Here is a 40,581-nt window from a genome sequence, read left to right as displayed (position 1 = left end):
GCCAAGAAACAGAGAAACCAAATGAAGTATCTGGTGAAGTGAAAGAGTTCCATGTAAAAATTATCGTTGTGTTTTTCAATTGGCACAATGCTGCGGTCGTCCCATTGTTCGCTATAAGCATTGATTACTGCAGATTTAATTTGATCCTTAGAAAAATCATCAAAAAATAAGCTAATGATCATTGCTGAAATTTGCTTATAAGATAACTTAGGTAAATCTTCTAGTTGAAAATTAGCTTTTGGAAAATCTACTGGTACATAAAGTCCACCATCTTGGGCCAACCCTTGGATGATTGCGGCTGGTGAAGTTAACGCATTGTCTTTTGCGCCTCGAGTACTACGATATTTCATAAAAATCTTCCTCTTCTTATTTAAGTGATGAATATATTTATTTAACATTGTAACTTGTTTTGCCCATGTGTTACAATCATAAAAATAAGAAATTCATTAAAAAATAGGGATATAGGAAAATGGCAATCAAAATCGCATTACTTGGTTTAGGAACCGTTGGTTCCGGTGTTTTAAAAATAATCAAAAAAGATTAAACAAACAAGTGGAGAAGAGATTGTTATTAAAAAAGCCCTTGTTTGTAATCTTAAGAAGCACCAAGATATGGCTAAAGAAGTCGAATTGACGACTAACTTTGATGATATTTTGCATGATGCAGAAATTAAAATTGTAGTTGAATTAATGGGCGGTTTGCATCCCGCTAAGGGATACATCTCTGATGCATTAAATGCAGGCAAGAATGTGGTTACTGCCAATAAGGACTTGATGGCTACTTTTGGTTCAGAACTTATTGCCTTGGCTGCTAAAAATAAGTGCGATTTGATGTACGATGCGAGTGTAGCAGGCGGTATTCCTATTTTGCGTACTCTTAGCACCTCTTATGCTAGTGACAATATTTCAGAAATTCAGGGAATCATCAACGGTACAACGAATTACATTTTGTCGCAAATGGGCGAAAAAGGCTTAAGCTACGATGAAGCATTGAAGAATGCCCCAAAATTAGGTTTTGTTGAGGCTGATCCAACTAACGATGTCACTGGAAAAGACGCTGCCTATAACATTGCAGGTAAGCTCTTTGTGAAAGTTGCGCCGTGTCTTTTGCCTAATAATGCGATTATGGCGCATATTAAAAATGAATTAATGCTCTGTAAATTAAGAGTCAAAGTCTTGGCACAGCGATTTTTACTGGACCAGGTGCAGGTAGTTTAGCCACTGCCAATTCCGTAATGAGTGATGTAATTGCGGAAACCAGTAACTTTGTCAAACAGACTAATGGCAAACCCTTCAGTAATTTCTCTAGAACGATGAAGTTGACCAGTTCAGAAGAGGTCAAGTATCCTTATTACTTATCTTTTGAAACTGAAGAAACTTTGCTTGATTTAAGTGAACTACTTTCGACATTAGAAATTCCAGTTAGAGAAATTAAACATGTTGATGAGAAGACAATTGTGGTAACTGAAGAAATAAGTCGCAGACAATTGCAAGACTTAGCAATTCAAGACAAATATTTGAGAGCCAGTTACAAGATCTTATAACGATTGTGAGGGGAGTTATAGATGATTATTAAGGTACCAGCTTCAACGGCAAATTTAGGGCCAGGATTTGATTCTATAGGGATGGCCGTTTCACTTTACTTAGAAGTAGAGGTCTTAAGTATTTCAGATCGTTTTCAAGTTGACCATGTAATGCCTAAGATTCCTCATGATAAAAATAATCTGATCGTGAAGACTGCGCTCACCGTTTATCCAGGATTAGAGCCACTTCATTTGCGCGTGAATAGCGATATTCCGCTTGCTCACGGCTTGGGTAGCAGTTCTAGTGCAATTGTCGCAGGAATCGAATTAGCTGATCATTTTGGCAAATTAGGCTTGTCTGATGAAGAGAAAGTCCAGATTGGTGCTCAAATTGAAGGCCATCCTGATAACATTGCTCCTACGATTTTAGGTGGTCTGGTGGTAGGAACCGAAGTAGACAATCATTTTGATGCGGTAAAAGCTCCACTTCCTCCATATAGCTTGGTAGCATATGTGCCTGATTATAATTTACCAACCAAGAAGGCGCGGGGCGTTTTACCAAAAGAATTGCTATTAAAAGAGGCCACTCATGGTTCCGCGATCGCAAATACGCTCGTAGCTAGTTTGTTTGCCCAGAACTATGAGATGGCCGGAGAATTGATGGAGAAAGACGTTTTCCATGAACCATATCGTGAAAAATTGGTACCAGAGCTTTTGAAGGTAAGAGAAGTAGCTCATCAAAAGCATGCTTTAACAACCTACCTTAGTGGTGCAGGTTCAACGATTATGACTTGGATTGAAGATAAGCACGTCAAAGGCTTTTTATCAGGACTTAATAAGCATGACTTAAAGGCTAATACGCTTGTTTTACACCCCGATGAACACGGCGTACAAATAATTGAATAAAAAGAAAAGTGACCTTGAATTTTTATTCAAGGTCACTTTTTGATTAAAGGATAATTTATTTATTGCTGCCGCAAATTTTTTACCAAAGTTAGCTGGTGCCATATGTTGGATAGCCGGATAGATAGGCCCCATGCCTGTTCCAATAATTAGAAAACCGATTACTGCTAAGTAGTATTGAGATGATGGAATAAGCACTAATAAAATTCAAATGGCTTCTGTGATTAAACCAATTCGAATGAGCTTTTTATCAGATAAGCGGTGAGAGATAAAACCAGCAATTAGTCGTCCTAACATCAAACCACCAAAAAGCAAAGAACCAAATGATGCAATGAGCTCTGAATTAATATTTCTTTTAGTACCGGCAAAATAGCTAGATGTTCATAAAAAATAAGTGGCTTCACCTGCATAGTAAGAAAAGAAGGTGAATAAAGTAAAAATCACGCCAGGTACCTTCAATGAGGACATGATGCCGACTGATTCAGAGGTTTCACTGTCTACATTAGCTTTCTCGTTAACTTTCCATAGTGGCAGAGAAATGATGCAAACGAATAAGATAAATCCTTGTAATATTGCAGTCCATAGGTAACCCGCATGCCAATTAGCTTTGAGTAAAGCAAATGCCATGATATTTGGACTTATTATGGCTCCTACACCATAGAAACAATGCAAGAAGTTCATGACCCGTGGAGAATAATTACTTGCAACGTAATAATTTAGGGCGGCATCAATTGATTCGGCACCTAGACCATAAGGCATTGCCCAAACAAGTAATTGCTAATATTGGTTGACAGAAGAAAACCCTAATAGACCACATACAGTTAAAGCGATTGAAATAATGACAATCCACTTGACGACCATTTTTTTGATTAAATGTGGACTGAATAAAGATGAAATTACAGTCATTAAAGAAATAGTCATTGAAATATAGCCGGCATAAGAGCTCGGTACATTTAAACTTGATTGCATTGCTGGCCAACCGGACCCAAGTAACGAATCAGGTAGTCCCAGACTAATAAAGGCTAAATAGATGACGGCCAATAATAAAGATCCCAATGTTGTTTCCTTTCGTAAAAAGTATCTCAATATACTTTTTATTCTAGTTTTTCTTTATTAATTATAGCATTAAGGGATAAAATCCAAGAGTCAATTGAAAGTAAAAAAGACAGCAGATTTTTTGAATTGTTGTCTTTTTAGATGTTTAATTATCAAAAGTTTCTGTGAAGCTATCGCCATCAACAAGCATTCTTTTGGCGTTTACCGCATACCAGTAAGGCATGACTTCCACGCCATCTTCTGTTTCTGGCTCGCAGTCGGCCATTTCTAAGACATTTTCGAGATCTTGTTTGTTAATTTGCGGATATAGTTTCAACAGGGCATCTTTAGTCATACCAGTTTGCTTAAAGCCACTATCCTTATAGTTTTCTTTGAAGATGTCTTTAAAGTCGTTTAAATCGTAACGCGGCTTGAAATCGTCATCGAAGTACTTGATTTCGATGTTTTCGATTTCCATGAAAGCTCCTAGTTGGTTAGCTAAATGTGGCAACTTATTGGCGATTTGCTCAATAGTGTAGCCATCTTCTGTAGTGGTTTTAGCGTTGTCATGTTGCTTGAGCCAGGCCTCTCTGACATCGTGGATGTCGTCGCGAGTATTGATAGTGTCTTTTACCTTTTGAATAAGATCGTTGTGATGCTTAACAGCTTTTTGCCATTCCAAGCGGTTGGAGTACATTTGGCGGTAACTAACAGGGAAGGGATGGTTGATCGTATTAAAAATGAAGTTAAGTTTATCGGTTGAGTATGAATCTAGTTCATTTTCTTTCCAAATTAATTCGTAATATGAGCTCATGATAGTCCTTTCTATATTTTTATTTATTCAATAGCTTTAATTATTTTTTTGTTCTTATCAATCACATTTTGAGCTTCTATAACTGATTGTTCAATCTCTTGAATATGATTATTTTGCATTTGTTTATCAGAAAAGAACTTTGGATTGTTTTTGTAGAATGATTCCAGTTTGTGATAATAATCAATTAATTTATTTTGAAAATCTATATCATTCTTGTAGAAGGTAATGAGTAATTTCCCATGATTCCAATTAGGAAAATCTTCATCTAAGCAAATAGGAAAGCTGTCCGCTTGATGCATTTCCCATAGATCACTATAGAAGTCTGTAACTTGATTTGCTTCTTTTGATAAGAAGTATCTGTCATCTTCTTGAACAAGCCAACCTTTATCAATAAATTTTTGAGTTACTTTTGGTACATTCAAATTGTAGGTAAAGATAAAATATTTAGGGATTTTAGCGGTGGTAAGTCTACCTTTTTTGATTTTGCCCCACTAAATTAATAGAAGTAATTCACGCAAACTGAAATCTGTATTTGTATCATATTTGTCGGTGTACTTAGGATAATCAAATGATCTACCAAATTGTTTATCATAATCTGGTTGGCTTTCTTGCACTTTACGGTATTTGGTCCAAACTTTCGATTGCTCATCTTCATATTTTTTCCAAGCTGCTGCATTTTTCTCATTAAAAGGTGTAGGAGGTATTGACGCATATTTATTGTCTTCTGAGCCTTGCCTTGATTTCTCATCCGAATTTTCAGAATGGAGTTGAGAAGTGCCAATTAGTAATTTAATTCTCTCAGCTAATTCGTTATTTTGTTTAGATAATTTGGTATTTATTTTTTTGTAGTCGTAAATTTTAATTAACAACCAGATAATTATTGCAATTAAAATTAGTAATATTATTGCCATTTTGATCCTCTTTATGATGATACTAGGTTGTTTTTAATTTATCCGAAATGTTAACCTTTTAAAACTATTATATCTTAAGTATAGTAGAGAAGATAAAAGTCGAGAGATAATAAAAACTCATAATGGAATTTCTTCCAATATGAGTTTTTTGTTAAATATTCAATTGTCTTACTTTTCTAGACTATCTCTTGCTCCTTGAAGCGACCGTATACCTTTTCAACTTCACTTACGCTCATGAAAGCGTATGGGTCAGCTTTTTGAACAATTTGACGAATATCATACATATCGTAGCGGTCGATAATAGTGATCAAAACCGTCTTTTCAATGTGACTGTAGGCACCTTCAGCATCGTGCAAAATGGTAATTCCACGGTGCATTCTGTTTTGAATACCATCAATGATGTGTTGGGGATGCTGAGTTACGATCATAACCTGCATCTTCTTATGCTGCGTGTAAACAGCATCGATTACACGGCCGTTAATAAAGATGGTTAAAGCAGAGTATAAAGCTCTTGTCCAGCCAAACATGAAACCAGCTGCGGCAATAATGATTAAGTTAATAAAGATATTAAACTTACCGTAGCTAATGCCAGTCTTTTGACGAATAACGATCCCTATGATGTCCAGCCCACCGGTTGAAATTCCGTTCTTAAGTGCAAAACCAGTACCAATACCGTTAATTGTCGCACCGAAGATCGCACAGACAAGAGGATCAAGATCCATATGCAATGGTTGAATGACATGCATCATGATTGATCCTAGGACAACTGACACAATCGTAAAGAACGTGAATTTATGTCCGATCTTAACCCAAGCCAAGATAAACAATGGAAAGTTTAAGACGAAGTACATGATTGAGGTGGACAGCGTGAATGGTAAGTATCGTTCACTGACAGTGTTAATTAACTGCGCAAAACCTGTGATTCCGGATGAGTACATGTGTCCTGGCGTCCAGAAGAAGTTTAACGCAACCGCCACAGCAATTGAGTAAAAGAGGGACGCTGATAACTTAGACAAGAAGTTATAGCGCCTGTTGAATTTATCTAATTGATCCATATAGCGTCAATCCTTAGTTTAAATACAAACTATATTTATTGTTTTTAGCATACTAAGTTTAACAAAAATAAGGGCAGGGACCAACCAATAAAATTATTTATCCCAATGCTTTTTAATAAAATCAGCACGGCCACCGGCTTCTTCTAATGCATATCTTTCAGGATTCTTTTTATAGAAACCTTGATGGTAGTCTTCAGCAGGGTAAAAAGGTTTGGCTTCTTCGATTTGAGTCACGATTGGCTTATCAAATCTACCGCTTTCAGCAAGTTCTTGTTTAGACTTTTCAGCGGCTTCTTTTTGTGCTTCAGAATTGTAAAAAATGACAGGACGATAATTATCGCCACGATCTTGGAATTGGCCCATTGCATCGGTAGGATCAGTTACTTGCCAATAGTAATTTAAAAGTTCTTCATAAGAAATCTTGCTTGGATCATAAGTGATTTCGACTGCTTCTGTATGACCGGTTTTACCGCTGCAAACTTCTTCGTAGGTAGGATTAGCCACATGACCACCGCTATAGCCAGAAACGACCTTTTCTACGCCATCTACGGTGTCGAAAGGTTCCACCATGCACCAAAAACAACCACCGGCAAAGATTGCTGTGTCTGAATGTTTATTCATATTATTCTCCCTTTCTAATTTAAATACCATTTAATAATCTTAATTGTTTTTAATTATATGACAAAAAAGAAAGAATCACCAAAATTTTTGATGATTCTTTTACTTAATTATTTCTTGTTAATGCACTTCTTAATAGTACTGATTGGTTTGAGCCAAGTTCCATTGTCAACGTTCCAGTTATTGCATGGGAAGCCATTCTTGTTAATGTACTTCTTAGTGGTCTTAGTCAAACCTAAGTGAAGGTGAGAGCCAGTTAATTTACCGATCTTTTGGCCAGCTTTGACGTAAATGTCGCTCTTGTTGTTAAAGCCTTTTTGATAAATTTCTACATATTTATCTGGACTGATAACCCAAATGAACCAGCCTAAGCCGCTATCGTAAGCAACTTTCTTAACTGTACCTTCATGAATAGCGTAAACAGGTGAGTAGCCAACTTCTGAGTCACCCATCGTGGAAGTATGAAGGTGGGTTAACAGAACGCATATAATCAGTCATCCCGAAAGTTTGCGCTTTGGACATTTTGTCACAAGCCTTGAATGGGTAAGTCCATTTGTATGTATTTTTTTCTGGTTCAGTAGTTGTTGTTGTAGTATTGCTGTCAACTGCAGCATCAGTTGCAACTACAGTTGATACATTTAAATTTGAACCTAATAACACTGCGCCTAATAAGTGATTAATTGTTTTTTAAATCTCATCTATATTAAATCAGGATGTACCTGAATATCTCCTTTCTTTATGTGACCAGAATTATTGTAAGCGCAGTAGTTTTACGTAACCGTTACAAAACTGTTTCTACTTACCAAAATATAGAAAAACAGGACTGAATACTTTTCAGTCCTGTTTAAAAGAAAATTTTATTACTTAGCGTAGTCATCAATACCTAAGTGTTCAAGAATCAATGCGGCAGTTTCCTCGATTGAACGGTGAGCTACATTGATTACGTAACAGCCTAACTTCTTGTATAAAGCTTGAGCTGATTCAAGTTCCTTGTTGATTGAATCCATGCTTGAGTAGCTAGTGTCTGGGTTTAAGCCGTATGAAATCATTCTTTGACGTCTGATTTCATTCAATACAGATGGATCGTTGGTTAAACCAATAATCTTCTTAGGATCAATCTCGTAAATTTCCTTTGGAATATGAGTTTCTGGAACAAGTGGTAAGTTAGCAACCTTCAAGTTCTTGTTAGCTAAGAACAATGAAAGTGGAGTCTTAGAAGTTCTAGATACACCAAGTAAAACTACGTCAGCTTCCAAGAAGCCCTTAGGGTCTTTACCATCGTCGTACATTACGGCAAATTCCATTGCGGATATTCTGTCGAAGTACTTTTGGTTCAAACTGTGTTGAGCACCGATCTTTTGATCAGGAGTCATGTGAGTAGTCTGTTGGATAGCTTCAACTACAGGTGAGAAGATGTCTACGCATTGAATATTGTGTTCACGTGCAAACTTGATAACAGGCATTTGCATTTCATCTTTTACTAAACTGTAGATGATTACAAGATTTGGATATTTTTCAATTTCTTGTAAAACTTCATCCAATTTCTTTTCATTAGTAATAAATGGGTAACGACGATAATTAATTTTAGCCTTTGGAAATTCAGCAGCAGCCGCAGTAGCGTTGCTAAATGCGGTGTCACCAGCAGCATCGGAAATAATGATAATGTTTAATTCATTTGGGTCTTTTGTATCTGCCATATTAGCACCTCTTTCTGTTCATAATTATACTATTAATGAAAGCGGATTAACAACCGAATTCTGAGGATTAACTTTTTTAAAAAATATTTGAAAATTATGTTGACCCTTAAGATTTGTTTGGTATAATTTAAGTAAATGTATGGCGTAACGCCAAGAAATGGAAGGAGGGATCACACATGGCTAAGACAATCGTTCACGAAAACGAGTCTATTGATGATGCTCTTCGTCGTTTCAAGCGTTCCGTTTCAAGAAGTGGTACCTTACAAGAATACCGCAAGCGCGAATTCTACGAAAAACCAAGTGTTCGTAGAAAATTGAAGTCAGAAGCTGCACGCAAGCGTAGACATTATTAATAATCTGAAAAGCTCACCCGGGAATGGGTGAGCTTTTTGTTTTCCAAAAATTGATTAACGCAGTACTGAAATAATTAATATTTCAGTGCTGCATTTTTTATTTGTTGCATCAATGACTATATATAGATATTTATCAGACTAATACTACTATATCTTGTAGGTAAAAGCGAATGCTTTAAAAAGTCAAGTCTTAAGTTAAAGACGAGGAAAAGAAGACCTACAAGAAGATCTTAAAGGGTGTAAATCTCACTATGCATACAGGTGAAATTCACGCCATTATGGGACCAAACGGTACAGGTAAATCAACTTTATCTGAAACAATCATGGGCAATACTAAATATCGTGTTACTGAGGGTAAGACTTTACTTAATGGAATATGCTGTTGAACTTAATCGCTTGATTAGTTTTCAAATGGAAGGAGCCATTGGCTAATGTATGAAGATAGTCTTTCATCAAAAGAAAAAGAAGTCTTTGAAGCTTTAAAAATGTGATTGATCCCGAATTGGGCGTGAGTTTGGTTGATTTATTCAGTTGAAGTTGACGATCAAAATGTTTGCCATATTGATTGGACTTTGACTACGATGGGCTGCCCTATCATTGAATTACTGCAAAACATGATTGAAAAAGCTGCACTTCAAGTTGATGGGGTAGAAAAGTGTGAAGCCAAATTAGTCTACTATCCTCAATGGACGCCTAAAATGATGAGCCAAGTTGCAAGACTTACTTTAGGTATTCATCTTTAAGGTGATATTGATAAATCTCAAGGATTTTTCCTTGAGATTTTTGTTTTTACGCACATAAATTGTCAAAATAAGACAAATGATAATTATCTAATTTCACTTAAATGATCATTAGGTAGTAAGTAAAATTTGGGTTGAGGGTTATATTGCCAAACAGTATACTGAAAATATAAGTAATGCTTTGTTAAATTACATTAATGAATATTAAAGGTGTCTGTTAGGAGAATTTCATGCAAACTGATAATGAGAAATACAACGCTACGGTAAAACCTAATACGGTATTTTTAAATGAACTTAAAGAAAAATTACCAGAGTTTTTTACTAAAGATGGGTCTTTTGATCTGGATAAGTTTAAGGATCAATTAAAAGACAAAAATATTAATGAACTAAGTGAAGGCTACCAACTAGATTTTATTGGTAAAGATTATGCTCGTCGTCAGGCTGGTGAGATGCCTAGTACGGTAATTGTTCCTGATGAAGAGCAAAATAAAGGCGAGGGAAAAAATAGTAAAAATTTATTTTTTACTGGAGATAATCTTGAGGTATTAAGACATTTGCAAGCTTCATATGCTAATAAAATTGATGTGATATATATAGATCCGCCATATAATACAGGACAAGATGATTTTGCATATCCTGATACTTTTGAATATACTGATGATCAACTTGAAGATATGTTTGGTTTGGATGATGATCAATTAGCTCGCTTAAAAAGTATTCAAGGTAAATCAAGTCACTCAGCTTGGTTAACATTTATGTATCCTCGTTTGCAATTAGCAAAACATTTATTAAAACGTAATGGAGTAATTTTCATTTCAATTGATGATAACGAAGATGCTAACTTAAAAGAAATTTGTGATGAAATATTTGGTGAAACTAACTTTTTAGCACAAGTTGTCTGGGAACGAGCTTATGCGCCAATCAATTTAAAAAAGAATTTCTCACCTAGTCATGACTATATGCTTGTTTATGGTAGAGATGCAAATGTGATTGAAACTAATGGAATTCCAAGAAATAGCGAAACTGATAATCGATATCAAAATCCAGATAATGATCCTAGAGGCCCTTGGAGTTCTAGTGATATTTCTGTTGGACCAGCAATTCGATCTAATATTTACCCTGTCACGACTCCCTCAGGGAGAGTGGTAGAGCCTCCAGCAGGAAGGAGCTGGAGGCTCTCACGAAAAGCTTTTCGTGAGAGACTCGCAGATAATCGAATTTGGTTTGGATCAGATGGAAATGGAGTCCCTCGAATAAAAAGATTCAAATCGGAATTACATAAAACAGGAATAACACCTATGACTATTTGGCATTATAAAGATGTAGGTCATAGTCAGGAAGCAACACAGAAACTCCAGGAATTGATGGGTGGTAAAAAATATTTTGCATATCCTAAGCCGGTTAAACTGATTCAGCGAGCTATCCAACTTTATTCAAATTCAAATTCAATTATTATGGATTTCTTTGCTGGCTCGGCCACTACTGCTGAAGCAGTGATGCAACAGAATGTAATAGATGGTGGTCATCGTCATTTTATTATGGTTCAATTACCAGAACCAACTTATCAAGTTGATAAAAAAACTAAAGAACCAATTTTTGACAAAAATGGCCATAAAAAACCAACCAAAGGTGGACGAATAGCTTTTGAGGATGGTTATATGACAATTGATGAAATTTCACGTGAACGTATTCGACGCGCTGCTCGAAAGATCAGAAAGGATAATGAATTAACACTGCCCGAAAACTTTGACAGTAGTTTTAAACACTATAGAGTAGTTAAACCAACTAAACAAACTCTTGAGAGTATTGAAGACTTTGATCCTAACTCAATTAACTTATTTAGCGATATGGTAAATAGTTTTTCTAGTGACAGTTTAAATATTTCTGGTGACGCGACTGGTGAACAAACTATTCTTACCACTTGGCTTGCACAAGATGGATACTCATTTGATGAAAAGATTCATGATTATCAATTTGATAATTATCATGCATATCTTGTGGAAGATCGCCTTTATCTAATTGATGAAGGATGGGGAAGCACCCAGACTAAAGAACTACTTAATAAATTAGGGAAAAACGAGTTACATCTTCAGTCAGTTGTACTCTTTGGCTATTCATTTAATATATCTGAATTACGTGAATTGGAAAGCGGCTTAAAGCAATTAGATAATAAAGTTAACTTAATCAAGAGGTATTAATACCATGAAGATTAAACTTGAAACTTTACAACATCAAACAGATGCATTAAAAGCAATTGATAAAGCATTTCCTGGTATGGATACGCTCACTAAAGATCCAAATGCCAATTTTATTTATGCTAACCCATTAATAAAATATCGTTATGAAGATAAGGCTAATATTGACATCAAAATGGAGACGGGTACTGGTAAAACCTATGTATATACGAGAATGATGTATGATCTTCATCAAAAATACGGATTATTTAAGTTTGTAATTGCCGTACCTAGTCCAAGTATTAAAGAAGGTACATGTAGTTTTATTTCTAGTGATTATGCTAAACAACACTTTAGTGAATTTTATGAAAATACTCGTATTCAATTGAATGTAATTAATGCTGGCGATTTTAAAGCAAAATCAGGTCGTCGTAATTTTCCTGCTCAATTATCAGAATTTGTAGAGGCTACTTGTCAAAATAAAAATCAAATTGAAGTATTATTGATAAATCAGGGAATGCTTCATTCAAAATCGATGAGTCGAGCTGATTACGATCAAACTTTATTGGGGGGTGAAACTTCACCAATTAAAGCAATTGCTGCTACTAGACCGGTAGTTATCATTGATGAACCTCAAAAGTTTCCACGAGGAAAGAAATTTTATAGTGATATTGAGGCAATAAAGCCGCAATTAATTGTTCGTTTTGGTGCAACTTTCCCTGAAATTACTAGTGGTAGAGGTAAAAACAAAGTTACTAAAGTTGATTACTATCGTAGCAAACCGCAGTTCAATTTGAATGCTGTTGATAGTTTTAATCAAGGATTAGTTAAGGGAATAGACATTGATTATCCAGATATGTCGGAAGAACAAGCTAATGACCTGTACAAGGTGAAGCAGGCTAAGGCTAAAGAACTAGTTCTTTCAAAAGCTGGTAAAGATTATTCTATTAATGTAGGTGAAAATTTAGCAGACATTGACTCAGGCTTTGAGGGAAATATCACTTATGCGGGTGGTACTGATCGTGAGTTATCAAATGGCCTGGCCTTATCTAAAGATATGAAGCTAATACCTGGTACTTTTACAGAAAATTATCAGGATGAAATTATTTCTCAAGCATTAGATTGTCATTTTAAAGCAGAAGAAGAGAATTTCTTACGTCCTAACTCTGGAAATAATGCGCCTAAAATAAAAACTTTATCATTATTCTTTATCGATAGTATTTCTAGTTTTCGTGGTGAAAATAATAGTAAAGGATGGCTGGCAAAGCACTTTGAAGCTATTTTAACTAAAAAATTAAGAAAATTAATTGATCATTATGAATTAGCAATTAATGATCGAGAAAAAGAATACCGTTCTTTTTTACAGGCCACTTTAAGAAGCTTAAAATCAGATCACCAAAATGTTTATGCTGGTTATTTTAGTGAAGATCGTGGCAGTTCTGATGATGATATTCAAGCAGAAGTTGATGATATTCTAAAGAATAAAGAAAAATTACTCAGTTTTAAGGATAAAGATGGTAACTGGATAACGCGTCGATTTTTGTTTTCAAAATGGACATTACGTGAAGGGTGGGATAATCCTAATGTATTTGTGATTGCTAAGCTTCGGACCTCAGGTTCTGAAATTAGTAAAATTCAGGAAGTGGGGCGCGGTTTGCGTCTACCAGTCGATGAAACTGGACACCGGTTAAGCCAAAATGAATGGCCAAGTCGTTTGTCTTTTTTAATTGGTTATGATGAACGAGACTTCGCTAAGAAGTTAGTTGGAGAGATAAATGCCGACTCACCAATTAAATTAAATCATGATGAGTTAACCGATGACATGATTAAGGCAATTATCAAGGCAAGACGAAAAGTTGATCCAAATTATAATGAAGACACTCTTCTTGATTACTTAGATGAACGTAACGTAATTACTCGTTCTAATAAATTTAAGGAAAATGTCGAAATTGATGGGCAAAAGATGTCAGGTTATGATGCTTTAATTCAACTGTTCCCAGAAATAAAGAATGAGTGTTTGGTTGCTAAAGATAGAGTTAGAGATAAATATTCTAAGGATACTACTAAAGTTAAATTACGAAAGCAGAATTGGCAGCAACTTAAGAACTTATGGTTTCAATTAGCTAAACGTCAAATGATTAAGTTTGATCCAACTATTAATAGTGTTGCCGAAACAGTAGCACATAATGTCTTTAATGACAGTGATAATAGTATTTTTGTTTTACAACAACCACAAATGATTCATCAAGAAATCTCAACTGACGAAAATGAAGCATCTGTTCAAGAAGCTCAATATGACTACAATACTGAGTATATAACCATGGGGTATGGTAAGTTTTTGAAGAGTCTGGCTCAACAAACGGATTTACCTGTCAATTTGCTAAATAATCTTATGATTAAAGCTATGAGACGCTTGAAAAATGATACTAAATATATAAATGAGAAAACCTTAGCTAATTTGGTTAAAGCTTTTAATACTCAATTTAATGAACGAATAAAAACTTCCTATAGCTATGAACCATTAGATTTTGCATCATCTACCTCAATATATGATGCCCAAAAGCAAGAATTTGTTGATTCAGTTCCTGCTAATACATTAGGTGTTTATCAATCAGACTCGACCTCTGATCAAGCATATTTATATGATCGACCACCGTTGCGCTATGATAGTGCAAATCCTGAATTAAAGATTTTAAAGAGATCATACGGTCCTAAAATTAGTGTCTTTGGGAAACTTCCAAAACAAGCTATTAAGATTCCACGTTTTGATAATGGAACTACGACACCAGATTTTATTTTTAAAATTGAAAATAATGATAAGTCAATTTACTTAGTTATTGAGACTAAGGCGGAGAATATGCGTGTGGGTGATGAAACAATTCGTATAATTCAAGAAAAGTATTTTGATCATCTTAAAGAAGCTGGTGTTTATTATCGTATGGCTACTAGTGAGCAAGAAGTACACGATTTGATTATCAAATTAGAAAATGGAGAGCTAAAACAAGATGATATCACTAATTAAATTAGCACAAGAAGGCAAGATAGAGAAAACAGGTGCTAAACCTAAGTTACCTATAAAAATTGATGGTGTTAGTTCTGAAACCTTGGATGTTTATAGAATTCCGTTAGAGTATCTTTACTACAATGATAAAAATGGTCGTATATCAACTGGTATTTCACAGTATGACGGTGAATTGCATCCAGCTAATGATCAAGTTAATCCTCAATACAATGACTTCATTGCTAAACTTATTGAACAAGATAATCCAGGTGCGTTAAAACGTACAGAAAAGTCAATTCAAGATTCTGGACAACAGGTATATGGTTATGTACTTGACGATGGTCGAATTGTTGATGGAAATAGAAGATTTACTGCTTTGCGAAATATTAATCGAACAACTGGTAGAACTGTCTACTTTGAAGCAGTTGTTTTACCGTTTTCATATAATAATTCTGCTGAACGAGTTAAAATCAAAAAATTAGAATTAGCCATTCAGATGGGTGTCGAAGAACGTCAAGGTTATGATCCAGTTGATCTAGCAGTTGATATTTATCGAACCACTGATGGTGATGATGCAATTATGACTCTAGCTGATTATGCAGCCAATTCGCATATGCGTCCGTCTGAAGTTAAGAAATACTACGATGGAGCAGTTTATATGCGAAAATTTCTTCAATTTATTGGTGCTCCAGAAAATAATTTCAATATTATTAAGGATAGTAAAGCCTGGTCACTGTTTTATGAAATGGGTAAATCATTATCTAAGAATTTTGGTGATGATCCAGAATCACAAGTACGTAAAAACGAGACTATGAATTCCTATTTTGGAGTTATTCTTTATCAAATTCATGTTGGAGTAAGTGGTAATACTGCAAGAACACACATTCGAGAATATAATAAAAATATTGTCAATAGTGTAAATAATGAAGATTTTAATGATGATATAGAAGATCAAGTAGATGATTTGTCAGAATCATTGCAAGATGCTGATATTCATACAACTTCAGATTTAATGCAGAGTTTAACGGACGAAAATGATACAGTGGAAGCTTTAGGTGAAACATTTGACACCTATATGCGAAATGCACGTAATAGTGAATCTATAGAAAAATTTATTCGAAACATTAAACAAAATGTGAACTACTATCATGATTTAAACGAAGATGACGGCTTGATTGGTAGCTTACGATACAATGAAGTAAGTGAAGATCAAATAAAGGAATTACAGAGATATATGCGCGATTTAAATCAATTAAGTAAGGAGTTATTTGAAAAGTATGGTGCTGAACTCAGATAGTCCAATAATTGTCAAAAATAAAGAGGGATTATTTCAATTAATAGATGACAAACACCATACTTTGGAAACCAAGACGGCTCAGCGTGGACTAGCAGTTTTTAAACCATATTTTAAAGATCCGGAGCAAAGGATATTTAAAGAGGATTTAACTTATGTTCAACTGTTAGAACTAATAAAAAAGTTAAATCGAAGATTAAAAAGAAAAGGGTTTCCTGAGGTTCAAACTAGTAGTAAATTTGATCAATTTGTTGAACAGCGACAATATTATATTAAAGAACAAAGTGAAGCTGGATTAACAATTAAGGATAATGACCCTCGATGGTATAAAGAATTTAAAGACTTTAAATCAATTGTTAGTCAAGAAATAACACGACCACTAAAAATTGAACAAGAAAAAGCTAGCTTTTATTTGACCGTCATGAAGCGAGCGGCTAATTTTTCAGTACCTGGTGCAGGAAAAACTGCAATGATGTATGGAGCTTTTGCTTATTTATCTAGTTCACAAGTTAATGAAGTAAATAAGCTGCTAGTAATATCTCCTTTAAATGCTTTCGCTGCATGGCGTACAGAATTTCAAAAGGTTTTTGGTTCTAAACGACAGTTACATTATTTAAATTTAAGAGATAATAAGTATAATAACAACGTTGGGGCTATTGAGCATGATTGGATCCGAGCAAATGTTATTACAATTAATTATGAGTCATTACAAAGTAAACTACATGTAATTAATGAATTGCTGGATTCTAAAACAATGATAGTGTTTGACGAAGTTCACCGAGTGAAAGCTGTTGGAGGTAGACGAGCTAAGGCTGCATTAAGCTTAAGCAAAGCACCACACTATCGCTATGTTTTAACAGGGACGCCAATTCCTAATGGATATAGAGACATTTATAATTTTTTGCATTTGATGTATCCTGATGAATATTCTTCATTCTTTGCATGGGATTTGACGACATTAAATAATATTGATTCAGAAGATGTAAACGTAAAATTAGCGCCTTTCTTTTGGCGTACGAATAAGAAAGATTTACATGTACCAAAACCAGATCCGGATATTATTAAAGAAGTTGAGCCGTCTGAGCAGCAACGGATATTAGCTGAGGCAATCTATGAAAATGAGAACGGCGCATTAGCTACTTTTGTTAGATTACTACAGGCATCAACTAACCCCAGTCTATTAAGGACGAATATTAATTATAGAGAATTAGGTCTAATTGATGCTGATTCTGGTGTATGGGATAAGCAAGAATCAACTATTGAGAAAGAAAATATTAGTAATACAGAAGCATATAAGAAATTTGATCTTTTTAGTATTAAATCGCCAAAATTTGAAATGGGTATTGATTTAGTTGACAAACTTGTTAGTCAAGGTAAAAAGGTGCTTGTATGGGGAATGTTTGTTGGTACCATGCAAAAAATCACAGAAACTCTCAATGGTATGGGGATTAAAACAACTTTGGTTTATGGGGCAACTCCTAAGCAAGACCGTGAAAAACTTATTGATAATTTCCGTACAGGGGATGTACAAGTACTGGTTTCTAATCCTAATACTTTAGGAGAATCTATTTCTTTACATCAAACCGTACATGATGCTGTGTATTTTGAATATAATTTCAATTTAACCTTTATGCTCCAGTCGAGAGATCGAATAAACAGATTAGGGTTGCCAGCGGATCAATATACACGATATTACTATTTAATGACTAAAGGTGATGTTGCTCACACGAGTTTTATCGATAATACTGTATATAGGAAATTAAAAGAAAAAGAAAAGATTATGCTAGATGCCATTGATGGTAAACTTCTTGTACCAGAATATACTGATGATTACTTGCAAGAAGTTAAAGACATTGTGCTAGGAAAATATAGATAATAGAACTTTAAACATGCTATCTCAAGGATTTTTCCTTGAGATAGCATGTTTTTACGCATATAAATTGTCAAAATAAAACAAAATATTTGCTTTTTATAGAAAAAACTTCAATATATTACGTTGAAAACTTAATAGTTATGTTTATAGTTTGCTATAATATTATTGGGTTTTAATAGAAAGAAGGAATTATAAATTGAGTTTGTCAGATAAGATCATGACTGATATGAAAACAGCCATGAAAAATCACGATAAGACAACTCTTGATACTGTCCGCATGATCAAATCTGCTTTGATGAATGAAAAGATCAAGTTGGGACATGATTTGAATGCAGACGAAGAATTAACTGTTCTTAATCGCGAAAAGAAACAAAGAGAAGAATCAATCGAAGAGTTTGCTAAAGCTAAGCGTGATGATTTAGTGGAAGAAACTAAGAAAGAATTAGCAGTAGTTGAAAAGTACTTGCCTAAACAAATGAGCAAGGACGAGTTGGAATCTGCTGTTAAGGAAACGATTGATGAAGTTGGTGCCAAAGGCAAGTCTGATTTTGGTAAGGTTATGAAAGCCTTAATGCCCAAGATCAAGGGACGTGCCGATGGTAAGGCTGCGTCTCAAGCAGTTCGTGATCAACTAAACTAAGTTTAGTAGTAACAAGAAGGAGCGGGTCTTTTTGGCTCAAACAACTTTTACACCTCAAAAAGCAGAGAATATTCAAAAATTAGTTGGAGTTAATGATGGAAATCTGAAGCTTCTTTCTGAAGGCTATGATTTGTCCGTTACCGATACTGGCAATGACATTGTTATTGCAGGGGATGATGAGGCAAACGTAAAGAAAGCCGTCGCTGTTTTAAAGGCACTTGACAGTGTCGTGAATACCGGCGTTAACGTTGGCGCGCCCGATACGGTTAGTGCGATGAAGATGGCCGACAAGGGTACCACAGAGTACTTTGCGGATCTGTATAAGAAAGTCTTGATTCGGGATGCTAAAGGTAGACCGGTCAGGGTGAAAAATATGGGTCAAAAGCGTTATGTCGAGGCCATTGATAAATCCGATGTTATCTTTGGAATAGGGCCAGCTGGGACTGGTAAGACTTTCTTGGCAGTTGTTTGTGCAATTGCTGCATTCAAAAAGGGCGAAGTTTCCAGAATAATTTTGACTAGACCAGCCGTTGAAGCTGGTGAATCACTTGGATTTTTGCCTGGCGACTTGAAGGAAAAAGTTGATCCATATTTGAGACCAATTTACGATTCTTTGTACGCTATTCTTGGTACTAATACTACTGACCGCTTAATGGAACGTGGCGTAATTGAAGTGGCTCCACTTGCTTATATGCGTGGACGTACGCTTGATGACGCGTTTGTAATTCTTGATGAAGCCCAAAACACTACTGATGCACAAATGAAGATGTTTTTGACACGTCTTGGTTTTAACTCCAAGATGGTCGTAAACGGAGATATGACTCAAGTCGATTTGCCGGGACGACAGCATAGCGGTTTAATCGATGCTAGACGAATTTTGAAGAACATCGACCAAATCAAATTCATCAACTTTTCTGCACAGGATGTTGTTCGTCACCCTGTAGTTGCCAAAATTATTACTGCTTATGAAAAAGAGGACGCTAAACACTAAAAATGGATCCAATTGATATTACCTATAATGATGAAGTTGGTTTTTTAGATGATAAAAAACGCGACTGGCAAGACTGGATTATGAAGCTTTTGCTTTTAGCTAAAAAAGAAATTGGCAAAGATAATAACTTAGAAATGAGTATTAACTTTGTTGACGAAGATCGTAGTCACGAAATTAACTTGAAGTATCGTGATAAAGATCGTCCAACAGATGTCATTTCTTTTGCAATTGAAGATGGTGAGGATTCAATTGACTTAGCTGCCTTTGAGGATGATCCTGATTTTCAAGAAGATATCGGGGATTTGTTTATGTGTCCAAGTGTCATCAAACGTCATAGCAAGGAATATGGCACTGGGTTTGACCGAGAATTTGGTTATACTGTAGTTCACGGCTTCTTGCACTTGAATGGCTATGATCATATCAAGCCTGATGAAGCTAAAGAAATGTTTGGCATTCAAGGAAAGGTGCTTGAAGACTACGGCTTACCACTATATCCAGATCAATTAGATGAAGGCAGAGGTAAATAATGGAAGAAAAAAAGTTTAAGTCTGGCTTTGTTGCCTTAGTTGGTCGACCAAATGTCGGTAAGTCAACTTTGATGAATTACTTAGTTGGCCAAAAAGTGGCGATTACTTCTAATAAGCCTCAGACCACGAGAAATCGTATCTCAGGCATTTATACTTCCGATGATATGCAAATCATCTTTGTAGATACACAGGTATCTTTAAGCCTCATTCAAAACTTGACGACTATATGGATAAAGCTAGTCTTTCTAGTTTAAATGATGTAGATTTAGTTTTATTCATGGTAGAACCTGAGAAAATTGGTAAAGGTGATCAATACATTGCTGATTTGCTTAAGGAAGTAAAAGTTCCCGTATTTTTAGTAATCAATAAGGTTGATCAAATTCACCCTAACAAGTTGTTGCCAATTATGGATTCATACCATAAGCTAGAGGGCTTTAAAGAAATACTACCGATTTCTGCTACTCAAGGCATTGGTATTGAAGACTTATTAGCTACGCTTAACAAGTACTTGCCAGAAGGACCACAATATTATAGTGCTGACCAGATCACAGATCGGCCTGAATATTTTGTCGTCGCTGAACTTATTCGTGAACAGATCTTACGACTTACTTCACAAGAAGTACCGCACGCTACCGCGGTTGCCGTTGATCAAATGAATAAGCATCAAAATGGCAAGTTGGTGATTGAAGCAACCATTTATGTTGAAAGAGATGGACAAAAGGGCATTATCATAGGTAAAGGTGGTAAGATGCTCAAGCAAATAGGTATTAATTCTCGTAAGGAAATCGAAGATTTGCTTGGAGAAAAAGTCAATTTGCGTCTCTGGGTTAAGGTCCAACACAACTGGCGCTCAGATCCAAGCTTCTTAAAACAAATTGGTTATGATAAGAAGGAACTTAGTTAATGGTACGCGAACTTAAAGAAGTTCAGGGTATTATTTTCAAAAGACAAAAATATAAAGAAGCAGATTTATTAGCAAAAATCATGACTAAGCAAGATGGAATAATTACCTTAATTGTGAAGGGAGCTTTGCGGCCAAAGTCACGTTTAAGTGCTGCGACGCTGAATTTTTCAATGGGTACTTATGTCATTTATACCAGCGGACATGGTTTGAGCAATCTACGCACGTATAAAGAAGTAAAGCAATTCGATGGGTTATACCAAGACCTGACGAAGAATGCTTATGCTTCTTTTATTTTTGACTTAATTGATCATGCTTTTGTCGAATATCAGCCAATTGGCAAGTATTATGACTTGGCTCTTTTTGCCCTGAAAAAGATTAATGAAGGCGTTGATTGCGAGATGATCACGCAAATTGTGCAAATGAAAATGCTCAGTGCTTATGGCGTTGAACCTGAACTAAGACATTGTGTAATTTGCGGTAAAGAAAAAGGCATTTTCGATTATTCAATTAAACTAGGTGGGGTTATTTGCAGTGACCATTTTGGAGTAGTAAATAGTTGCATGCATTTAAAGCCAAAGGAAACTGCCGTTTTGAGAACAATCGGCCTTTTGCCTACTGATCGTCTTGGAACAATTACAATTAATGAAGAAACTAAAAAGGCTACTAGAAAAGCAATCGATCGCATCTATCGTGAGACGATTGATTTAAACTTAAAGACCAAAAAATTCTTAGATGAATTAAAACTTTTTTAGTTAGTAAATATCTGGTTTAAACCTAGTTCATGTGTTAAAATATGTACGTGTTTGGCGATGATGAGGATTAGAAAAGTACTAGTTAAGCGAGTACCGTTTGGTGTAAGGGTACCTAGGAAAAGGCCCCTCTAGTCAAAGCTCAATTAAGTGCAGGAAGAACACTTCCTGAATTAGGGTGGAACCGCGATATATTTCGTCCCTATGCAAAATTTTGCATAGGCTTTTTTTATGGCCTAGCGCAGGAGGAGAATTAAGGAAAATGGCAGATAAGAAATTAAACATTCAAAATATGATCTTTAAGCTGGAACAATTCTGGTCCTCCAAAGGTTGTATGATTATGCCTTCTTACGATGTTGAAAAAGGTGCAGGTACGATGAGTCCTTACACTTTTCTTCGTGCAGTTGGTCCTGAACCATGGGCAGCTTGTTATGTAGAGCCTTCAAGAAGACCTGCAGATGGTCGTTATGGTGAAAACCCTAACCGGTTATTCCAACATCACCAATTCCAAGTTGTTATCAAGCCAGCCCCAAAGGATATTCAACAATACTACTTGGACAGTTTGAAGGTTTTAGGCATCGATCCTTTGGAACACGATATTCGTTTCGTAGAAGACAACTGGGCTAACCCATCAATGGGTTGTGCCGGTGTTGGTTGGGAAGTATGGCTTGACGGTATGGAAGTTAGTCAATTTACATACTTCCAAGTAGTTGGTGAATTAGACGTTAAGCCAACTATGAGTGAAATCACTTACGGTGTTGAAAGACTTGCATCATACATTCAAGACGTAAACTCAGTCTTTGACCTTGAATGGGGTAACGGTGTTCTTTACCGTGATATCTTTAAGCAACCAGAATATGAACATTCTAAGTATGCCTTTGAAGAATCAGATCAAGATCAACTTCTTAAGTTCTTCGATATTTATGAAGCAACTGCTAAGCGTCTTCTTGGTCAAAACCTTGTACACCCAGCATATGACTACATTTTGAAGTGTTCACATACTTTCAACTTGCTTGATGCTCGTGGTGCTGTTTCAGTAACTGAACGTGCTGGATACTTATCAAGAATTAGAAACTTGGCTCATGAAGTAGCTGTTAAGTTTGTCGAAGAACGTGAAAAGCGTGGCTTCCCATTGCTTAAGAGCGCAGAAGACAAGAAAGCTGGGGTAGAAAATGGCTAAAGATTATTTATTTGAAATCGGTACTGAAGAAATGCCAGCCCATGTTGTACCACGCAGCGTAAAGCAATTGGCTGACAGAACTAGAAAGTTTTTGAAAGAAAACGGTCTTAAGTTTAAGGACATCAAGACTTTTGCTACACCACGTCGTTTGACTATCTTGGTTGAAGACTTAGCTGAAAAGCAAGACGATATTGATGAGGTAAAAAAAGGTCCTGCTAAGAAGATTGCTCAAGATGCTGATGGTAACTGGACTAAGGCTGCACAAGGTTTTGCTCGTGGCCAAGGTATGACTACTGATGACATCTACTTTGAAGAACTTAAGGGTACTGAATACGCTTATGTTCACGTTCAAAAAGAAGGTAAAAAGGCTACTGATATTTTGCTTGGTATGAGTGATATCATCAAGGCTATGACCTTCCCAACCAAGATGAGATGGGATTCAAACGACTTTGAATTCGTTCGTCCAATCCACTGGCTTGTATCATTATTTGGTAGTGACGTAGTTCCAGTTAAGATCTTGGATATTACTGCTGGCCGTAAGACTCAAGGTCACCGTTTCTTAGGTGATTCAGTAGTATTGGCTAATGCAGATGACTATGAAGATGCATTGAAGGATCAATACGTAATTGCTAACGCTGAAGAGCGTAAAGATATGATCGTTAACCAAATGAATGAATTGGTTAAGGAAAATCATTGGCAAGTAAAACCTGATCGTGATCTTCTTGAAGAAGTTACCTACTTAGTTGAATACCCAACTGTTTTTGCTGGTTCATTTGATGAAAAGTACTTAAACATCCCAGACGAAGTATTAATTACTTCAATGAAGGATAACCAAAGATACTTTGAAGTTTACGACGAAAATGGCAAGTTAATTAACCACTTTATCGCTGTAAGAAACGGTAACAAGGATTACTTAGATAACGTTATTTCAGGTAACGAAAAGGTATTGGTAGCTCGTTTGGACGATGCTCAATTCTTCTACGATGAAGACCGTAAATACCCACTTAGCCACTTTGTTGATCGTCTTAAGAATGTTTCATTCCACGACAAGATTGGTTCAATGGCTGAAAAGATGCAACGTGTACGCATGATTGGTGATTATCTTGCTAAGCGTTGGGACTTACCAGAAGACGTAGTAAAGGACTTCGACCGTGCTAGTGAACTTTACAAGTTCGACTTAGTAACTCAAATGGTAGGGGAATTCGCTGAACTTCAAGGTGTCATGGGTATGCACTATGCTCGTCTTGCAGGTGAAGACGAAGAAGTTTCTGTAGCTATTAAGGAACACTACATGCCAGCAACTGCTGAAGGTCCACTTCCAGAAACTACTGTAGGTTCACTTTTGTCTATTGCAGATAAGATTGATACTATCGTAACCTTCTTCGGTGCAGGTATGATTCCTACTTCATCAAACGACCCATACGCACTTCGTCGTTACGCTTACGGTATTGTTAGAATTTTGCTTAACGAAAAGTGGTCACTTCCATTTAACGAAGTATTGCCAGAAATCATTAACATGCTTAATGGTGTAACCCCAGCTAAACTTCCTAAGGGTGATGCAGACCAAGAAATCGCTGACTTTATTCGTGATCGTGTAAAGCAATACTTGCAAAAGAACAACTTCAAGTACGATATCGTTGATGCTGTCCTTGCATCAAGTCAACAAGACCCAAGTCAAATTTTGGCAGCTGCTAATGTATTGCAACTTCACCACGATGATGAAGAATTTAAGCCAGTAGTTGAAAGTTTGACTAGAATTGACAACATCTTGAAGAAAGCTAAGTTCAAGGGTAATGTTGAAATCGATGAAAGCTTATTCGACGACAACAGTGAAAAAGAACTTTATGCTGGTGTTGAAAACTTGCAAAAGGTTGAAAGTTTGGCTGACCTTTACCAAGGCTTCGTTCAACTTCAACCAGTTATTGACCAATACTTCGATGCTAATATGATCATGGCTAAGGATGAAAAGGTTAAGAACAACCGTTTAGCACAATTATTTGCTGTTAGTGAATTAGCTGATCGTTTAGGTGACTTGAGTAAGTTAGTCATTAAATAATAAAAATAGATAGAAAAGGTGATTCATATGGCTGGACGGATTCCAGAAGAATTCATCAATGAGGTCCGCAGTAACGTTAATATTGTAGATATCATCAGCCAATACGTGTCACTTGAAAAGAAAGGCAAAGACTATATTGGTCTTTGCCCTTTTCATCAAGAAAAAACACCTTCTTTTACGGTTAATGAAGAAAAACAGTTCTTCAAATGTTTTGGCTGTGGTAAAGGCGGCAACGTTTTTAAATTCTTAATGTATAAGGATAATCTGACTTTCCCAGAAAGCGTAGAGCGGGTTGCAGAATTTGCTCATATCGCGATGCCACAAGGATATGGCAATAATGATGGAAGCAAGATGAATCCACTTATGCGGATGCATAAGGATGCAGCAGAATTTTATCACCGTGTATTGCTTACCACTAAAGCTGGTGAAAGAGGGATGCAGTATGCTCAAAAGCGGCAACTGGATCAAAAGGTGTTAGATCATTTTAATATTGGTTATGCTCCCAAAGAAGATAATGTTCTGATTACTTATCTGCGTGGCAAAGGCTATCAAGATGATGAGCTGCAAAAAAGTGGCTTATTTGTCGAAAGCAAAGATGGACGCTTATTTGACCGTTTTCGTGATCGACTAATGTTTCCTTTGGATAATGAAAATGGTCGAACGATTGGCTTTTCAGGGCGGAGAATCTCTGACGATAAAACTGAAGCTAAATATATGAACAGTCCTGAGACAAGTATCTTTACCAAGTCTAAAGTTCTGTTTCACTTTGCGGAAGCAAAGAAAGCAGCAAGAAGTGAGCAGCACCTTATTCTTTACGAAGGATACATGGATGTAATAGCTGCTTACAAGGCAGGCATTAGCTCAGGCATTGCTTCGATGGGTACTAGTTTGACAGATGATCAAATTTATTTGTTACGGCGGGTAACCACTAATATTATTATCAACTACGATGGAGATCCACCTGGTATTCATGCGGAAGAACGTGCCGCAAGAATGTTTAACAAGGCAGGCAATTTCAACCTAGGAATCGTTGTTTTGCCCGATAATCTGGATCCGGATGAGTATGTTAAAAAATATGGCGCCGAAAAATACCAAAATGAGGTAAATGGTGCTAAGACTCCAACTGAATTTTTCCTTGAAAGATTGGCTAAAAAGTACAATCTTAACAATGATCGAGAAAAGATTACTTATTTGGATGAAGCAGTCAAAGAGATCGCGCAAGTTAGAAACCCGGTTGAACGGGACATGTATATTGAACAGCTTGCACGCAACGCACAGGTGTCATCTGCTTCGTTAAAAGCAAATTTAGCTAGAGAATTACGTAGAAATAATCGTGCTAAAAGTCATATGCGTCAGCAGTCTAATTATTCTGCTCCGACTCCTAGCACGGATGAGATGCAGCCTTCTTTTGAATCAGCAGAGACTGCTACGATCCAACAAACAGCAGGGCAACGACACCCAAGGCAAGTTAGATTATTATACTTATTTATTCATTCACAGCAGGCACAAAAATATCTACAGGAGGGAAATTTCCATTTTCCAGATAAAGACTTTGAAGAATTAGCACAATTATGGATTAAATACAAAGAAACACACGATAATCCGCAAATTGATGGTTTCTTAGATTTTATTCCTGAGCAACTTCAAGGTATAATAGTAGATGCTGAAATGGCAAACATGCCAAAAGATTTTACAATTCAAGAGATTAATGAGTATGTCCAATCGCTTCAAAAGCGCAACATTTATTCCCGGCTGAATGAGCTTAACAATCAATTACAGGATGCAATGCGCAAACAAGATCGAGACGAATGTTTGAGACTTACTCAAAAGATTATTGAGTTGAAAAGGGTCTTAGGTTAATAAGGAGGCTTTTTAGTGGCAGAAAGAGAAACTACACAAAAACCATCTTTGGACAAGGTGGTAAAGCAAGTCGTTAAGGACGTTAAGAAGGAAAAGACAATTACTGAAAAGGACTTCACTGCTCGTCTGATTAAGCCTTATAATTTGCAAGGCAAGGCTGTTGACCAACTTGTACAAGAGTTTGAAGATAATGGTATCAGTATTGTTGATGAAAATGGCGATCCTTCAAAGTTAGCCTTAAAGAAGCAAAAGGATGTTGAAAAGGCTGAATTAAAGGATATGTCAGCACCTTCAAGCGTTCGAATGAATGACCCAGTACGGATGTATTTGAAGGAAATCGGACGTGTGCCACTTCTTACTGCAGACCAAGAAATCGCTCTTGCCAAGAGAATTGAAGCTGGCGATGAAGAAGCAAAGCAAGAATTAGCTGAAGCTAACCTTCGTTTGGTTGTTTCTATCGCTAAGCGTTATGTTGGTCGTGGTATGTCATTCCTTGACTTGATTCAAGAAGGTAACATGGGTCTGATGAAGGCCGTTGACAAGTTCGATTATCGTCTTGGCTTTAAGTTCTCTACTTATGCAACTTGGTGGATTAGACAGGCTATTACCCGTGCTATTGCCGACCAAGCACGTACTATCAGAATTCCTGTCCACATGGTTGAAACGATCAACAAGTTGATTAGAATTCAACGTCAATTGTTACAAGACTTAGGTCGTGAACCAACTCCAGAAGAAATTGGTGCTGAAATGAATATGCCAACCAATAAGGTTCGTGATATTCTTAAGATCGCTCAAGAACCAGTTTCTCTTGAAACTCCTATTGGTGAAGAGGATGATTCACACTTAGGTGACTTCATTGAGGATAAGGATGCAACTAGTCCAGAACAACATGCTTCATACGAAATGTTAAAGGAACAACTTGAACAAGTACTTGAAACTTTAACTGACCGTGAAGAAAATGTTTTACGTTTGCGTTTTGGTCTTGATGATGGCCGTACTCATACTTTGGAAGAAGTAGGTAAGGTATTTGGCGTAACTCGTGAACGTATTCGTCAGATTGAAGCTAAGGCTTTAAGAAAGCTTCGTCACCCAAGTCGTTCAAATCAATTGCGTGACTTTATGGATTAATATCTAGATCTATGAAAAAGACGTTAAGCAAGTGCTTAACGTCTTTTTTGATTTGCTTTATTGTTTGCTGACTTTTCCTTTAGCGATATCATCTTCAATGATCTTCATTGGGTTGAGCCAAGTACCATTGTCTTTCCAGTAGTAGCGACATGGTACACCATGTTTATCAATGTATTTCTTGTCTGTCTTAGTTATTCCTAAGTGGATGTGAGAACCGGTTAAGCGACCGATCTTTTGGCCTAACTTAATCTTTTGGCCCTTCTTTACGTAAATATCTGTGATGCTGAGAAAACCTTCTTGATAGATTTCTACATAGCCATCATCAGAAATCACCCAAACATATAAGCCAAGGCCTGGAGCATACTTAACTTTATGAACTGTCCCAGCATGCACAGCATAAACAGTAGAGTGTCCTACTTCGCTGAAGCCGAAGTCGTAACCATCGTGGAAGTAACTTTTAGTAGGGTAGTAACGTCTAATTACGTCAGTTTCACCGAATTTTTGGCCTGATTTAAATTTTATTTTCTTTTCGTAAAGGCGTTTAAAAGGATAACCCCAGGTAACCTTATGAACTACTTTTTTCTTCTTTTTAGGCTTTTTCTTTTTTACGACTTGAGTCTGAGGTCTATTGGCATTTAAATCAATGTGCCAAAGCGGTACCGAAGCAAAAATAATAATTGCAATTAATGCAATAAAAAGCGATACTTTGCTTTCTGTTTTTTTCATCTAAAAAAGTTCATCTCGTTTTCCATCAAGCATATGTTCACTAACATTAGGATCGAAAAATACAGGTAAATCATGATCAAAATTATAAGCTAGCTTATGTTGCTGCAGCTCTTCTTTAGTCATCCAAGTTAAAGTCCCTTCGTCTGATGCCTTGACTGTCCCCTTAAATTCATCGGCAACATAGAAAAAGACTAAATAGCGTTCATGATTTTTATCATAGAACTGCTTTACTCCAACAAGTTGGGGATGAGAAATGGTCAGTCCGGTTTCTTCTTTGATTTCTCGAACAACAGAATCATTAAAAGACTCATGTGGTTCAACGTGACCACCAGGGAAGGTAAGGCCTGGCCAAACTGGATCGTTGCGGTCCAAAACTAGAATTTTATCTCCATTTTTGATCATGCACATGTTAGTTAAAGTTACTGTCTCAGTTCTTTTCAATGCAAAAACCCACTTTCTTTGTACGATTATAGCAAAACATGACTAAAAACAACTACTAAATATGCTAAAATTTGATTAAACATACTCTTTATGGAGGATTAAATGAACTTAAGATTAAATACGCTGGCAAAAATGGTCGATCCCGACAGTAAAGTTGCCGATATTGGTACTGACCATGCTTATTTGCCAATTGAATTAGTTAGATCAGGAAAAATAAAATATGCGATTGCAAGTGATGTTGCTGAAGGACCGCTTGAAAATGCTAAAAACGATATTGCGGAAGCTGGATTAAGCGATCAAATTGAAACGCGTTTAGGCAATGGACTAGAAACTATTACTCATCAAGACCAAGTAGATACTGTAGTAATCGCTGGTATGGGTGGAAAATTGATGGTTGATATTTTGGATACGGCTTGGAGTAAAGACTTTCAATTTAAAAATTTAGTGCTTGAACCTAATATCGGTGAAGCTGGCGTGCGTAATTGGTTAATGATGCACAATTATGAAATTGTAGCAGAAAAGTTGATAGCAGAAGCCGGCCACACCTATGAATTAATTAAGGCACGTTTGACAGCTAATAAACATGATTTAACCGAAAAAGATATTTTCTTTGGTCCATTCATTGTACGTGAAAAGAACCCCGTATTTTATCAAAAATGGCAAGGGCAATTGGCTTACAATGAAAAATTGCTAAAGAATTTGAACAAGGCGCGAAATAAAGACGAAGACCGTATTAATGAGATTGAACATAATATTCAGTTGATTAAGGAGGAGCTAAGCGATGACTAAAGTCAAAGAGATTGTTGAACGTTTAAGACAAGATTTTCCAGAGGACATTGCTTCTAAAGGCGATCCTGTGGGGATGCAAATCGGTTCAATCGATGCCGATGTTACTAAGGTAATGACGACTTTGGATGTGCGTCCTCAAGTTGTCGAAGAAGCTGTAAAAAAGGGTGTTAACTTTATTGTCAGCCATCACCCTGTAATGTTTAGACCTGCACGTAATTTAGATTTTGCCAACGCACAAAATGCAATGTATGGCGAGATTATCAAAAATGGCATTACCGTTTATTCAATTCACACAAATTCTGATAAGGCACAAAATGGCTCAGCTGATTGGCAAGCTGAAGAATTAGGCTTAAAAGATGTTGAACCATTTTGCTTAGATGATGATGGCATTGCAATGGGACGAAAGGGTAAACTACCTAAGACGATGTCAGCTTATGATTTTGCTTATTATGTTAAAGACAAAATGAAGATCAAGATGGCCAGATTGATTACTGCGGATAACGACAAACAAATTTCCACTGTCGGCTTTATCTGTGGTGATGGTGGTAAATACTGGACTAAAGCTTTAGATGATAATTTGGATGCCTTTATTACAGGTGACGTTTATTATCACGTCGGTCATGATATGATTTCATCCGGTTTAACAGTAGTTGATCCTGGTCATTATACTGAAAAATTGTTTAAATATAAGGTATATGATCGTCTCAAGAAATGGAACGAAGAGAATAATTGGAATGTTGGCGTTGAGCTTTCTGAAGTTTCAACAAATCCATTTCAAGATTTATTTTAATAGAAAGAGGATAGAATAAATGGAATACCCAAACTTGTTGCCAAGATTTTTAAAATATGTAAAAGTAAATTCACGTTCAGATGAACATTCAGATCGTTTTCCTTCAACTGAAAGAGAAGAAAACTTCCAAAAGAATGTCATTATGAAAGACCTTGAAGAATTAGGTCTTAGTGACGTTCACTATAATCAAAAAGCTGGTAGCGTAATTGCTGAAATTCCTTCAAACGTTGATTACGACGTACCTGTAATGGGCTTTTTAGCACACAGTGATACAGCTGACTTCAATTCAGAAAATGTTAAGCCACAAATTCATGAAAATTATGATGGTGAAAGCAAGATTCAATTAGGCGATTCGGAATTTTATCTTGATCCAAAGGTTTTCCCACACTTGAAGAACTACAAGGGTCAAACTATCATCACTGCTTCAGGTGATACCTTGCTTGGTGGGGACGACAAATGTGGTGTTTCTGAATTAATGACTTTTGCGGAATACTTGATGAACCATCCAGAAGTAAAACACGGTAAGATTCGTTTAGCCTTCACTCCTGATGAAGAAATCGGTACTGGTGCAGAACACTTTGATGTCAAAGACTTCGGTGCAGATTTTGCCTTTACTGTTGATGGTGAAGCACCTGGTAAACTTGACTGGGGTACTTTCTCAGCAGCGCAATTTAGTCTTGATATTCAAGGGGTTAACGTTCACCCAGCTGTAGCTAAAGGTCAAATGATTAATGCTGTTCAGGTAGGAATTGATTTCCATAATCAATTGCCAGAACATGATCGTCCAGAACATACTGATGGTCGAGAAGGTTTCTTCCACTTGATGAGCTTCAACGGTACTGTTGATAATGCACACCTTGATTACATCATCCGTGACTTTGAACGTGATGGTCTTGAAGAACGTAAGAATTTGGTTAAATCAATCGTTGACAAGATGAACGCTGAATTTGGTACTGAACGCATTAAGTTGAAGATGTGGGACCAATACTACAACATGGCTGATGAATTGAAGAAGCACATGGATATTGTTGATTTGGCTAGGGATGCATATAAGGCTGAAGGTCTTGAAATCAACGAAGATCCAGTTCGTGGTGGTACAGATGGTTCACAATTGACTTACATGGGTCTTCCTTGTCCTAACATTTTTGCAGGTGAAGAAAACATGCATGGTCGCTACGAATATACTGTTCTTGAATCAATGTACAAGGCTGTTGATGTTATGATCAAAATGGCTGAATTAAATGCTGAAAGAGCAAAGCAGTGAAACAAATTTAAATAACTGCTATAAAAATATATACTTTTAAATAGCTATGATTATGCAAAACTTATGCTTATTTAAAGCATAACAAGTTATTCACTAGTATTATAATTGACAAAAAATATGCCAATATTGTTGTTAGATCAGCAATATTGGCTATTTTTTGTTTTGGATTTTAATTTTATAAAAATGTGAAACAGGATAAAAATAATACTTGAAAATTGAGTATAAAGTTAGTAGTATTATTAGTGTAATAGATAAATAATACAGTATATGTAGAAGGTGAGTTAATGGAATTTAAGGATAATATTCCTATTTATCTTCAAATTGAGCAATATTTATATCGTCAAATTGCTTTAGGTAAGATGAAGGCCGGTGAGAAGATTCCATCGGTTAGAAAGTTGGCATTGGAATTGACTGTTAATGTCAATACTGTTCAACGTGCTTTACAGGAAATGAACACACAAGGCATTCTTTATACCAAGCGTGGCGAGGGTAATTTTGTTACTGAAGATACGGAATTGCTTTCTAAAACAAAGCAATCTCTCATCAACAATGAGTTAGATGAATTTGTACAAAATATGGAAAAATTAGGTGTTAAAAAGGATAAATTAGTCTCAACACTAACAGAGTACTTGAAAGATAGTGAGAATCATAATGAGTGATTTATTAATTATTAAAGATTTAACTTACAAGAAAAATCAAAAAACAATTTTAAAAGATGTTGATCTAACTTTAACGTCAGGCAAAATCGTGGCCTTATTAGGTGAAAATGGGGCAGGTAAAACAACTTTAATGCGTATTATCGCTGGAGTGGCCAAGAATTATAAGGGACAGATTGATTTAGCTGGTGCAACTAAAGAAGCTGAAAGAAAGGCTAAATTATCTTTTACTGATGGCTTAACAGGTTTCAGTGATTCAACTAAGATTGCGCAAATTGTTCGCTTTTATGCTACAATCTTTCAAGATTTTGATGAAAATGAATTTGATGAATTACGCAAATTCATGAAGTTAGATCCTGAGATGAAACTTAGTCAATTGTCTCGTGGTATGCGTGAAAAGCTAATCATTGCTTTGACTTTTGCACGTAAGGCAGATTTATATCTGCTTGATGAACCGTTTGGCGGCATTGATGCAATGGCCCGCAAGAAGATCATCAATTCAATTATTTTGTGGAAAGACGAAAATTCTACTATTTTAGTCTCTGATCACTTTGTCAATGAGATTTCATCATTGCTTGATGAAGTAGTCATCGTTAAGGATAATACAGTTTTAGAGCATAAATCAGCAGACGATATCAGACAAAACCACAAGTCAATTGAAGAATACTACGAGAGCTTTTATGCAGATGAGGATGATGAATAATGACTAGTTTTAATACATTGTTCAACAGAATGTTTCAAGAAAAAAGCAAGTCAGTTTATTTAATTTACTTAATCCAGGCCTTTGCTAGTTTGTGCTTCACGATCATGATGATGGTCTCTGCTGGAGGTCATGCTCAAGAAATAGTAGTGGGAAGTGCACGGGAAACAATTAACCCGGTGGTAGAATTCTTATTCATGTTTGCAGTAATGATGCTAATGACATCATTTGTGGCGGATTTCGTTTATTGGATTGTTTCTTCCGTAAAAAACGAAAGAATTAACCGTAGTCAAACTTGGCGTTTAATTCCAATCAGTGATACCAAATTTTTATTAAGCAACTTTGGTACAGCTTTTCTTTCATACATTTGGCTTGGTATTTTAGAGTTTGTAACTGCTGTAGTAATGTCGCTACCTTTGCTTTTATCAAGTAAAGAAATTAAAGAAGCTCTTCAAAGAAGCAACTTTGATATTAGTGCTCAGACCTGGGACCAACTACTCGGCGGATTATTACTAGTAATCTTATTAGGCTATGCTTGGTACGCCATTGTTAGCTTGATTAATTTAAGCAGCAGAAGCATTATGGATTTTTTGCCTAATGGTTCAAGTAAAGCCTTGATGTTCTTTGTTAGATTAATCATAGTGATCATGATTGTCTGGCTTTTGGTCTATGCATCAAGTACATTATTTTCTGTGATTGGTCAATTTACGCCATTTGATTTTGGTTCTGGTGATACAGGAGTTTGGTCAGTCGTACTAGAATTTTTGGCCTTTGATGTAATTATTACTTTAATCGATATTTTCCTTTTGAATAAATTCGTTGAATCTAAACAGAACTAGGAGGCCGCTATGACAAGTACTAAAGCTTTATTTAAACAAATGTTTTTACAAAAGCGTCGGTATGCTAATCTGGTTTTGTTAATCCAAACCTTTGCCGTGGCATTTATGTTCTTAATGGGAGTCATTTTTAAAGGCAATGGCAATCCCATTAATAATGTTGCTAGCGGATTTGTTGGAAGTGACAATCTTTGGGACTTGATATTGGGTCTGGGTGTACTTACTACATTTTTTGCCGATGTTACCTTTTTAGGCCTAATGTGCTGGCAAAATGAAAAAATCAATTTAAGTCAGACTTGGCAATTGATTCCAGCATCTGGTAGTAAAATTTGGATCATTAATATTGTTTCTAGCATAGTTGAATGTGCTTATATCTTCGTTATTCAAATTGTAATAGGTTTAGTCGTAGTAACTATTGACAGTTTTAGCCATCATATCAATCCTTTCGTTGGTACAAGTTTTGGTACAAATATTTCTTTTATTGAGTCTGCCTGGTCTCTTATTGAAGAACTATTAACTCTGGTTGGATTGTGTTTAATTATCTTTGCTTTTGTTAGCTTAACCAATCTTTTGACTAGAACCATTGCTGACCAATTGCCAATGAAAAATACTACTGCAGTCAGATTAGTTGTAATGGCTATTTTGGTAATTGTTGGTGTGATTATTGCATTGCGAATCAACGATCAAGTGTTAACCATGTATACTAATCATTTATTTGCTAGAGCCCATCGAGCTATTGATGTTGATACTCTTGGAGTTTCTGCGCTTGAATACTGGATTGGCGCAATTTTGCTAGGCATTATTAATTGTCTTCTTATTCAGAAATTCGTTGAGCCTAAAATAGTTAATCGTTAGAAGGGGATGAATGAGTTGACTAGTTTTGGTAATCTTTTCAAACAAATGTGGGTACAGAAAAGTATAAATATATTTATTTGCTTTTCGTCATTAACTTGTTTACAATAGCGTTTCTTTCAATATTCGCTTGGGGAACCGGTAATTATGATTTAACTTTCTTTTATACGCCGACTCATAATTTAGGTAGTTTTTGGCGCTATAATATGGCTACTTTAACTATTTATTTTGATATTGCTTTTTGTGCAGTTACTTGCTGGCAAAACGAAAAGATCAATATGAGTCAAACTTGGCACTTAGCTGCTGTAGATGAAAGAAAGACTTATTTAGCTAATGTATTCAGTAGCTTAATTGCATGTGGTGTTTTCTTCTTATTGCAACAAGTTATAAATATTCTTCTGCTTATTCCTACTATGGGACCAAATTGTGTGGCAGAAGCATTTAGTCAATTTGGCTTATCTCCTCTTACACCAAATGTGCCAGGAATCAATGTATCTTTTGAATTCTATTGGCTATTTGTAGTATTAGTTATTTTGTTTATTTATTTCTTTGTAAGTTTTGCCAACTTTGTTTCAAGAATTGTTTCTAATGAACTCCCTGTAAAGAGCACCTTATGGATTAGACTTTTGATCATGGCGATTTTAGTAATTATTGCTGTTTATGTTTGGTTAATCGTCCTTTCTCACTTACAAAACTTGGTTGATACTAATAAAGTACTTCAGTCATATGATCCAATCTGGTTAGATGATCTTCTTTTATTGATAGTAGACTTAGTATTTGGTCTATGCGATATCTTGTTTGTTAGAAAATGGATTGAACCTAAAATTGTAAATAGATAAGAGAGCAATCATTAATTGATTGCTTTTTTTCTTGTTATAATTGTTTCGAGGTGAAAATTATGAAGGAAGAATCGCTTTTTTCCTTAGCCAATGAAAATGAGAGTACACCGCTAGCAGAGATCATTGCTAAACATACAAAGGCTCACTTTATCACCTTTAGTGCCGTGACTTCATCGATTAAAGACATTTGCCAAATCATGGAAGAAGCGGAACAGAACCGTCAATTTGGTGAAAAGATGATTTTGTCTTTATCGATGAAATCCATCGCTTTAATAAGGCACAACAAGATGCCTTTTTGTCCTTTGTCGAACGTGGAAGCATTACCTTAATTGGGGCAACGACTGAAAATCCATCATTTGAGGTTAATTCAGCGTTGCTCAGCCGTGCAAAAGTATTCGTTCTTCATTCTTTATCAACTGATGATATTATTCATTTGCTGAAAAATGCTATTAATGACCCAGCAGGATTTCCTGGATTAGATGTCCAAATATCTGATAAAAATCTGCGTATGATTACGGAATTTAGCAATGGGGATGCACGCAGCAGCCTGAATACGCTTGAAAATGCCGTTTTAAATGGTAAGAAGACAGGTAAAAGGGTAGTTGTAGACGAGAGCATTTTGCAACAGTTAATCAATACTAAGTCTCTACGCTATGATAAAAAAGGTAATGAACACTATAGCTTAATCGCGGCCTTGCACAAATCAATGCGTAATAGTGATGTTGATGCCGCAGTTTACTGGGTGAATCGCATGTTAGACGGTGGAGAAGATCCTTTATATATTGCGCGTCGATTAGTCAGATTTGCTAGTGAAAATGTGGGTCTAGCCGATATAAATAGTTTGAACGTAGCGATTAATACTTTTCAAGCTTGTAAATTTATCGGAACGCCAGAATGCGTCATTTATCTGGATTGCACACCGAAATCGAATTCAGTTTATGTTGCTCAACAAGAGGCGGAAAAGGCAATCAAGAGAACGGGCAATTTACCTGTACCGCTTCAAATTAGAAATGCACCAACTAAACTGATGAAGGACTTAAATTATGGCAAGGATTACCAATATGCTCAAGATGCACCAGATAAGTTGACTAATATGAAAACCATGTCGCCGGAATTAGAGGACAGTCAATTCTATCATCCAAGTGAGCAGGGCAATGAGATTCGTTTTAAGAAGAGAATTGTGCAAATTAAAAAGTGGCACGAAAAAAATGGATAAGAAAAAAGCTTCATTTCACACACGAAAATGGAGCTTTTTCATACATCTATAACTAATTAAGCGTTGGCAGACATGTAGTCATAAATTTGGTTAACTTCTTCAGCAGTGAATGAACCTTCACCAGTTTTCATAGCATGAACTTTTTCGACTGAAAGGTGACTAGCAAAAGCTAAATCAGTGTCATTTACATGGTGCTTAACTTGAAAATCAATAATTGCGTCTGTTAATTCTTCTTGTTGTTCATTCATAATAATTTCTCCTTACACCTCAATTTTAACTAAACTGTCTGTAAAAATAAAATTTTTAGCTAATTAAAATGTTTTCCATTGGTTGAATGGCCAGTAACGGAAGACAACTCGACCAACAAGAGCACTTCGTTTAACAAAACCAAAGTACCGTGAGTCTTTAGATACATCTCTGTGATCACCCATTACGAAGTACGAATTCTTTGGCACTCGTTCTTTTAAAGTGAAGTTATTAGTATAAAGCTCGCCGAGCTTATGAGCCTTTCTTTCAAAGCTATTGTTTAAATAAGGCTCAGGTGTCCGCTTACCATTGATATAAAGCTTATCATTTTTTGAGGTAACCATGTCACCAGGCATACCAACTACACGCTTAATATAAAGTGCACCTTTTTGATCGGGAGCCTTCAAAATTACGATATCATTTCGCTTAGGAGTGAAATGGCGTACCGCAATTAAACGATCACCATTTTCAAAAGTAGGTTGCATCGACGGGCCAGAGACAGTTTCATTAGACAGGAAAAAGCTAAAAATAAAGTAGTAAATTCCCATCAAAATTGCAAACATAATAATGATGTCGAGAACAAATCGCCCAATGCTCTCGTCATCATTTCTCTTTTTGGTATTTTCTGCCATAAAAATTCTCCTTGTATTACCTACTATTTTTATTATAACTGATTTCTAGTGCTTTGAATGTTAAAATCATTAAGTAGGTGTAAAGATATGACAGAATATATAACGAAAATTAATCAACTTGATCAAGAACTAGATAATGAAATTGTTCATCGTCAGGTTAACGAAATAAGACAAATTGATAATTATGTAAAAAAGCAAAAGCCCTTGCCTCAAGCACCAAATATGCTGGGGTTATTGCCAGATCAATTTGAAGATATTCTAGCAGATATTGGTGAAGACAAAAGAAGCAGTTTAACGGCAATTAATAATCTATTCAATAATTGTCGTCAGTACCTGTCTTTAGAATATGGCATTTGGTCTATTGCCAATCTAGAAACTGCCGGTTTAATTAAAGATAAACTTGGTATTACAAAAGCTTTAGAAATTATGGCTGGAAATGCTTTTTGGTCTAAAGCACTTGAAGAAGTTGGCATAGAAGTGATTAGTACAGATTCTTTAGAATGGGCTAAGACCTCTAAAACTGGTTCAGAACCATTTCACCAAGTGCTAGATTTAGCAGCTAGCGACGCTATTAAGAAATATCGTGATGTAGATCTAGTTTTGTGTTCGTGGTCACCAAATTTTGGTCAAAGCGATTTAAAGACAGTTAAGGCTTGGCGGACGTATAATAAATCAAGTTACTTATTGTTTATAGGAGAGCGAGACGGGGCAACAAATTCGCCCCAGTTTTGGCGAAGCGACTGGTTTAAAAAGACGCCAGAGTTAGCAGAAATAAATCGTTCGTTTAAGAGTTATGATTTTATTGATGAACAGATATTTGAAATTAGATAAATAATGAATTTTAAAAAGATTTTATTGCTTTTCATCCCGCTATTGGCATTTCTGGGTATGGGGACTATGCTCTCTAATATTGATTCAGGCCATGCGGATGAATTATTAGAAGCACACGGACTAACAAATAATACTCGCTACTTTAGAACTAATAGCAAAGAAAGTATTAGTTCATTTTTGCGTTACTTAGATAAAGATTATGCCAACCATCAATTGCAGCTGCATCTTGATAGCAATTATGAGAAAAAGCAGGTTTTAGTGTGGGCTAATCATACTGTTAAGAGTCTGCCGACAGAAGAAGGACGCTACTTTTCTCCAGATGATTTTAAGGGCAAGGTTTCTTTTGCAGTTTTAGGTCCAGCAACTGAAGTTAATTTGCTTAATGTGCAAAACAATAAATATGTTGTTTTGGGGCAAAATTACTATTCAGTAATTGGTGAATTTAAAGATTATCCTCAAGTAGAAATGGATAAATATTACCTAAGTACTGGGATTGATCAACCAACTGCCAAGGATCAATTAAGAAATTATCGGATAGTAATTGATGGTGCACCTAATGTGTTAGACAGAATTGCCAAACATTACCACGCACAGTTGCACGTGCCATCTTTTGTTAAAGAGCATCACCGTGATCGTTGGTCAGTTGTACCTTATATTTTGCTGTTGCTTGTTGCCGAGCTATTTGGTATTGGCGGCAATGTATTGCTAGCTATTTTAATTAAGCGACAAGCTAAATTAACGCATCTGCACGGAGAGTTATTGCGCAACTGGGTAATCAACCAAAGCGTACGTTTATTCATGATAGAGGGTGCTTTAGGCATCTTTACGTATATCTTTTTGAGATATCATGCTTTTTATTCTACATATAGTTCTCTTATCATTACGTTGATAGTTAGTTGGCTGATATTCATTGCCGCATTCTGTGTGACAATTTATTGCTTAGCGAGAAAGGATAGAAAAATTGTTAAACCTGCCAAAAGATTTTAAAGACAAATATCGCGATTTACTGGGGGCAGAACAAGCAGAAAAAATGTTTACTGCTATGAATGAGAGCAGTAAAAAGGCCTTTAGAGTAAATACTTTAAAAAATAAAACGCAAATTTCCTACAGTTTAGATAATCCAGTGCCCGAAATTAAGCATGCATACTACGGTGAAATTAGTGGTGAAGATCCTGAATGGGTAAGTGGTTATGTTTATTCTCAAGATCCTGCAGCCATGTTTCCTGCCGCAATTAGTACTGTTAAACCAGGTGAAAAGGTTTTGGATCTTTGTGCTGCTCCAGGAGGCAAAACCACAGCTTTAGGTGAGCAGTTAAAAAATAAGGGTCTGCTTGTTGCTAATGAGATCTCTATTTCTAGAGCCAAAATATTGCGTGAAAATGTAGAGCGCTGGGGCATTAGTAATGCCTTAGTCACAAATGAAACGCCAGAAAATTTGGCTGCAGCTTTTCCTGATTTCTTTGATGTAATCTTAGTTGATGCACCATGTAGTGGGGAAGGGATGTTTAGAAAGAACCCTGCAGCGATTGATTATTGGTCACAAGCTTATGTGTTAACTTGCGCTCAACGACAAAGAATGATTTTGGCTGAAGCGGTAAAGATGCTTAAACCAGGTGGTCGCTTGGTTTATTCAACTTGTACGTTTGCACCAGAAGAAGATGAAAAAATCGTAAATTGGCTCACCCAAGAATATGATTTTACTATTTTAGACAGTCAAATAAAGGATGAGCGCGTTAGT

General features: G+C 36.0%; 37 protein-coding genes and 7 pseudogenes. 30 read left to right on the top strand and 14 right to left on the bottom strand.

All coding sequences use genetic code 11. The annotated features are described in order from the left end of the window. Positions 1-350, bottom strand: a pseudogene (locus tag BN1206_RS05680) (hypothetical protein); the annotation flags it as partial. A 119-nt stretch (positions 351-469) separates the two neighbouring features. Between BN1206_RS05680 and BN1206_RS10355 the strand changes: the two are divergent. Beyond that, a pseudogene (locus tag BN1206_RS10355) lies at positions 470-1,543 on the top strand (homoserine dehydrogenase). A 21-nt stretch (positions 1,544-1,564) separates the two neighbouring features. Further along, complete coding sequence (thrB, locus tag BN1206_RS05670; RefSeq protein ID WP_013438092.1) at positions 1,565-2,428, top strand: homoserine kinase; 864 nt, start codon at positions 1,565-1,567, stop codon at positions 2,426-2,428. 378 nt (positions 2,429-2,806) lie between these two features. On the opposite strand, the gene BN1206_RS09895 is transcribed toward thrB, so the two are convergent. The 9 genes from BN1206_RS09895 to BN1206_RS05630 all read right to left on the bottom strand — a co-directional run bounded on the left by BN1206_RS09895 (position 2,807) and on the right by BN1206_RS05630 (position 8,555). Then, positions 2,807-3,184, bottom strand: a complete 378-nt coding sequence (locus tag BN1206_RS09895; RefSeq protein ID WP_013438091.1) for a major facilitator superfamily protein — start codon at positions 3,182-3,184, stop codon at positions 2,807-2,809. Between the two features lie 442 nt (positions 3,185-3,626). Continuing rightward, complete coding sequence (locus BN1206_RS05660; protein ID WP_014565915.1) at positions 3,627-4,274, bottom strand: hypothetical protein; 648 nt, start codon at positions 4,272-4,274, stop codon at positions 3,627-3,629. A gap of 23 nt (positions 4,275-4,297) precedes the next feature. Next, complete coding sequence (locus BN1206_RS05655) at positions 4,298-4,696, bottom strand: hypothetical protein (RefSeq protein ID WP_013438089.1); 399 nt, start codon at positions 4,694-4,696, stop codon at positions 4,298-4,300. A 69-nt stretch (positions 4,697-4,765) separates the two neighbouring features. After that, positions 4,766-5,185, bottom strand: a complete 420-nt coding sequence (locus tag BN1206_RS05650) for a hypothetical protein (protein WP_013438088.1) — start codon at positions 5,183-5,185, stop codon at positions 4,766-4,768. 176 nt (positions 5,186-5,361) lie between these two features. After that, positions 5,362-6,240, bottom strand: a complete 879-nt coding sequence (locus BN1206_RS05645; protein WP_013438087.1) for a YitT family protein — start codon at positions 6,238-6,240, stop codon at positions 5,362-5,364. Positions 6,241-6,333: 93 nt separating this feature from the next. Continuing rightward, positions 6,334-6,861, bottom strand: a complete 528-nt coding sequence (gene msrA, locus BN1206_RS05640; protein WP_013438086.1) for a peptide-methionine (S)-S-oxide reductase MsrA — start codon at positions 6,859-6,861, stop codon at positions 6,334-6,336. 107 nt (positions 6,862-6,968) lie between these two features. Further along, positions 6,969-7,310 (bottom strand): M23 family metallopeptidase, encoded by a 342-nt coding sequence (locus tag BN1206_RS05635; protein WP_231575983.1) that lies wholly within the window; start codon positions 7,308-7,310, stop codon positions 6,969-6,971. Then, positions 7,303-7,518 (bottom strand): hypothetical protein, encoded by a 216-nt coding sequence (locus BN1206_RS10105; RefSeq protein ID WP_231575982.1) that lies wholly within the window; start codon positions 7,516-7,518, stop codon positions 7,303-7,305. The genes BN1206_RS05635 and BN1206_RS10105 overlap by 8 nt, the downstream gene beginning before the upstream one ends. Positions 7,519-7,718: 200 nt before the next feature. Next, the gene (locus tag BN1206_RS05630; protein WP_013438084.1) at positions 7,719-8,555 is read right to left on the bottom strand and encodes a pyruvate, water dikinase regulatory protein; all 837 of its coding nucleotides are present in this window, start codon (positions 8,553-8,555) and stop codon (positions 7,719-7,721) included. 176 nt (positions 8,556-8,731) lie between these two features. Between BN1206_RS05630 and rpsU the strand changes: the two genes are divergently transcribed. The 16 genes and pseudogenes from rpsU to rpoD all read left to right on the top strand — a co-directional run bounded on the left by rpsU (position 8,732) and on the right by rpoD (position 28,025). Then, positions 8,732-8,908 carry a 30S ribosomal protein S21 gene (gene rpsU, locus BN1206_RS05625; RefSeq protein WP_002880182.1) on the top strand — a complete coding sequence of 59 codons (177 nt, stop codon included), beginning with the start codon at positions 8,732-8,734 and terminating at the stop codon, positions 8,906-8,908. Between the two features lie 194 nt (positions 8,909-9,102). Next, positions 9,103-9,282 (top strand): annotated as a pseudogene (locus BN1206_RS09765) (ATP-binding cassette domain-containing protein); the annotation flags it as partial. Between the two features lie 57 nt (positions 9,283-9,339). Continuing rightward, positions 9,340-9,651: pseudogene (locus BN1206_RS05620) on the top strand (metal-sulfur cluster assembly factor). Between the two features lie 227 nt (positions 9,652-9,878). Continuing rightward, on the top strand, positions 9,879-11,846 hold the full coding sequence (locus BN1206_RS05615) for a site-specific DNA-methyltransferase (RefSeq protein WP_197072916.1): 1,968 nt from the start codon (positions 9,879-9,881) through the stop codon (positions 11,844-11,846). Positions 11,847-11,850: 4 nt separating this feature from the next. Next, a complete protein-coding gene (locus BN1206_RS05610) occupies positions 11,851-14,844 on the top strand; it encodes a type III restriction-modification system endonuclease (protein ID WP_052543038.1) in 2,994 nt (997 codons plus the stop codon). Further along, complete coding sequence (locus BN1206_RS05605) at positions 14,828-16,120, top strand: hypothetical protein (protein WP_052543037.1); 1,293 nt, start codon at positions 14,828-14,830, stop codon at positions 16,118-16,120. Before BN1206_RS05610 ends, BN1206_RS05605 begins: the two co-directional genes overlap by 17 nt. Next, positions 16,101-17,993 carry a DEAD/DEAH box helicase gene (locus BN1206_RS05600; protein ID WP_052543036.1) on the top strand — a complete coding sequence of 631 codons (1,893 nt, stop codon included), beginning with the start codon at positions 16,101-16,103 and terminating at the stop codon, positions 17,991-17,993. Before BN1206_RS05605 ends, BN1206_RS05600 begins: the two co-directional genes overlap by 20 nt. A 193-nt stretch (positions 17,994-18,186) precedes the next feature. Continuing rightward, positions 18,187-18,630, top strand: coding sequence for a GatB/YqeY domain-containing protein (locus tag BN1206_RS05595; protein ID WP_013642032.1), 444 nt, complete (start codon positions 18,187-18,189; stop codon positions 18,628-18,630). 31 nt (positions 18,631-18,661) lie between these two features. Next, positions 18,662-19,621, top strand: coding sequence for a PhoH family protein (locus tag BN1206_RS05590; RefSeq protein WP_013438080.1), 960 nt, complete (start codon positions 18,662-18,664; stop codon positions 19,619-19,621). Positions 19,622-19,623: 2 nt separating this feature from the next. After that, positions 19,624-20,148, top strand: coding sequence for an rRNA maturation RNase YbeY (gene ybeY, locus BN1206_RS05585; protein WP_013642031.1), 525 nt, complete (start codon positions 19,624-19,626; stop codon positions 20,146-20,148). Beyond that, positions 20,148-21,052, top strand: a pseudogene (gene era / locus BN1206_RS05580) (GTPase Era). The gene ybeY and the pseudogene era overlap by 1 nt, the downstream one beginning before the upstream one ends. Then, positions 21,052-21,804: a DNA repair protein RecO gene (gene recO, locus BN1206_RS05575; protein ID WP_013438077.1), complete on the top strand. Its 753-nt coding sequence runs from the start codon at positions 21,052-21,054 to the stop codon at positions 21,802-21,804. Before era ends, recO begins: the two are co-directional and overlap by 1 nt. A gap of 259 nt (positions 21,805-22,063) precedes the next feature. Further along, positions 22,064-22,981 (top strand): glycine--tRNA ligase subunit alpha, encoded by a 918-nt coding sequence (glyQ, locus tag BN1206_RS05570; RefSeq protein ID WP_013438076.1) that lies wholly within the window; start codon positions 22,064-22,066, stop codon positions 22,979-22,981. Further along, positions 22,974-25,037 (top strand): glycine--tRNA ligase subunit beta, encoded by a 2,064-nt coding sequence (gene glyS / locus BN1206_RS05565; protein WP_052543035.1) that lies wholly within the window; start codon positions 22,974-22,976, stop codon positions 25,035-25,037. Before glyQ ends, glyS begins: the two co-directional genes overlap by 8 nt. Positions 25,038-25,064: 27 nt before the next feature. Further along, positions 25,065-26,897 carry a DNA primase gene (gene dnaG / locus BN1206_RS05560; RefSeq protein WP_013438074.1) on the top strand — a complete coding sequence of 611 codons (1,833 nt, stop codon included), beginning with the start codon at positions 25,065-25,067 and terminating at the stop codon, positions 26,895-26,897. 15 nt (positions 26,898-26,912) lie between these two features. Continuing rightward, a complete protein-coding gene (gene rpoD, locus BN1206_RS05555; protein ID WP_052543034.1) occupies positions 26,913-28,025 on the top strand; it encodes an RNA polymerase sigma factor RpoD in 1,113 nt (370 codons plus the stop codon). Between the two features lie 57 nt (positions 28,026-28,082). On the opposite strand, the gene BN1206_RS05550 is transcribed toward rpoD, so the two are convergent. Both BN1206_RS05550 and BN1206_RS05545 read right to left on the bottom strand, forming a co-directional pair. Further along, positions 28,083-28,751 carry a M23 family metallopeptidase gene (locus BN1206_RS05550; protein ID WP_013438072.1) on the bottom strand — a complete coding sequence of 223 codons (669 nt, stop codon included), beginning with the start codon at positions 28,749-28,751 and terminating at the stop codon, positions 28,083-28,085. Further along, positions 28,752-29,192: an 8-oxo-dGTP diphosphatase gene (locus BN1206_RS05545; protein ID WP_014565908.1), complete on the bottom strand. Its 441-nt coding sequence runs from the start codon at positions 29,190-29,192 to the stop codon at positions 28,752-28,754. 102 nt (positions 29,193-29,294) lie between these two features. Between BN1206_RS05545 and BN1206_RS05540 the strand changes: the two genes are divergently transcribed. From BN1206_RS05540 to BN1206_RS05500, 9 genes and pseudogenes are all read left to right on the top strand, one after another. Beyond that, positions 29,295-29,981, top strand: coding sequence for a tRNA (adenine(22)-N(1))-methyltransferase (locus BN1206_RS05540; protein ID WP_013438070.1), 687 nt, complete (start codon positions 29,295-29,297; stop codon positions 29,979-29,981). Then, positions 29,974-30,771 (top strand): Nif3-like dinuclear metal center hexameric protein, encoded by a 798-nt coding sequence (locus BN1206_RS05535; RefSeq protein ID WP_013438069.1) that lies wholly within the window; start codon positions 29,974-29,976, stop codon positions 30,769-30,771. The genes BN1206_RS05540 and BN1206_RS05535 overlap by 8 nt, the downstream gene beginning before the upstream one ends. A 19-nt stretch (positions 30,772-30,790) precedes the next feature. Then, positions 30,791-32,035 carry a peptidase T gene (gene pepT / locus BN1206_RS05530; protein WP_013438068.1) on the top strand — a complete coding sequence of 415 codons (1,245 nt, stop codon included), beginning with the start codon at positions 30,791-30,793 and terminating at the stop codon, positions 32,033-32,035. Between the two features lie 284 nt (positions 32,036-32,319). After that, positions 32,320-32,694 (top strand): GntR family transcriptional regulator, encoded by a 375-nt coding sequence (locus BN1206_RS05525; protein ID WP_013438067.1) that lies wholly within the window; start codon positions 32,320-32,322, stop codon positions 32,692-32,694. After that, entirely contained in the window at positions 32,687-33,394 is a 708-nt protein-coding gene (locus BN1206_RS05520) for an ABC transporter ATP-binding protein (protein WP_013438066.1), read from the top strand. Before BN1206_RS05525 ends, BN1206_RS05520 begins: the two co-directional genes overlap by 8 nt. After that, a complete protein-coding gene (locus BN1206_RS05515; RefSeq protein ID WP_046432578.1) occupies positions 33,394-34,230 on the top strand; it encodes a hypothetical protein in 837 nt (278 codons plus the stop codon). The genes BN1206_RS05520 and BN1206_RS05515 overlap by 1 nt, the downstream gene beginning before the upstream one ends. Positions 34,231-34,239: 9 nt before the next feature. Next, entirely contained in the window at positions 34,240-35,082 is an 843-nt protein-coding gene (locus BN1206_RS05510) for a hypothetical protein (protein WP_052543033.1), read from the top strand. 6 nt (positions 35,083-35,088) lie between these two features. After that, a pseudogene (locus BN1206_RS05505) lies at positions 35,089-35,918 on the top strand (hypothetical protein). Between the two features lie 59 nt (positions 35,919-35,977). Further along, positions 35,978-37,134: pseudogene (locus BN1206_RS05500) on the top strand (replication-associated recombination protein A). A 56-nt stretch (positions 37,135-37,190) separates the two neighbouring features. Here BN1206_RS05500 and BN1206_RS05495 read toward each other — a convergent pair. Further along, entirely contained in the window at positions 37,191-37,382 is a 192-nt protein-coding gene (locus BN1206_RS05495) for an LBP_cg2779 family protein (RefSeq protein WP_013438062.1), read from the bottom strand. A gap of 63 nt (positions 37,383-37,445) precedes the next feature. Beyond that, entirely contained in the window at positions 37,446-38,012 is a 567-nt protein-coding gene (gene lepB / locus BN1206_RS05490; RefSeq protein ID WP_014565905.1) for a signal peptidase I, read from the bottom strand. An 87-nt stretch (positions 38,013-38,099) separates the two neighbouring features. Here lepB and BN1206_RS05485 point away from each other — a divergent pair, with 87 nt between their 5' ends. From BN1206_RS05485 to BN1206_RS05475, 3 genes are all read left to right on the top strand, one after another. Further along, positions 38,100-38,843, top strand: coding sequence for a hypothetical protein (locus BN1206_RS05485; protein ID WP_013438060.1), 744 nt, complete (start codon positions 38,100-38,102; stop codon positions 38,841-38,843). Between the two features lie 3 nt (positions 38,844-38,846). After that, complete coding sequence (locus BN1206_RS05480; protein WP_014565904.1) at positions 38,847-39,830, top strand: ABC transporter permease; 984 nt, start codon at positions 38,847-38,849, stop codon at positions 39,828-39,830. Next, positions 39,805-40,581: RsmB/NOP family class I SAM-dependent RNA methyltransferase (locus tag BN1206_RS05475; protein WP_197072915.1), on the top strand; the 777-nt coding region annotated here is incomplete at its 3' end. The genes BN1206_RS05480 and BN1206_RS05475, both read left to right, overlap by 26 nt.

The organism is Lactobacillus sp. OTU4228 (genome assembly GCF_001006945.1).
GTDB lineage: Bacteria > Bacillota > Bacilli > Lactobacillales > Lactobacillaceae > Lactobacillus > Lactobacillus amylovorus.
This window is presented reverse-complemented; position numbering and strand designations above follow the sequence as displayed.

What these genes read in the sequence shown, in the direction of transcription:
- thrB (WP_013438092.1), top strand. Translation starts at nt 1,565, where the DNA reads ATGATTATTAAGGTACCAGCTTCAACGGCAAATTTAGGGCCAGGATTT.
- BN1206_RS09895 (WP_013438091.1), bottom strand. Translation starts at nt 3,184, where the DNA reads ATGCCTTATGGTCTAGGTGCCGAATCAATTGATGCCGCCCTAAATTAT.
- BN1206_RS05660 (WP_014565915.1), bottom strand. Translation starts at nt 4,274, where the DNA reads ATGAGCTCATATTACGAATTAATTTGGAAAGAAAATGAACTAGATTCA.
- BN1206_RS05650 (WP_013438088.1), bottom strand. Translation starts at nt 5,185, where the DNA reads ATGGCAATAATATTACTAATTTTAATTGCAATAATTATCTGGTTGTTA.
- BN1206_RS05645 (WP_013438087.1), bottom strand. Translation starts at nt 6,240, where the DNA reads ATGGATCAATTAGATAAATTCAACAGGCGCTATAACTTCTTGTCTAAG.
- msrA (WP_013438086.1), bottom strand. Translation starts at nt 6,861, where the DNA reads ATGAATAAACATTCAGACACAGCAATCTTTGCCGGTGGTTGTTTTTGG.
- BN1206_RS05635 (WP_231575983.1), bottom strand. Translation starts at nt 7,310, where the DNA reads ATGGGTGACTCAGAAGTTGGCTACTCACCTGTTTACGCTATTCATGAA.
- BN1206_RS05630 (WP_013438084.1), bottom strand. Translation starts at nt 8,555, where the DNA reads ATGGCAGATACAAAAGACCCAAATGAATTAAACATTATCATTATTTCC.
- rpsU (WP_002880182.1), top strand. Translation starts at nt 8,732, where the DNA reads ATGGCTAAGACAATCGTTCACGAAAACGAGTCTATTGATGATGCTCTT.
- BN1206_RS05615 (WP_197072916.1), top strand. Translation starts at nt 9,879, where the DNA reads ATGCAAACTGATAATGAGAAATACAACGCTACGGTAAAACCTAATACG.
- BN1206_RS05610 (WP_052543038.1), top strand. Translation starts at nt 11,851, where the DNA reads ATGAAGATTAAACTTGAAACTTTACAACATCAAACAGATGCATTAAAA.
- BN1206_RS05605 (WP_052543037.1), top strand. Translation starts at nt 14,828, where the DNA reads ATGATATCACTAATTAAATTAGCACAAGAAGGCAAGATAGAGAAAACA.
- BN1206_RS05600 (WP_052543036.1), top strand. Translation starts at nt 16,101, where the DNA reads ATGGTGCTGAACTCAGATAGTCCAATAATTGTCAAAAATAAAGAGGGA.
- ybeY (WP_013642031.1), top strand. Translation starts at nt 19,624, where the DNA reads ATGGATCCAATTGATATTACCTATAATGATGAAGTTGGTTTTTTAGAT.
- recO (WP_013438077.1), top strand. Translation starts at nt 21,052, where the DNA reads ATGGTACGCGAACTTAAAGAAGTTCAGGGTATTATTTTCAAAAGACAA.
- glyQ (WP_013438076.1), top strand. Translation starts at nt 22,064, where the DNA reads ATGGCAGATAAGAAATTAAACATTCAAAATATGATCTTTAAGCTGGAA.
- glyS (WP_052543035.1), top strand. Translation starts at nt 22,974, where the DNA reads ATGGCTAAAGATTATTTATTTGAAATCGGTACTGAAGAAATGCCAGCC.
- dnaG (WP_013438074.1), top strand. Translation starts at nt 25,065, where the DNA reads ATGGCTGGACGGATTCCAGAAGAATTCATCAATGAGGTCCGCAGTAAC.
- BN1206_RS05550 (WP_013438072.1), bottom strand. Translation starts at nt 28,751, where the DNA reads ATGAAAAAAACAGAAAGCAAAGTATCGCTTTTTATTGCATTAATTGCA.
- BN1206_RS05540 (WP_013438070.1), top strand. Translation starts at nt 29,295, where the DNA reads ATGAACTTAAGATTAAATACGCTGGCAAAAATGGTCGATCCCGACAGT.
- BN1206_RS05535 (WP_013438069.1), top strand. Translation starts at nt 29,974, where the DNA reads ATGACTAAAGTCAAAGAGATTGTTGAACGTTTAAGACAAGATTTTCCA.
- pepT (WP_013438068.1), top strand. Translation starts at nt 30,791, where the DNA reads ATGGAATACCCAAACTTGTTGCCAAGATTTTTAAAATATGTAAAAGTA.
- BN1206_RS05525 (WP_013438067.1), top strand. Translation starts at nt 32,320, where the DNA reads ATGGAATTTAAGGATAATATTCCTATTTATCTTCAAATTGAGCAATAT.
- BN1206_RS05520 (WP_013438066.1), top strand. Translation starts at nt 32,687, where the DNA reads ATGAGTGATTTATTAATTATTAAAGATTTAACTTACAAGAAAAATCAA.
- BN1206_RS05515 (WP_046432578.1), top strand. Translation starts at nt 33,394, where the DNA reads ATGACTAGTTTTAATACATTGTTCAACAGAATGTTTCAAGAAAAAAGC.
- BN1206_RS05510 (WP_052543033.1), top strand. Translation starts at nt 34,240, where the DNA reads ATGACAAGTACTAAAGCTTTATTTAAACAAATGTTTTTACAAAAGCGT.
- BN1206_RS05495 (WP_013438062.1), bottom strand. Translation starts at nt 37,382, where the DNA reads ATGAATGAACAACAAGAAGAATTAACAGACGCAATTATTGATTTTCAA.
- lepB (WP_014565905.1), bottom strand. Translation starts at nt 38,012, where the DNA reads ATGGCAGAAAATACCAAAAAGAGAAATGATGACGAGAGCATTGGGCGA.
- BN1206_RS05485 (WP_013438060.1), top strand. Translation starts at nt 38,100, where the DNA reads ATGACAGAATATATAACGAAAATTAATCAACTTGATCAAGAACTAGAT.
- BN1206_RS05480 (WP_014565904.1), top strand. Translation starts at nt 38,847, where the DNA reads ATGAATTTTAAAAAGATTTTATTGCTTTTCATCCCGCTATTGGCATTT.